Annotated in this window: 55 protein-coding genes; 34 read left to right on the top strand and 21 right to left on the bottom strand. The window is 68.8% G+C overall.

Going from position 1 to position 55,207, the window contains the following annotated elements:
- Positions 1–135: 135 nt before the first annotated feature.
- The 3 genes from B3E43_RS15305 to B3E43_RS15295 all read left to right on the top strand — a co-directional run bounded on the left by B3E43_RS15305 (position 136) and on the right by B3E43_RS15295 (position 4,462).
- A complete protein-coding gene (locus tag B3E43_RS15305; RefSeq protein ID WP_292031043.1) occupies positions 136–2,487 on the top strand; it encodes an FtsK/SpoIIIE family DNA translocase in 2,352 nt (783 codons plus the stop codon).
- 247 nt (positions 2,488–2,734) lie between these two features.
- Positions 2,735–3,367 carry a LolA family protein gene (locus B3E43_RS15300; protein WP_292031042.1) on the top strand — a complete coding sequence of 211 codons (633 nt, stop codon included), beginning with the start codon at positions 2,735–2,737 and terminating at the stop codon, positions 3,365–3,367.
- Positions 3,368–3,667: 300 nt separating this feature from the next.
- The gene (locus B3E43_RS15295; protein WP_292031041.1) at positions 3,668–4,462 is read left to right on the top strand and encodes an exodeoxyribonuclease III; all 795 of its coding nucleotides are present in this window, start codon (positions 3,668–3,670) and stop codon (positions 4,460–4,462) included.
- On the opposite strand, the gene B3E43_RS15290 is transcribed toward B3E43_RS15295, so the two are convergent.
- Positions 4,459–5,868, bottom strand: coding sequence for an SLC13 family permease (locus B3E43_RS15290; protein ID WP_292031040.1), 1,410 nt, complete (start codon positions 5,866–5,868; stop codon positions 4,459–4,461). The genes B3E43_RS15295 and B3E43_RS15290 overlap by 4 nt on opposite strands.
- A gap of 85 nt (positions 5,869–5,953) precedes the next feature.
- On the opposite strand from B3E43_RS15290, the gene B3E43_RS15285 reads away from it, so the two are divergent.
- Positions 5,954–6,799, top strand: a complete 846-nt coding sequence (locus B3E43_RS15285) for a hypothetical protein (RefSeq protein ID WP_292031039.1) — start codon at positions 5,954–5,956, stop codon at positions 6,797–6,799.
- Positions 6,800–6,811: 12 nt separating this feature from the next.
- On the opposite strand, the gene B3E43_RS15280 is transcribed toward B3E43_RS15285, so the two are convergent.
- Positions 6,812–7,498 carry a response regulator transcription factor gene (locus B3E43_RS15280; protein ID WP_292031038.1) on the bottom strand — a complete coding sequence of 229 codons (687 nt, stop codon included), beginning with the start codon at positions 7,496–7,498 and terminating at the stop codon, positions 6,812–6,814.
- 62 nt (positions 7,499–7,560) lie between these two features.
- A complete protein-coding gene (locus B3E43_RS15275; protein WP_292031037.1) occupies positions 7,561–8,280 on the bottom strand; it encodes a YggS family pyridoxal phosphate-dependent enzyme in 720 nt (239 codons plus the stop codon).
- Here B3E43_RS15275 and B3E43_RS15270 point away from each other — a divergent pair.
- Positions 8,279–8,929: a thiamine phosphate synthase gene (locus tag B3E43_RS15270; protein ID WP_292031035.1), complete on the top strand. Its 651-nt coding sequence runs from the start codon at positions 8,279–8,281 to the stop codon at positions 8,927–8,929. The genes B3E43_RS15275 and B3E43_RS15270 overlap by 2 nt on opposite strands.
- Here the strand turns inward: B3E43_RS15270 and B3E43_RS15265 are convergent.
- A complete protein-coding gene (locus B3E43_RS15265) occupies positions 8,926–9,342 on the bottom strand; it encodes an NtrZ family periplasmic regulatory protein (protein WP_292031034.1) in 417 nt (138 codons plus the stop codon). The two genes, B3E43_RS15270 and B3E43_RS15265, sit on opposite strands and share 4 nt — an antisense overlap.
- Before the next feature lie 329 nt (positions 9,343–9,671).
- Between B3E43_RS15265 and B3E43_RS15260 the strand changes: the two genes are divergently transcribed.
- From B3E43_RS15260 to holA, 4 genes are all read left to right on the top strand, one after another.
- Complete coding sequence (locus tag B3E43_RS15260; RefSeq protein ID WP_292031032.1) at positions 9,672–10,187, top strand: DUF3576 domain-containing protein; 516 nt, start codon at positions 9,672–9,674, stop codon at positions 10,185–10,187.
- A 64-nt stretch (positions 10,188–10,251) separates the two neighbouring features.
- Positions 10,252–12,852 carry a leucine--tRNA ligase gene (leuS, locus tag B3E43_RS15255; RefSeq protein WP_292031030.1) on the top strand — a complete coding sequence of 867 codons (2,601 nt, stop codon included), beginning with the start codon at positions 10,252–10,254 and terminating at the stop codon, positions 12,850–12,852.
- Positions 12,852–13,331: an LPS assembly lipoprotein LptE gene (gene lptE, locus B3E43_RS15250; RefSeq protein WP_292031028.1), complete on the top strand. Its 480-nt coding sequence runs from the start codon at positions 12,852–12,854 to the stop codon at positions 13,329–13,331. The genes leuS and lptE overlap by 1 nt, the downstream gene beginning before the upstream one ends.
- 10 nt (positions 13,332–13,341) lie before the next feature.
- Positions 13,342–14,394, top strand: coding sequence for a DNA polymerase III subunit delta (gene holA, locus B3E43_RS15245; protein ID WP_292031026.1), 1,053 nt, complete (start codon positions 13,342–13,344; stop codon positions 14,392–14,394).
- Here holA and B3E43_RS15240 read toward each other — a convergent pair.
- The 11 genes from B3E43_RS15240 to hemE form a co-directional block, all read right to left on the bottom strand.
- Positions 14,391–14,576, bottom strand: a complete 186-nt coding sequence (locus B3E43_RS15240; protein WP_292031022.1) for a hypothetical protein — start codon at positions 14,574–14,576, stop codon at positions 14,391–14,393. The two genes, holA and B3E43_RS15240, sit on opposite strands and share 4 nt — an antisense overlap.
- Positions 14,577–14,601: 25 nt before the next feature.
- Positions 14,602–15,489: a ParB/RepB/Spo0J family partition protein gene (locus B3E43_RS15235; RefSeq protein ID WP_292031020.1), complete on the bottom strand. Its 888-nt coding sequence runs from the start codon at positions 15,487–15,489 to the stop codon at positions 14,602–14,604.
- A 28-nt stretch (positions 15,490–15,517) separates the two neighbouring features.
- Positions 15,518–16,330: a ParA family protein gene (locus B3E43_RS15230; RefSeq protein WP_292031018.1), complete on the bottom strand. Its 813-nt coding sequence runs from the start codon at positions 16,328–16,330 to the stop codon at positions 15,518–15,520.
- Positions 16,314–16,886 carry a 16S rRNA (guanine(527)-N(7))-methyltransferase RsmG gene (gene rsmG / locus B3E43_RS15225; RefSeq protein WP_292031202.1) on the bottom strand — a complete coding sequence of 191 codons (573 nt, stop codon included), beginning with the start codon at positions 16,884–16,886 and terminating at the stop codon, positions 16,314–16,316. The genes B3E43_RS15230 and rsmG overlap by 17 nt, the downstream gene beginning before the upstream one ends.
- Positions 16,887–16,939: 53 nt before the next feature.
- Positions 16,940–18,796, bottom strand: a complete 1,857-nt coding sequence (mnmG, locus tag B3E43_RS15220) for a tRNA uridine-5-carboxymethylaminomethyl(34) synthesis enzyme MnmG (protein ID WP_292031016.1) — start codon at positions 18,794–18,796, stop codon at positions 16,940–16,942.
- 68 nt (positions 18,797–18,864) lie between these two features.
- Positions 18,865–20,172, bottom strand: coding sequence for a tRNA uridine-5-carboxymethylaminomethyl(34) synthesis GTPase MnmE (gene mnmE, locus B3E43_RS15215; protein WP_292031013.1), 1,308 nt, complete (start codon positions 20,170–20,172; stop codon positions 18,865–18,867).
- A gap of 151 nt (positions 20,173–20,323) precedes the next feature.
- Positions 20,324–20,551 (bottom strand): DUF6489 family protein, encoded by a 228-nt coding sequence (locus tag B3E43_RS15210; protein ID WP_292031011.1) that lies wholly within the window; start codon positions 20,549–20,551, stop codon positions 20,324–20,326.
- Positions 20,552–20,669: 118 nt separating this feature from the next.
- Entirely contained in the window at positions 20,670–22,082 is a 1,413-nt protein-coding gene (rho, locus tag B3E43_RS15205) for a transcription termination factor Rho (protein WP_292031008.1), read from the bottom strand.
- A 207-nt stretch (positions 22,083–22,289) separates the two neighbouring features.
- Positions 22,290–22,760 (bottom strand): CopD family protein, encoded by a 471-nt coding sequence (locus B3E43_RS15200; protein ID WP_292031005.1) that lies wholly within the window; start codon positions 22,758–22,760, stop codon positions 22,290–22,292.
- The gene (gene hemH / locus B3E43_RS15195) at positions 22,757–23,812 is read right to left on the bottom strand and encodes a ferrochelatase (protein WP_292031003.1); all 1,056 of its coding nucleotides are present in this window, start codon (positions 23,810–23,812) and stop codon (positions 22,757–22,759) included. The genes B3E43_RS15200 and hemH overlap by 4 nt, the downstream gene beginning before the upstream one ends.
- Positions 23,809–24,855 carry a uroporphyrinogen decarboxylase gene (hemE, locus tag B3E43_RS15190; protein ID WP_292031001.1) on the bottom strand — a complete coding sequence of 349 codons (1,047 nt, stop codon included), beginning with the start codon at positions 24,853–24,855 and terminating at the stop codon, positions 23,809–23,811. Before hemE ends, hemH begins: the two co-directional genes overlap by 4 nt.
- Before the next feature lie 499 nt (positions 24,856–25,354).
- Here hemE and B3E43_RS15185 point away from each other — a divergent pair, with 499 nt between their 5' ends.
- Genes B3E43_RS15185 through dnaQ form a run of 5 tightly spaced genes read left to right on the top strand, consistent with a single transcriptional unit; the run spans position 25,355 to position 28,987 of the window.
- Entirely contained in the window at positions 25,355–26,224 is an 870-nt protein-coding gene (locus B3E43_RS15185; RefSeq protein ID WP_292030999.1) for a pyruvate, water dikinase regulatory protein, read from the top strand.
- Positions 26,221–26,823: a Maf family protein gene (locus B3E43_RS15180; protein ID WP_414631366.1), complete on the top strand. Its 603-nt coding sequence runs from the start codon at positions 26,221–26,223 to the stop codon at positions 26,821–26,823. Before B3E43_RS15185 ends, B3E43_RS15180 begins: the two co-directional genes overlap by 4 nt.
- A 2-nt stretch (positions 26,824–26,825) precedes the next feature.
- Positions 26,826–27,617 carry a shikimate dehydrogenase family protein gene (locus tag B3E43_RS15175; protein WP_292030996.1) on the top strand — a complete coding sequence of 264 codons (792 nt, stop codon included), beginning with the start codon at positions 26,826–26,828 and terminating at the stop codon, positions 27,615–27,617.
- On the top strand, positions 27,614–28,255 hold the full coding sequence (gene coaE, locus B3E43_RS15170; protein ID WP_292030993.1) for a dephospho-CoA kinase: 642 nt from the start codon (positions 27,614–27,616) through the stop codon (positions 28,253–28,255). The genes B3E43_RS15175 and coaE overlap by 4 nt, the downstream gene beginning before the upstream one ends.
- Positions 28,256–28,261: 6 nt before the next feature.
- On the top strand, positions 28,262–28,987 hold the full coding sequence (gene dnaQ / locus B3E43_RS15165) for a DNA polymerase III subunit epsilon (protein WP_292030991.1): 726 nt from the start codon (positions 28,262–28,264) through the stop codon (positions 28,985–28,987).
- Between the two features lie 57 nt (positions 28,988–29,044).
- On the opposite strand, the gene secB is transcribed toward dnaQ, so the two are convergent.
- Positions 29,045–29,554 (bottom strand): protein-export chaperone SecB, encoded by a 510-nt coding sequence (gene secB, locus B3E43_RS15160; RefSeq protein WP_292030989.1) that lies wholly within the window; start codon positions 29,552–29,554, stop codon positions 29,045–29,047.
- A gap of 197 nt (positions 29,555–29,751) precedes the next feature.
- Here secB and timA point away from each other — a divergent pair, with 197 nt between their 5' ends.
- On the top strand, positions 29,752–30,390 hold the full coding sequence (gene timA / locus B3E43_RS15155; RefSeq protein ID WP_292030987.1) for a TIM44-related membrane protein TimA: 639 nt from the start codon (positions 29,752–29,754) through the stop codon (positions 30,388–30,390).
- Positions 30,387–31,532: an MltA domain-containing protein gene (locus tag B3E43_RS15150; protein WP_292030985.1), complete on the top strand. Its 1,146-nt coding sequence runs from the start codon at positions 30,387–30,389 to the stop codon at positions 31,530–31,532. Before timA ends, B3E43_RS15150 begins: the two co-directional genes overlap by 4 nt.
- Here B3E43_RS15150 and B3E43_RS15145 read toward each other — a convergent pair.
- Together B3E43_RS15145 and B3E43_RS15140 are read right to left on the bottom strand one after the other, a co-directional pair.
- On the bottom strand, positions 31,501–31,974 hold the full coding sequence (locus B3E43_RS15145) for a hypothetical protein (RefSeq protein ID WP_292030983.1): 474 nt from the start codon (positions 31,972–31,974) through the stop codon (positions 31,501–31,503). The two genes, B3E43_RS15150 and B3E43_RS15145, sit on opposite strands and share 32 nt — an antisense overlap.
- Entirely contained in the window at positions 31,971–33,536 is a 1,566-nt protein-coding gene (locus B3E43_RS15140; RefSeq protein WP_292030982.1) for a helicase HerA-like domain-containing protein, read from the bottom strand. Before B3E43_RS15140 ends, B3E43_RS15145 begins: the two co-directional genes overlap by 4 nt.
- 98 nt (positions 33,537–33,634) lie before the next feature.
- Here B3E43_RS15140 and B3E43_RS15135 point away from each other — a divergent pair, with 98 nt between their 5' ends.
- From B3E43_RS15135 to B3E43_RS15065, 15 genes are all read left to right on the top strand, one after another.
- Positions 33,635–34,765, top strand: coding sequence for an AI-2E family transporter (locus B3E43_RS15135; protein ID WP_292030979.1), 1,131 nt, complete (start codon positions 33,635–33,637; stop codon positions 34,763–34,765).
- A gap of 320 nt (positions 34,766–35,085) precedes the next feature.
- Complete coding sequence (locus B3E43_RS15130; protein ID WP_292030978.1) at positions 35,086–35,925, top strand: outer membrane protein; 840 nt, start codon at positions 35,086–35,088, stop codon at positions 35,923–35,925.
- A 204-nt stretch (positions 35,926–36,129) separates the two neighbouring features.
- Complete coding sequence (locus B3E43_RS15125; RefSeq protein WP_292030976.1) at positions 36,130–40,995, top strand: NAD-glutamate dehydrogenase; 4,866 nt, start codon at positions 36,130–36,132, stop codon at positions 40,993–40,995.
- A gap of 72 nt (positions 40,996–41,067) precedes the next feature.
- A complete protein-coding gene (locus B3E43_RS15120) occupies positions 41,068–41,538 on the top strand; it encodes a universal stress protein (RefSeq protein ID WP_292030974.1) in 471 nt (156 codons plus the stop codon).
- A 147-nt stretch (positions 41,539–41,685) separates the two neighbouring features.
- Positions 41,686–42,243 (top strand): NifU family protein, encoded by a 558-nt coding sequence (locus B3E43_RS15115; RefSeq protein ID WP_292030972.1) that lies wholly within the window; start codon positions 41,686–41,688, stop codon positions 42,241–42,243.
- 137 nt (positions 42,244–42,380) lie between these two features.
- On the top strand, positions 42,381–42,956 hold the full coding sequence (locus B3E43_RS15110) for a helix-turn-helix domain-containing protein (protein ID WP_292030970.1): 576 nt from the start codon (positions 42,381–42,383) through the stop codon (positions 42,954–42,956).
- 72 nt (positions 42,957–43,028) lie between these two features.
- A complete protein-coding gene (locus B3E43_RS15105; protein ID WP_292030969.1) occupies positions 43,029–43,418 on the top strand; it encodes a helix-turn-helix domain-containing protein in 390 nt (129 codons plus the stop codon).
- Between the two features lie 25 nt (positions 43,419–43,443).
- Entirely contained in the window at positions 43,444–44,130 is a 687-nt protein-coding gene (tsaB, locus tag B3E43_RS15100) for a tRNA (adenosine(37)-N6)-threonylcarbamoyltransferase complex dimerization subunit type 1 TsaB (protein ID WP_292030967.1), read from the top strand.
- Positions 44,127–44,558 carry a GNAT family N-acetyltransferase gene (locus tag B3E43_RS15095; protein ID WP_292030965.1) on the top strand — a complete coding sequence of 144 codons (432 nt, stop codon included), beginning with the start codon at positions 44,127–44,129 and terminating at the stop codon, positions 44,556–44,558. Before tsaB ends, B3E43_RS15095 begins: the two co-directional genes overlap by 4 nt.
- A 28-nt stretch (positions 44,559–44,586) precedes the next feature.
- Positions 44,587–45,069: a Fur family transcriptional regulator gene (locus B3E43_RS15090; RefSeq protein ID WP_292030963.1), complete on the top strand. Its 483-nt coding sequence runs from the start codon at positions 44,587–44,589 to the stop codon at positions 45,067–45,069.
- Positions 45,070–45,132: 63 nt separating this feature from the next.
- Positions 45,133–46,530, top strand: a complete 1,398-nt coding sequence (gene miaB / locus B3E43_RS15085; protein ID WP_292030961.1) for a tRNA (N6-isopentenyl adenosine(37)-C2)-methylthiotransferase MiaB — start codon at positions 45,133–45,135, stop codon at positions 46,528–46,530.
- Positions 46,520–47,515 (top strand): PhoH family protein, encoded by a 996-nt coding sequence (locus B3E43_RS15080; RefSeq protein ID WP_292030959.1) that lies wholly within the window; start codon positions 46,520–46,522, stop codon positions 47,513–47,515. The genes miaB and B3E43_RS15080 overlap by 11 nt, the downstream gene beginning before the upstream one ends.
- Entirely contained in the window at positions 47,512–47,973 is a 462-nt protein-coding gene (gene ybeY, locus B3E43_RS15075; RefSeq protein ID WP_292030957.1) for an rRNA maturation RNase YbeY, read from the top strand. Before B3E43_RS15080 ends, ybeY begins: the two co-directional genes overlap by 4 nt.
- Positions 47,948–49,558 carry an apolipoprotein N-acyltransferase gene (gene lnt / locus B3E43_RS15070; RefSeq protein WP_292030954.1) on the top strand — a complete coding sequence of 537 codons (1,611 nt, stop codon included), beginning with the start codon at positions 47,948–47,950 and terminating at the stop codon, positions 49,556–49,558. The genes ybeY and lnt overlap by 26 nt, the downstream gene beginning before the upstream one ends.
- Before the next feature lie 161 nt (positions 49,559–49,719).
- Positions 49,720–50,136: a helix-turn-helix domain-containing protein gene (locus tag B3E43_RS15065; protein WP_292030952.1), complete on the top strand. Its 417-nt coding sequence runs from the start codon at positions 49,720–49,722 to the stop codon at positions 50,134–50,136.
- Between the two features lie 22 nt (positions 50,137–50,158).
- On the opposite strand, the gene B3E43_RS15060 is transcribed toward B3E43_RS15065, so the two are convergent.
- The gene (locus tag B3E43_RS15060; RefSeq protein WP_292030950.1) at positions 50,159–50,686 is read right to left on the bottom strand and encodes an S-type pyocin family protein; all 528 of its coding nucleotides are present in this window, start codon (positions 50,684–50,686) and stop codon (positions 50,159–50,161) included.
- Between the two features lie 123 nt (positions 50,687–50,809).
- Between B3E43_RS15060 and coaBC the strand changes: the two genes are divergently transcribed.
- The 3 genes from coaBC (at position 50,810) to B3E43_RS15045 (ending at position 52,929) form a co-directional block, all read left to right on the top strand.
- Complete coding sequence (gene coaBC, locus B3E43_RS15055) at positions 50,810–52,036, top strand: bifunctional phosphopantothenoylcysteine decarboxylase/phosphopantothenate--cysteine ligase CoaBC (protein ID WP_292030948.1); 1,227 nt, start codon at positions 50,810–50,812, stop codon at positions 52,034–52,036.
- 12 nt (positions 52,037–52,048) lie between these two features.
- On the top strand, positions 52,049–52,498 hold the full coding sequence (gene dut / locus B3E43_RS15050) for a dUTP diphosphatase (protein ID WP_292030946.1): 450 nt from the start codon (positions 52,049–52,051) through the stop codon (positions 52,496–52,498).
- A 74-nt stretch (positions 52,499–52,572) separates the two neighbouring features.
- The gene (locus B3E43_RS15045; RefSeq protein WP_292030944.1) at positions 52,573–52,929 is read left to right on the top strand and encodes a hypothetical protein; all 357 of its coding nucleotides are present in this window, start codon (positions 52,573–52,575) and stop codon (positions 52,927–52,929) included.
- 14 nt (positions 52,930–52,943) lie between these two features.
- Here B3E43_RS15045 and dapB read toward each other — a convergent pair whose 3' ends face one another.
- Together dapB and dnaJ are read right to left on the bottom strand one after the other, a co-directional pair.
- Complete coding sequence (gene dapB, locus B3E43_RS15040; protein ID WP_292030942.1) at positions 52,944–53,693, bottom strand: 4-hydroxy-tetrahydrodipicolinate reductase; 750 nt, start codon at positions 53,691–53,693, stop codon at positions 52,944–52,946.
- Between the two features lie 67 nt (positions 53,694–53,760).
- The gene (dnaJ, locus tag B3E43_RS15035; RefSeq protein WP_292030940.1) at positions 53,761–54,948 is read right to left on the bottom strand and encodes a molecular chaperone DnaJ; all 1,188 of its coding nucleotides are present in this window, start codon (positions 54,946–54,948) and stop codon (positions 53,761–53,763) included.
- Positions 54,949–55,207 lie beyond the last annotated feature (259 nt).

Raw genomic sequence — 55,207 nt, 5'->3', positions numbered from 1 at the left:
GGGGCGGTTGTCGCGCTTCGCCGCCCGCCCGTCCAGCGCCGGAAGGTCGCGGATCGGGCCGGCTGGTAAACAGCCCCTTAACCCTCCTCGCGCGACAACAGCGGACTGTCTCGCCCGTTCGGAGTTCGTCGCCGCATGTCCGCCGCCCTCGCCATCGGCCAGCGCGCCTGGGTCAGCGCCCGCATTCTGTGGGGCGCGCCGATCACGGTGAAATTCCGCGGCGTGCTTCAGGCCCTGCTCGCGGCCCTGCTGCTGGTAGCGCTGATCTCGTGGAATCCGGCCGATCCCAGCCTCAATGCCGCCTCCGGCGCTGCTCCGACGAACTGGCTGGGCCTGAACGGGGCCCTGTTCGCCGATCTGTTCATGCAGTCGCTGGGGCTGGGCGCCTGGCCCGCCGCCATCTTGCTGATCGCCTTCGGACTGGCGGCCGCCATCGGCGACGCGATCCAGCAGCGGCTGAAGCCCACGCCGATGAAGGCCTTGTCGGCCACGGGCGGCGTCCTGGCCCTGTCGGCGGCGCTGTCGGCCCTCGCCGCGCCGGCCGCCTGGCCGCTGGCCGCCGGACTCGGAGGCCTGTGGGGCGATGCCATTGTGGGTCTGATCCGCTGGATGTGCGACGGCCTGCGCCTGCCCGGCGCGCCCGTCATCGCCGGCCTGCTGTTCCTGCCGCTGGCCCTGTGGGGGATCGGCTATGCTGTCGGTCTGAGGTTCGCCGATATCGGAGACGGCCTCGCCTGGGCGCGCGGCATCCGCCATCCACAGCCACCGCAGGCCAAAACCCGCCGGGCCGCCGCCAAGGCCCCGCCCCGCGCGCGGCCAGTACTGGAGCTCGACGACGGCCCGGACGTGCTTGAGCCATCGCCGCCATGGGAGGCCCCTGCGCCCGTTCGGGGCGCGCCCGAGCCGAAGGTCGCCGCCGCCAAGGCGCCGAAGCCGCGCCGCGAGGCCGACGACAGCCAGGCCGCCTTCGACTTCGTCCGGCCCTCGACCGGATTCGACCTGCCCCCGCTGTCGATGTTGACCAAGCCCGCCAAGCGCGTCGCCTCGGTCGATGAGGACGCCCTGAAGCAGAACGCCAAGATGCTGGAAGGCGTGCTGCAGGAGTTCGGCGTGCGCGGCGTCATCGACCAGATCCGCCCCGGCCCGGTCGTCACCCTGTACGAACTGGTGCCCGCCCCCGGCGTGAAGCACGGCCGTGTCGTGGCCCTGTCAGACGATATCGCCCGCTCGATGTCCGCCCGCGCCTGCCGCATCTCGGTCGTGCCCGGCCGTAACGCCATCGGCATCGAACTGCCCAATGCGAAGCGCGAGACCGTCTATCTGCGCGACCTGCTGGCATCGACCGAATACGACAAGCCCGCCCACCTGCTGCCCCTCGCGCTCGGGGAAACCATCGGCGGCGAACCCTATGTCGCCGATCTGGCGCGCATGCCCCACCTGCTGATCGCCGGCACCACGGGCTCGGGCAAGTCGGTCGGCGTCAACGCCATGATCCTGTCGATCCTCTACCGGCACAGCCCGGCCGAGTGCCGCTTCATCATGATTGACCCCAAGATGCTGGAGCTGTCGGTCTATGACGGCATCCCGCACCTGCTGGCGCCCGTCGTCACCGATCCGAAGAAGGCCGTCGTCGCGCTGAAATGGACCGTGCGCGAGATGGAGGACCGCTATCGCCGCATGTCCAAGCTCGGCGTGCGCAACATCGCCTCCTACAACGAGCGCGCCCGCGAGGCCGTCGCCAAGGGCGAGCATTTCGAACGCACCGTCCAGACCGGCTTCGACGAACAGGGCCGTCCGGTCTACGAATCCGAGAAGATCCGCCCCGAGCCCCTGCCCTTCCTCGTCGTCGTCATGGACGAGATGGCCGACCTGATGCTGGTCGCAGGCAAGGATGTGGAGGGCGCGGTGCAGCGGCTGGCCCAGATGGCCCGCGCCGCCGGCATCCACCTGATCATGGCCACCCAGCGCCCGTCGGTCGATGTCATCACCGGCACCATCAAGGCGAATTTCCCGACCCGGATCAGCTTCCAGGTCACCTCCAAGATCGACAGCCGCACCATCCTCGGCGAACAGGGCGGCGAGCAGCTGCTGGGTCAGGGCGACATGCTCTACATGGCCGGCGGCGGGCGCATCACCCGCCTGCACGGCCCGTTCGTGACCGATCAGGAGGTCGACGAGGTCTGCAAACACCTGCGCAGCCAGGGCGAGCCCGACTATCTCGACCTGATTACCGACGATCCGGACGGCGACGGCGACGCGGCCGGGTTCGACGATGAGGGCGGCGGCTCGGGCGACGACCTCTATGACCGCGCCGTGGCCGTGGTCACCCGCGACCGGAAGGCCTCGACCAGCTACATCCAGCGCCGCCTGCAGATCGGCTACAACCGCGCCGCCTCCCTGATCGAGCGGATGGAGCAGGAGGGCGTTGTCAGTCCTGCCAATCATGCGGGCAAGCGCGATATTCTGGCGGGCCCGCCGCCATTGTAGGTGGCCGCGGTCACAAGGCTCCGCCTTGTCGACCCGACGCGACCTGGCGCTTCGCGCATGCCTCGCCCTCAAGCAGCGAGCCGCCGCGCGCCGAGCGACAGGGCAAAAACGTCGTCCGCAGGAACTGCGGACGATGAACGAGGCTTCATCGGACGGTCGGAATATGGTCAGGCTCGCGTCATGCCCGCGCCTTTCCCGACCGGTATGACGGCATGATCAACAACCATCCCGAACGGGAGAAGACCCTATGACTGTCTCACGCCGCGCCTTTGCACTCGGAACCGCCGCCATTGCGGCCGTCGCAGCCATGCCCGCCAGCGCCCAGAGCGCCCTGTCGGCCGAGGATCGCGCCGTCCTCGCCCAGGCCCAAGCCTATCTGCAGGGGCTGACCTCGGCCCAGGGCAATTTCGTCGAGACCACGGGCGCCCAGCGCCGGGAGGGCCGTTTCTGGCTGCAGCGCCCCGGCAAGATGCGGTTCGAATACACCAACCCGTCCGGTCTGCTGGTCGTGTCGGACGGCTCGAACGTCAAACGCTACGACCCGCGCCTGAACGTCTTCCGTCAGGTGCCCCTGGGGTCGACGCCGCTGTCGACCTTCCTGGCCCGCAACGTTCGCTTCGATCAAGGCGTCCGTATCGACCGCGTGACCCGGATGGCGTCCGGCGCCTTCGCCATCATCGCGCGCGATGCACGCCGCCCGGATGAGGGCTCGGTCATCCTGTCCTTCGCGGGCAACCCGATCCGGCTGCATGAATGGACCATCCGCGACGCCCAGGGCGGCAGCACCCGGACCCAGCTGACCTCGTTGACGCCGGCTTCCAACCTGGCCGCCAGCCTGTTCCAGCTGCGCGATCCGACCCGTCGTCCGGGCCGGAACTGATTTCGCCTGAGGGGCGAACCGTAGTTTGACATTTTTCGCCAACCGTGGCACTTTCATCACAGGTCGGCGGGAGCTGATCAGACCCGCTACGGATTTCATCCCCTTCCCGGCGGCGAGAGAGACGAACCTTCCAGCGCCCGGTCCCCCCGACCGGGCGCTTTTTTGTCGGGCAACGAAGTCGCCCCGCGGGCGCTAACGCTCGCCGCGCGGCGGCTCGCTGCTTGAGCGCAAACCCCGCGCTTGCGCCTGGAGCGCGTCGGGTCGAGAAGGCGGAGCCTTCTGACCGCGCCCCCGGAAAAAATGCTTCGTATCGCCACCTGGAACATCAACTCAGTCCGCCTGCGCATCGACCAGGTCGCGCGCTTCGTCGCCGAGAGCGGAACCGACGTACTGTGCCTGCAGGAGATCAAATGCCTGGAGGACCAGTTCCCCCGCGCCGCTTTTGAAGCCATGGGCATGCCGTATCTGAAAATCGGCGGTCAGAAGGGCTGGCACGGGGTGGCCATCGCCAGCCGCAAGCCGATCGCGGAAGCGCCGGTGCTTGATGTCTGTCGCGAACGCCACGCCCGCTGCGTCGGCGTGATGGTCGAGGGCGTCGAGGTGCAGAATTTCTACATTCCCGCAGGCGGCGACGTCGCCGACCGGGCCCTGAACCCGAAATTCGATCACAAGATGGATTTCTACGAGCGGATGACCGCCGAAATGGCCGGACGCGACAAACAGAGGCCGCTGGTGCTGGCCGGCGACTTCAACATCGCACCGGGCGAGAACGACGTCTGGAACCACCGCTATATGTCGAAGATCGTCAGCCACACCCCGCTGGAGGTCGAGACCCTGCGTCGGTTGCAGGCGGCGGGCGGGTTCGCGGACGTGGTCCGCGACCAGATCCCCGAGCCGCAGAAGCTGGCCAGCTGGTGGAGCTATCGCGCCGCCGACTTCCGCAAGTCGAACCGGGGCCTGCGCCTCGACCACCTGTGGACCTCGCCCGGCCTGACGCCGGCGGTGACGCCCGGCAGCGCCCGCATCCACGACACAGTCCGCGAATGGACCCAGCCCAGCGACCACGCGCCGGTGACGATGGATCTCGCCGTCTAGAAGGGGAAGAAGATCGGGATGGCGATCATCGCGGCCACCCAGGTCACGAGGTTCAGCGGCAGGCCGACGCGGACGAAGTCCATGTAGCTGTAGTTGCCCATCTGATAGACCAGCACATTGGTCTGATAGCCGAACGGCGTGGCGAAAGCGGCCGAAGCGGCCATCATCACCCCGACCAGGAACGGCCGCGGGTCGACCCCGAAACTCTCCGCAAGGGCCACGGCGATCGGCGTGATCAGCACCGCGACCGTGGCGTTGGACAACAGCTCGGTGGCGAACAGGGTCACCCCGTAGAGGATGATCAGGCCGCCCAGCGGACCGAACGGCCGCAAAACCTCGATCAGGACGCCGGCCCCGGCCGCGGCCAGGCCGGTGACCTCAATGGCGATCCCGACCACCACCATGCCGGCGATCAGCAACAGGATTTCCGGTCTCAGCCCCGCATAGGCCTCTTCGGGCGTGATCACCTTCAGCAGGATCAGGGCGACAGCTCCGGCGAAGGCCGAGGCGGCGATCGGGGCCCAACCGAGGCCCGCGGCCGCCACGACCATGACGAAGACGCCGAGCGCGATGAGCGAGCGCCTCATGTCGAACGGCCGGTCGGCCGCGCCGAACAGGGCCACGTCCCCGAGGTGGGCGTCGCCCGAGCCGTCCTCATGGGTGCGGGCCTCGCCCAGTTTCGGCAGGTTGAAGGGCAGGATCCGCCGCCGCCGCCCGGCGGCTTCGGCCGCAGCCTTGCGCCGTGACTCCTCCATCTCGGCGATCCGGGCCTGCTCGGCCTCATCGGCCTGCACGCTGCGCCCGAGCTGCCGGGCCCCCACGAAATACAGCCACAGCCCCCCGGCCAGGGCGATACACAGGCCGACGGGCGTGATCTCGAACAGGCTGAAGACCGGCTGTCCGCTGTTGCGGGCCATGTCGTTGACCAGAAGGTTGGTCGAGGTGCCGATCAGGGTCAGCAGGCCGCCGAGCACCGAAATATGGCTGAGCGGCATGAGGAAGCGTTTGGGCGACAACTTCAGCGACTGGGCCACGTCCCGGATAACCGGGGCAGCCAGAACCACGACCGGCGTATTGTTCAGAAAGCCTCCGAGAACCCCGCACATGCCGAGCACGGCCCAGATGCCGATTGCGCCCACTCGCGCCGCCAGCTGCGTCGCCTTGCGGATCATAAGGCCCAGCAGGCCCGACAGTTCGATGGCGTAGGCGATGACGAACAGCCCTGCGAGGGCGATGACGGCGGGACTCGCAAAGGCGCCCTGGACCTCGACCGGCCGTACCACGCCGAGGAGCAGCAGGGCCGCGGCGCCCGACAACGCCACAACGTCGGCGCGAACCCGTCCGTGGATCAGAACCCCGACCACAACGACGAGCACAAGCAGAGCGGCAATCTGATCGAAACTCATGGGCTCTGAAGACCCGCCGCCGTCCGCCGCGTCAATGGTGATGACGTGAACGCTACAGAGGCTGGTTGTATGCTAGGGTCCGCGCATGTCCGGACTTTTCCGCAACGTCCCCCGCCCTGTCGCCGTTCTGACAACCGTCGCCGCCGCCCTGCTCCTGGCCCAGTGCGATCGAAACAGGCCCGAACCGATAGACGCGGAACCCGTCACCGCTGATCCGGCGCCGGCGCCGACCGTCGCTGCACTGACAACCCTGAACCGCGCCGACCTGCTTGCCGCGACCTCGCGGGCCGCCTCCGCCTACGCCGCCGGCGAACAGATGGAGGGCGCCGACGCCCTCGTCGGACGCCAGTTTTCCATCCGGATTCCGTTCGGTTGCAACGGTCCCCAGCCCACACAGGCCGAGGCCGCGGGCGACGGTCTGGCGCGCTGGTCCTGGGGCCCGGAGAACCAGACCATCCAGCTGAGCCTGACCCCCGGCGACTGGCTGAACACCGCCCTGATCGCCGGCGCCAGCGAGTCGGACTGGGAAGCGGTCGAGGGCTTCTGGGTCCCGCGCCCTTGGTTGACCGCCGGCGACTGCTCCACCGTGCGCGCCGATCCACTGCAAAGCGGGGCCGGCGCGCCCTCCCCCCAGACCGTGGGCCTGGCCGCCGTATTCGGCGCGGACGACTCCCGCGTCGGCCGCCGCAACGGTCGCGCCTATGCCTTCACCATCCGTCCGACGGGGGATACGCCGCTGGCGGCGCCGACGAGAGGCTATCGCGTCGTGCTGGAGGGCCGGCTGGCCGGGTTCCCGGATGGGCGTGCGATCCGCTGCAGGGCGTCGAATCCGGACCAGCGCCCGGTCTGCATCGCCGCCATGCGACTGGACCGCGTCGGCTTCACCAATGCGGACGGCAGCGTACTGCTCAGCGAGTGGCGGCCGGGCTAGGCCGATCAGGATCTAGGGCTGGAGCCGGTAGCCGCCGGCGTCCGTCAGCAACAGCCGCGCCTGACCGGGCTCGGGCTCGATCTTCTGACGCAGGCGGTAGATGTGGGTTTCCAGCGTATGGGTGGTGACTCCGGCGTTGTAGCCCCAGACCTCGGTCAGCAACTCCTCGCGCGACACGGCCTTGGCCCCGGCGCGGTACAGGTATTTGAGGATGTTGGTTTCCTTCTCCGTCAACCGCACCTTCCGGGCCTTGTCGTCGATCAGGACCTTGGCGGCGGGACGGAACTCATAGGGGCCGATGCGGAAGACGGCGTCCTCGGACTGTTCGTGGCTGCGCAGATGGGCGCGGATGCGGGCCAGCAGGACGGCGAAGCGGAAGGGTTTGGTGACGTAGTCGTTCGCCCCCGACTCCAGCCCCAGCACAGTGTCGGAATCGGATGACTGGCCGGTCAGCATGATGATCGGGGTCGAGACCCCGTCCTTGCGCAGCAGGCGGCACGCCTCGCGGCCGTCCATGTCGGGCAGGTCGACATCCAGCAGGATCAGGTCGGCGCGAACCTCGCGGCCCATGCGCACGCCCTCGGCCGCCGTCGAGGCCTGGACCGGGCGGAAGGCCTCGTGCAACGCCAGCTGCTCGGCGAGGGCCTCGCGCAGGTCGTCGTCGTCGTCGATGATCAGTATGGTCTTGGGCGTGGGCATGGATACCAGAATGGCGAGCGTCGCCCGATCCGCCAAGGGTTGGACGGCAAGCGGAGCGGTTTTCAGTCCATAGAGGGCGTTTCGGGGCCTTTTCGTTCCCCGAACAGCGACGAACCGACGCGCACATGGGTCGCGCCGAAGCGGATCGCGGTCTCATAGTCGCCGCTCATCCCCATGGAGAGGGTCGCCAGCCCGTGCCGGCGCGCGATCTTTCGCAGCAGGGCAAAATGCGGTCCCGGCGCTTCGTCCGCGGGCGGAATGCACATCAGCCCCTCGACGATCAGACCCGCGGCGCGAGCGTAATCGATCAGTTCGCCGGTATCGCCGGGCAGGACGCCGGCCTTCTGGGGCTCGGCGCCGGTGTTGACCTGGATCAGGACGCGGACCGGCTTGCCGGCTCGAACGCCCGCCGCGGCAAGGGCATCCGCCAGTTTCGGCCGGTCCAGGGTCTCGATGACATCGAACAGGGCGACCGCGTCGGCGGCCTTGTTCGACTGCAACGGCCCGATGAGCCGGAGCTCGAGACCCGCGATCCCGTCGCGGCGGTCTTTCCAGCGCGCTTGCGCCTCCTGCACCCGGTTTTCGCCGAAGATGCGCTGGCCCGCCGCGAGCGCCGCCTCGATGGCCTCGTCGGGCTGGGTCTTGGATACGGCGGTCAGAGTCACCGCGCCGGCGGCACGGCCGGAGGCGCGGCTGGCGGCGGTGATGCGGCGCTGAAGGGATTCCAGCCGCGCGGCGACGGTGCTGGACGACGGAACGGGTTCGGGAGAAGAGGAGGTCATGAACCGGACGGACGCCGAAATCCTGTGGGAAGTCGCCAGCGTCCTCGCACGGGACGCCGCCGAAGTCAGCCGCTCACGTGATCGGGTGGGGCGACAGCTGCCGCCGCTGCTGTTTTTCACCGACCCCGACCGGACGCCCCGGCCCTGGGAGACAGCGGCGCGCCTGCCCACAGGCTCGGGCGTGGTGTACCGGCATTTCGGCAGGGCCGATGCGCGCGAGACGGCGCTGAGGCTGCGCGAGGCCACGCGGGCGCGGAACGGCCTGTTGTTGATCGGGATGGATGCGGAACTGGCGGAGGCGACAGAAGCCGACGGGGTCCACCTGCCGGAACGGGCGCGGGATCAGGCGGCGGGGCTGGCCGCTATCCGGCCGGACTGGCTTGTCACCGGCGCAGCCCATGCCCCGATCCCAGGAGCGATCCCGGGACTGGACGCCCTGATCGCGTCGCCGGTGTTTCCGGCAGGCGGCGCCTCCGCGGACCGACCGGCGCTGGGGCTGTCAGGCTTCACCGCATGGGTCGGGGCCGCGCCCTGCCCGGTATATGCCCTCGGGGGACTCCACAGCGGCAATGTGCAGAGCCTGATCGGCTCGGGCGCGTGCGGGATTGCAGGGGTTTCGGCGATCCGGTCGGCCTTTGGGCCGGACTAGAAGCGGAAGATCGATTCCAGACGGAAGCGCGGGGCGGCGCGACGGTCGGTCTGGGGTGCGCGCGCCGGATCGCTCTCAGGCTCGGCCAGGCCAGCGGCGGCGCCAACGCGCAGGCGCGGGTTGACGCGGTAGTAGGCGCCGGCCTCGACGTCGCCGAGGTTGCTCTCACGGCCGACAGGCTGGCTGAGGTTCAGATCGAGGCCCCAGCGGCCGCGCTCGGTGAAACGCAAACGGGACGATCCGGGCTGGGCAGCGGCCGCCCGGGCGGCCTGGGCTTCGTTCAGGGAGACGGCGGGAGCGCGCGTGCGAGCCTGGGCCGTCTGGGCCGAGGCGACGTCGGCCATCACCAGGAGCGTAACGCCCCCGGCCAGCCCGGCGATCAGAGCGCCCGTTTTGCGCTTCGTGCGGCGCATTTCCTGCCCTTCAACTCACGGCACCAGGCCGCGATATCCAACACTAAGACACCGCTGGCCAATGCGGTCAACGAAACGGAGCCGCTACAACCCGGTTCCCTGCGACTCTGGAAGACTCCTGTGGCGCGAGCGTCACGCGAATCCTTCGCCAGAGACCCGACATGGCCGCCCCGGGCTCGCCAGCGCGCGTTCGAATGCGTCTTCGCCTTGTCATGGCCCCTTTTCGCCGTGTTATAGAGTGACGCTTCGGTTCGGGCCGCGTTCGGTTAGAGCCAGCGCGTGCCTTGGAACCGTTCCGCTGCACGTCATGATCTTATGGAGAAGTCTCGATGGTGCTGGTTCGCGGCGCGACGGTCGCCCTGATCACCTCGTGCGTGCTGCTGGGCAGCTGTTCCGCCAACCGCCCGTTCGGTCCGACTGTGGGCGAAGTGTTCAGCGGCATGGGCAGCGCCCAGGCCGCGGCGAACGCCCAGACGGGCATCGGGGTCAACGCCTTCCTGTGGCGCGCCACCCTTGACACCTTGAGCTTCATGCCGCTGGCCAATGCCGACCCCTGGGGCGGCGTCATCAACTACGGCTGGTACATTGACCCGCAGACGCCGAACGAGCGCTTCAAGGCGACCGTGTTCATCCTTGACCGCCGCCTGCGTGCTGACGCCCTGAACGTCAGCATCACCAAACAGGTTCTGCGCCCCGGCTGCACGCCCAATCCCGCCGATGCCGACGCGGAAGTCGACACCGCCGGCTGCTGGACCGGCGCCCGGGTCGCGGCCCAGACCGAGACCGATCTGGAAAACGCCATCCTGACCAAGGCGCGCCAGCTCAACCTTTCCAACGCCGGCTGATCGCCCTCCCCACCGCCTAGCCTCCGTCGGGCCTGTTCCTGAAGGAGCAGCCTGAAAGACTCCTGTGGCCAAGACCCCGGTTCGCTACGAACCCAAGACCGCCGAACCCCGCCAGCAGGCCCGCTGGGCGGCCGCCGACGCCTTCCGCATGCCGACCGAGGGCACGGGCCGGCCGAAATACTATGTGCTGGAGATGTTCCCCTATCCGTCAGGGGCCATCCACATGGGCCATGCCCGCAACTACGTCATGGGCGACGTAGTGGCGCGGTCGAAGCGGGCGCAGGGTTTTGACGTCCTGCATCCCATGGGCTGGGACGCCTTCGGACTTCCGGCCGAGAACGCGGCGATCGAGCGCGGCATCCACCCCGGCGACTGGACCTGGTCCAACATCGCCGCCATGCGCGACCAGTTGAAGCTGCTGGGCCTGTCGCTGGACTGGTCGCGCGAATTCGCCACCTGCGACCCGGCCTACTACGGCAAGCAGCAGGCCTGGTTCCTGGAACTGCTCAAGCGCGGTCTGGTCTATCGCAAGGATTCGGTCGTCAACTGGGATCCGGTGGACAACACGGTTCTCGCCAATGAGCAGGTGGTCGACGGGCGCGGCTGGCGCTCCGGCGCCGTGGTCGAGAAGCGCAAGCTGAACCAGTGGTTCCTGCGTATCACCGACTATGCCGACGACCTGATCGAGGGGCTGAAGGAGCTGGAGGGCCGCTGGCCCGACAAGGTCCGGCTGATGCAGGAGAACTGGATCGGAAAGAGCCGCGGAGCGACCCTGTGGTGGGATATCACCGAAGCCCCGCCCTTCCTGCCGACATCAGCGCCGGGCGAGCCGAACCACGCCCGCGACCCCATTGAGATCTACACGACCCGACCCGACACCCTGTTCGGGGCCAGCTTCCTGGCGCTGGCGCCGGACCATCCACTGACGAAGGCGATCGCCGCCCATCGGCCCGACGTGGCGGCCTTCGTGGCGGCCTGCGCCCAGTCGGGAACCAGCGAAGCCGATATCGAAAAGGCGGAGAAACAGGGTGTCGATCTCGGCGTCCGCGTCCGCCACCCGTTCGATCCCGAGCGGACCGTACCGGTATGGGCGGCCAATTTCGTTCTTTCGACCTATGGGTCCGGAGCCATCTTCGGCTGCCCCGCCCACGATCAGCGCGACCTCGATTTCGCTCGCAAATACGACCTGCCTGTCGTCCCGGTCGTGAGACCGGATGATGCCGTTGCCGATTTCGGCGTTGAAACAGAAGCTTATGTCGGCCCCGGTCGGCTGTTCAACTCCGACTTCATGGACGGGATGGAGGTGGAGGCCGCCAAGGCCGCCGCCATCGCCAGGCTCGAGGCGGCTGGTCAGGGCGAAGGCGCGACCCTCTACCGCCTGCGCGACTGGGGCGTCAGCCGCCAGCGGTACTGGGGATGTCCCATCCCCGTGATCCACTGCGAAAAGTGTGGTCCCGTCGGCGTTCCGGCCGATCAGCTGCCGGTCGAGCTGCCGAAGGACGTGACCTTCGACACGCCGGGCAATCCGCTGGATCGCCATCCGACCTGGAAGCACGTGGCCTGCCCCTCGTGCGGCGGCGAGGCGGTGCGCGAGACGGACACCCTCGACACCTTCGTCGACTCCAGCTGGTATTTCGCCCGGTTCACCGATCCGACCGCGGCCGACCCGATCTCCCGCGCTGCCGCCGACAAATGGCTGCCGGTCGATCAGTATATCGGCGGGGTCGAGCATGCGGTCCTGCACCTGCTCTATGCCCGATTCATCAGCCGGGCCCTCTCGGATGCCGGCCTGATGTCGGTGAAGGAGCCGTTCGCCGGCCTGTTCACCCAGGGGATGGTGGTCCACGAGACCTACCGGCGCGCCGACGGCGGCTGGGTCGAGCCCACCGACGTTGACCTGACCAATGACGCCGGAAAACGCTCGGCCCGCCAACTCTCCACCGGCGAGGCCCTGGTCATCGGCGACATCGAGAAGATGTCCAAGTCGAAGAAGAACGTCGTCGCCCCGCAGGAAATCGTCGACACCTATGGTGTCGACGCCGGCCGGCTGTTCGTCCTCAGCGACAGTCCGCCCGAGCGCGACGTGCAATGGACGCCCGGCGGCGTCGAAGGCGCCGCCCGCTTCGTCCAGCGCGTCTGGACCGAGGTCGACGGCTTCGATCCCGACGCTCCCGCCCATGAGTCCGACGCCGCATTGATCCGCGAGACCCACAAGGCCATCAAGGCCGTCTCCGAAGGCGTCAGCGGCTTCCGCTTCAACTCGGCCATCGCCAAGCTCTACGCCTTCGTGGCCGTCGTGCGTGACCACGGAACGGCGGGCGGGGCGGCGCGGCGTCAGGCCTTGTCAGCCCTCGTGCGACTTGTCGCCCCCTTCACCCCCCACCTGGCCGAGGAATGCTGGACGCGGCTCGGTGAAGAGGGGATGGTGCTGGATGCGCCCTGGCCGGAATTCGACCCGGCCCTGGCGGCCGACGACGAGGTGACCCTGCCCATCCAGGTCAACGGCAAGCGCCGCGGCGAGATCCGCGTCGCCCGGGGTCTGGAGCCGGCCGAGGTCGAGGCCATCGTCATGGCCGACGCCGATGTCCAGGCGCGGCTGGAGGGTCAGACGGTGAGGAAGATCGTGGTGGTCAAGGATCGCATCGTCAATCTGGTGGTCGGCTGATGCGGGCGCTCGCCGCAGCCATTGTCGCGCTTGTGGGACTGGCAGGCTGCGGCTTCACGCCCCTGTACGGAGAGACCGCCGTCGGCTCGTCCCTGTCGCGCATCGCCGTGACCACCCAGGACGACCGCCTCGGCTACCGCGTGCGGGAGCAGCTCGAGGACGGGCTGGGCCGCGATGGCGCCCAGGCCCCGCTCTGGCGGCTGGAGACCGTGCTCGAACAGTCGCGGCGGCCTCTGGGCCGGCGCATCGACGACACCGCGACCCGCTATGAACTGACTGTCCGCGGGGCCTGGACCCTGACCCCGACGGGAGGCGGTCCGGCCGTCTCGGGCGTCGAGACCGTCACCACCACCTATGCCGCCGCCGACCAGCCCTTCGCCGCCATCGCCGCCCAGCAGGACGGCGAGGAACGCGCCGCGGCCGAACTGGCCCGCCTGATCCGTCTCGACCTGATGCGGGCCCTGTCGGCCCAGCCATGATTCACGCCTCATGATTTTGGCGAAACGCCCCGAAGTCGATCGCTTCCTCAAGTCGCCGGACCGGGGGGTCCGCGCCGCCGTCATCCACGGCAAGGACCGGTCAGGCGTCGGCGAGCGCGCCGAGATCCTGTGCCGGGCGATCACCCCCGATCTCAACGACCCCTTCAATGTCACCCTGCTGACCGACAGCGACATCGACGGCGACGAAGCCCGGCTGGAGGAGGCCCTGACGGCCCTGTCCATGATCGGCGGCCGGCGTCTGGTGCGGGTCCGGCTGGGGTCGGAGAAGGCCTCGATCGACAAGGCGCTCGCCGCCGCGCTCAAGGTCCATGCCGAGGGCGGCTACAATCCCGACGCCATGCTGGTCATCGAGGCCGGGGCGCTGGGCCGCGACTCCGCCCTTCGAAAGGCCGCCGAGGCCTCGCAGGGGGCCGTCGGTATCGCCTGTTATGAGGATGAAACCGGCGACGTGGCCCGGATGACCCGCGAGGCGCTCGCGGCCGACAAGGTCGGCCTGACCGGCGATGCGCTGGACCGGTTCGTGAGCCGGCTGCCGCGCGAGCGCGGCCTGATGCGGCAGGAGATCGAGCGTCTGGCCCTCTATATCGGCCCGGGCTCCGGCAAGACCATCGATGTCGAGGAGCTGGAGCGGCATCTGGGGGTCGAGGCCGACGCCTCCCTGCAGGATGCCGCGCTCCAGGCCTTCGGTGGCCGACCCGCCCCGGCCCAGTCAGGTCTGAGGCGCGCCCTGGCCGAGGGAGAGTCGCCTGTCATGGCGGTGAGACAGGCCTCCATCCACCTCGGCAAGCTGCGGCGCATCAATGTGCTCCAGGCCAATGGTGCCGGGGCCAAGGAGGCGGCCAAGGCGGCGGGCGTATTCTGGAAACAGGAGGCCGAGATGCTGCGGCAGGCCCGCAGCTGGCGTCTGGAAGATCTCGACCGCGTGCTCGACAGCGTCAACACAGCCGATGTGGCGACGAAGACGACCGGCTCGCCGGACCAGCTGATCGCCGAGCGGTTGCTGCTCGAGATATCGGCCCGCGCGCGGCGGCTCGGGCTCTAGCCCCGTTTCGACGCCTTGCGGAAGGCGGGCTTGGCGAGCGCGGTGCTGCGAGCCTGCTGCGCCTTCTCTTCGGCGCGGGCTGAGCCCTGAAGCCCCGTATATCCAGGCCCGCCCCCGGCCTTCTTGGCGGCGAGGGCGCGCTTCATGGCTTCGGCGGTCGGATTGGAAGGCTTGTCGGTCATGGGGTCAGCCTAGCACGGACCGGCGTCAGCCGCGCATCAATCGACGGCACAGGTCATCGAGCTGTTCCAGCGTGCCGTAGGTGATCGTCAGCTCTCCCTTGCCGCCCCGATCGGCCAGCTGGACCTTGAGGCCGAGCGCGTCGGCCAGATCCTGTTCCAGCGCGGCGACATCAGCCGAGCCTTCGCCGCTCGCGTTGGACGCGCCGGACTTGCGGCTCTTCGGTCCGTCGGCGGCGCGGCGGGCGAGCGCTTCGGCCTGACGGACGTTCAGTCCCTCGGCCACGATCTGATCGGCCAGGGCGACCGGATCGGGCGCCGTGATCAGGGCCCGGGCGTGGCCGGCGCTGAGCTTGCCGCTCCGGACGTGCTGCAGCACCTCTTCGGGGAGTTGCAGCAGGCGCAGGGTGTTGGCCACGTGGCTGCGGCTCTTGCCGACCACGCCGGCGACGGCGTCCTGGGTGCGGCCGAAGCGCTCCATCAGCATGCGATAGGCGTCGGCTTCCTCAAGCGGATTCAGGTCCGTCCGCTGGACGTTCTCGATAATGGCGACCTCGAACACCGCGACGTCGTCCATCTCCTTGATGATGATCGGGGCCTCGGTCAGCCGGGCCAGCTGGGCGGCCCGCCAGCGGCGTTCGCCGGCGATGATCTGCCAGACGCCGTCCTCCTTCGGATGAGAACGGACGAGAATGGGCTGCAGCACGCCCTTGTCGCGGATCGAGGCAGCCAGCTCTTCCAGATCGTCGCGGTCGAAGATCTTGCGCGGCTGGTCGGGATTGGGCTTGAGGCTTTCGATCGGGGCCATGCGCACGCCGACGGGCGCCGGGGCGCCGTCAACGGGCGCGCTCTCGGCCACCTGTTCACCGAGTAGGGCGGAGAGACCCCGACCGAGACCGCGCTGACGTTCGCTCAACTGACTGATTCCGTTCTTTTAATTATGGTCACGCGGCCTGAAGCCGACGGGATTTCTCGCGCGCCACCACTTCGCGGGCGAGACGCAGATAGGCCTGGCTGCCGGCGCATTTCAGATCGTAGATCAGGGCCGGCTTGCCGAACGATGGCGCCTCGGCGACCCGGACGTTCCGGGGAATCACCGCCTCATAGACCTTGTCGCCGAAATGGCTGCGCACATCGGCGGCGACCTGTCCGGACAGGGTGCTGCGCCGATCATACATGGTCAGGACCAGCCCCTGGATCTCCAGGGTCGGATTGAGGCTCTGCCGCACCATCTCGATGGTCTTCATCAGCTGGGTCAGGCCCTCCAGCGCAAAGAACTCGCACTGCAGCGGCACCAGAACGGCGTCGGCGGCGGCCATGGCGTTCAGCGTCAACAGGTTGAGCGAGGGTGGGCAGTCGATCAGGACATAGTCATACCGGGTCTGACCCTCGGCTCCCTGCGCCCGCAGAGCGTCCCGGAGACGGTAGGAGCGGCGGTCCGCCTGGCTGAGCTCTATCTCGACGCCGGACATGTCGGCGTCGGCGGGCACGATATCGAGCCCCGGCACCGTCGTCGGCACGGCGGACTCATCGACCGAACGGCCATCAACCATGACGTCATAGATGGTCACCCGGCGTGTTTCACGTGGAACACCGAGACCCGTGGAGGCATTGCCCTGGGGGTCCATGTCCACGATCAGGACCTTCTCGCCGATCGCGGCCAGGGCCGTGCCGAGATTGATCGCCGTGGTGGTCTTGCCCACCCCGCCCTTCTGGTTGGAGACGGCGAGGACGCGGGTCTTACCGGCTTTGAACACGTCGGAGGCTCCGGACGGAAACGATACGGCCGCGCGGATCGCTGCGCGAGACGGAGAGGTCGCTGTCGAACTGCCAGACCTTGCGGGCTTCGATCAACTCAGCCTCGGCCTTTTCCCCCTTGAGAAACAGCCCCTGTGCGCCGCGCTGTAGATAAGGCTGTGCATAGCCGAGCAGCCGGTCCATCGGGGCCAGGGCACGGGCGGTGACGATGTCGACCTTGATCCGCTGTTCTTCGGCCCGGCCGTTGATGACCGTCGCCCGCAGCGACAGGGCCTCGACCACCTCCTGCAGGAAGCGGCAGCGTTTGCCGAGACTGTCGATCAGCCAGACATGGCTGTCGGCGCGGTCCTTCAACAGGATGGCGAGCACCAGACCGGGGAAGCCGGCGCCGGCGCCGAGGTCGGCCCAGGTCGCGGCCTCGGGCGCCAGATCGAGCAGCTGGGCGGAATCGAAGATGTGGCGGTTCCATACGTCCGGGATGGTGTCCGGTCCGACGAGGTTCATCACCGCATTGGCCACGGTCAGTCGCTCGATCAGCGTCGCAAGATCAGCCATCTGCGCCGGGGTGGCGGCGCGCAGGGTTTGAAAGCCGGCGGCGTCGAGCGTGCTCACGCCGGGACCTTCGCCTTCTTCACATGGGACAGAAGCGCCGTCAGCGCGCCCGGAGTCATGCCTTCGATGCGGCCGGCCTGACCGAGGGTCCGCGGCTGGATCAGGGTCAGTTTCTCTCGCACCTCATTCGAGAGGCTGCCGATGGCGGCGTAGTCGAGATCGACCGGCAGGGCGAGCGCCTCCTCGTGCCGCAGGGCCGCGGCGTCTGAAGCCTGGCGGTCCAGATAACCGGCGTAGCCCGCATCGATCTCGACCTGTTCGCGCACCTGCGGCGGCCAGTCGGCGATGGCCGGAAAGGCCGCCGTGAACTGGCGCAGATCCACGCCGGGAAAGGCCAGCAGGTCGCGGATCGAGCGGCGCTGGCCGTCGGCGTTGACGGCGATTCCGAAGGCCGCAGCCTCCTTGGGCGTGAAGGTCTCGCACCGGACGAAGGCCGTGGCCCGCGCCAATTCCGCCGCCTTGGCCTCGAACGCAGACTGGCGAACCGAAGAGACGATTCCGGCCTCGACGGCCAATGGAGTCAATCGTTGATCGGCATTGTCGGCGCGGAGCGTCAACCTGTACTCAGCCCGGCTGGTGAACATCCGGTAGGGCTCGGTCACCCCACGTGTGACCAGGTCGTCGACCATGACGCCGATATAGGCCTGGTCGCGGCCGAGGATGACAGGGTCGGAGCCCGCGGCGGCGCGGGCGGCGTTCAGTCCGGCCAGCAGGCCTTGCGCCCCCGCCTCCTCATAGCCCGTGGTGCCGTTGATCTGCCCGGCCAGATACAGGCCGGGCCGCTTCTTGACCTCAAGCGCCGGGGTAAGCTCGCGCGGGTCCACATAGTCATACTCGATCGCGTAGCCGAAGCGGAACACCTCGACCGCCTCCAGCCCCGGGATGGTGCGCAGGAAGGCCGACTGGGTCGCGTCCGAGACGGAAGTCGAGATGCCGTTCGGATAGACCGTCGGATCGTCGAGCCCCTCGGGCTCGAGGAAGATCTGATGCGAGGTCTTGTCGGCGAACCGGACCACCTTGTCCTCGATCGAGGGGCAGTAGCGCGGGCCGCGGCCGGACAGGTGGCCGCCGTAGACGGCGCTGTCGCCGAGGTTGTCGGCGATGATCCGGTGGGTCTCTTCAGTCGTTTGGGTGACCCCGCAGGCGATCTGGGGCACGTCGATCCGGTCGGTCAGGAAGCTGAAGGGCACGGGCTCTTCGTCGGCCTGCTGCATCTCCAGCCGGTCCCAGGCGATGGTCCGGCCGTCGAGCCTCGCCGGGGTGCCGGTCTTCAGCCGGCCCATCTGCAGGCCGGCGCCATAGAGGTCGACGGCCAGGCCGGTCGAGGGCGCCTCCCCATGACGGCCGGCGGGAATGCGCTGGTCGCCCTTGTGAATGACGCCGTTGAGGAAGGTGCCGGTCGTCAGGACCACCGCCCCGGCGCGCAGTTCGACCCCCTCGCCCGTCACCACACCGCCGACGCGGCCGCCGTCGAGGATCAGGCTCTCGGCCGTGCCCGCCATGAGCGAGAGGTTGGGCGTCTCCGCCAGCTCGGCCTGCATGGCTTCGCGATAGAGGCGGCGGTCGATCTGGCTGCGCGGTCCGCGTACGGCCGCGCCCTTGGAGCGGTTGAGCAGCCGGAACTGGATACCGGCCTTGTCGCCGAGCCGGGCCATCAGCCCGTCCATGGCGTCGATCTCGCGGACCAGATGGCCCTTGCCCAGGCCGCCGATGGCCGGGTTACAGGACATTTCGCCGATGGTTTCGAGCTTCTGCGTCAGCAGCACGGTGCGGGCACCCGCGCGCGCGGACGCCGCAGCGGCCTCACAGCCGGCGTGTCCTCCCCCGATAACGATAACGTCGAAACCTTTCATGGGCGGGCACATAGGGCAAATCCGGCCCTTCCGCCACCTTGGCCGTGCGGATGTTTCACGTGAAACGGCTACTTGCCGATGCAGAAGGTCGAGAAGACTTCACCGAGAATGTCCTCCACCCCGATCGCCCCCGTCACCCGGGCCAGGGCATCTGCCGCCCGGCGGAGGTCGTCGCCGGCCATTTCGGGTGCGACCTCCAGCGCGGCACGCCCCGCTTCGGCCGCGCAGAGCGCTTCGGCCAGGCGACGGCGATGTCTCTCCCGCGTGACTGCCGGAAAATCGGCGCCGGAGAGGTCCTGCGCCAGTCGAGCGGCGATCCAGTCGTGGAGTTCGGACAACCCCTGCCCGGTCGCGGTGCTGACCGACAATGTCTCGAACCCCTCGACGGCTCGACCGGCTCCAAGATCGGCCTTGGTCAGAACCAGCAGGTCGCTTGGGCGGGCAAACCCGGCGGCGTCCCCTTCTGCGTCGCCTGGGCCACGGATCCACAGACGCAGGTCAGCCGCCTCCGCCCGGGCCCGAGCCCGCCGCACGCCCTCGGCCTCAACCGGATCGGCGCTGTCGCGCAGGCCGGCGGTGTCGGACAGGGTCACGGCGAAGCCGCCGATGATCAGGTCGGCGTCGAGCACGTCGCGGGTCGTGCCCGCAATCGGGGTGACGATGGCCGCCTCGCGCGCGACCAGGGCGTTGAACAGAGAGGATTTTCCGGCGTTGGTCTCACCGATCAGGACGATGCGATAACCCTCGCGCACCCGTTCCCCCCGGCGGGCGTCGGCGAGCGCCGCCTTCAGGTCGGCGATCAACCGGTCCAGCACCGGCCCGGCGGACCGGGCGAGGTTGTCGGGCACTTCCTCGTCGGGAAAGTCGATCTCGGCCTCGACCAGAGCGAGGGCGGTCAGCAGGTCGCGGCGGAAGCCGGCGTAGGTCTGGCTCAACGCCCCGTCGAGTTGGCCCAGCGCCTGGCCGGCCTGGGCCGCGGTCTCGGCGTCGATCAGATCGGCCACAGCCTCGGCCTGGGCCAGGTCCATTCGGCCATTCTCAAAGGCCCGGCGGGTAAACTCGCCCGGGTCTGCCGGGCGCAGGCCCAGAGCGACCAGAGCGCCCGCCGCCGCCTCGACCACCGCCCGCCCGCCGTGGAGGTGGAGTTCGGCGCAAGCCTCGCCGGTGTAGGAGTTTGGAGCCGGAAAGCGCAGGACCAGGGCCTGGTCTATGGGTCGGCCATCGTGGGAGAGGTCACGCAGAGAGGCGAGGCGCGGCTTCAGGCCGCCGGCGCCGAGCGCTGTCAGGGCGGCGTCCGTTCCCGGACCGGACAGGCGCAGGATGGCGATAGCGCCCCGACCGGGCGGGGTGGCGAGGGCGAAGATGGTGTCGGTCATGCTGTGTCTCCTCCCCTTTCATGGGGGAGGCGGCGCGCCGCGTCAGCGGCGTGACGGAGGGGGCCGAACGCATCCGCCGGTGTCGAGGCTGGCCCCCTCCACCATCCTTCGGATGGTCCCCCTCCCCCATGAAGGGGGAGGAGACGTCGGGTCACGGCTTGACCGCGGCTTCCATCAGTTTGCGGAACTGGTCCTGGGCCTGCATGCCGAAACTGGTCCAGGTCTTCATCAGTTCGTCGGGCTGCATGGCCGTTATGTTCTCGTCCATGCGGCGCTTCATCTCGGCGACGAGATGATCGTTCAGCGGTTCGACATTGGGCAGGCCGAGGAAGGCGCGCGCCTCCTCCGGTGTGCATTCGACCTCGACATTGACCTTCATGACGTCTCCTTGCCCTGTCGTCGGACGCGCGGCGCCCGACTACTTGAGGGCGTGTTTCACGTGAAACAGGCCGGCCCTCAAGCCGCGAGCGACCGCGTCGCGAGCATAGGGCCCAAAATCACGTGTTCATCGACTGGAAGAAGTCCGCATTGTTCTTCGACTGGCGCAGCTTGTCGATGAGGAACTCGATCGCGTCCTGCGGGCCCATCGGGTTGAGGATGCGGCGCAGGACATAGGTCTTGGCCAGCTGGTCCTTCGGCGTGGTGAGCTCTTCCTTGCGGGTGCCGGACTTGAGCACGTCGATGGCCGGGAAGATCCGCTTGTCGGCGACCTTGCGGTCCAGCACGATTTCCGAGTTACCCGTGCCCTTGAACTCTTCGAAGATCACCTCGTCCATCCGCGAGCCCGTATCGATCAGGGCGGTGGCGATGATGGTCAGGGAACCGCCCTGCTCCACATTCCGCGCGGCGCCGAAGAACCGCTTCGGCCGCTGCAGGGCGTTGGCGTCGACGCCGCCGGTCAGGACCTTGCCCGACGACGGCACGGTGGCGTTGTAGGCCCGGCCCAGGCGCGTGATGGAATCGAGCAGGATGACGACATCCTTCTTGTGCTCGACCAGACGCTTGGCCTTCTCGATCACCATTTCGGCGACGGCGACGTGGCGGGTCGCCGGCTCGTCGAAGGTCGAGGCGATGACCTCGCCCTTCACCGTCCGCTGCATGTCGGTCACCTCTTCCGGGCGCTCATCGATCAGCAGGACGATGAGGAAGACCTCGGGGTGATTCTTCTCGATCGACTTGGCGATGTTCTGCAGCATGACCGTCTTGCCGACGCGCGGCGGGGCGACGATCAGGCAGCGCTGGCCCTTGCCGAGCGGAGCGACGATGTCGATGACCCGGCCCGAGCGGTCTTTCAGCGTCGGGTCCTGGATTTCCATATGCAGCCGCTCTTCGGGATAGAGCGGGGTCAGGTTGTCGAACAGGACCTTGGTCTTGACCGTCTCGGGGTCCTCGAAATTGATCGTGTCGACCTTGAGCAGGGCGAAATAGCGCTCGCCCTCGCGCGGGCCACGGACGGCGCCGTGGATGGTGTCGCCCGAGCGCAGGCCGAAGCGGCGGATCTGCGACGGCGAGACGTAAACATCGTCCGGACCCGGAAGATAATTGACGTCCGGACTGCGCAGGAAGCCGAAGCCGTCCGGCAGGATTTCGAGCACGCCGTCGGCGATGATCTCGACTTCTTCATCGGCCAGGGTCTTGAGGATGGCGAACAGCAGGTCTTGTTTGCGTAGATTGCCGGCGTTCTCGATCTCGAGGCTTTCGGCGAAGGCGACCAGGTCTTCCGGCGTCTTCTCGTTCAGCTCCTGCAAGGTGATGCGGCCATTGGGGACGATCGGTTCGCCGTCGTCATCCTCGTCGCCGGACTCCTGGTCGACCATCGGCAGGTCGGCGGCGGCCATCTCATTGCCGACCTCAGGCGCTTCGGCCTCGGCGGTCAGTTCGGCTTCGGGGGCGTCGGTGGGATCGGTCATGGCGTGCAATCATAATCATCGCCGCGAGACAGGGCGTCGCGCGGGCGGGAAAATCTGGCGATGTCTGGCCTTGCGGCCGGATGGAAGGGCGACGGGTCGTCCCGGCGAAATCGGCGGGCGTCGCAAAGAAGGGGGCCGCCCCAGACTCCTGCAGGGCGATCGCATTGAGCGAAACCACGCGGGGCCGGCTACGTCAAGCTGAGCGGCCTACCCGAAGGTCCACTGGGTCGTGACGGACAGCACCATCACGATGGCGATAACGAAGGGCACTTCGTTGGTCATGCGCCAGAAGCGGCCCGTCCGGACCGAAGTCCCGGATTGAATGCGCTTCAGCTCGCCGGCCAGGAAGCCGTGCCAGGCCGAAAGGGCGACGACCCCGGCGAGTTTGGCGACCATCCAGGGCTGGGCGAGAAAGCCCCAGCCGGCGCCGTATTCGAATATGTGGATGCCGATCATCCAGACACCGAAAATCCAGGCGGCGATCATCGAAGGGTTGATGATGATCTTCAGCAGGCGATGCTGCCAGGTCCGCAGCAGGCCGCGCATCTCCGTCCGCAGCGGCTCGGCCTTGTCCGCCTGCTCGGCGTCATAGGCATAGAGGCGCGGCAGGAAGAGCATGCCGGCCATCCAGGCGATAACGGCCAGGATATGCAGACCGCGCACGATCTCGAATGTCATGCCGCCCTCCGCTCGCACGTCCGGGGACAGGCCTTCCAGTCAGCCCGGCAACCGGGACCCCAGGGCGCCGTTTCCGTCCGCGACAGGGCCCCAACCACGGCATCGGCGAGGGTCTGGATGAAGGGGGCGGCCACGCCGACCGCGGGGCTGCGCAGATAGGGCGTCACCCCCTGCTCGTGCGCCAGCTCGGCGTATTCGATATCCAGCTCGACCAGTGTCTCGATATGTTCGGAGACGAAGGCGACGGGGGCGACCACGACGCCGACACCGTCCCGACCGGCCTGGGCGATGGCGTCAGGCGTCGACGGCCCCAGCCATTTCATCGGCCCGACGCGGCTCTGGTAGCAGATCGCCCAGGCACCTTCCGTCAACCCGGCCCGGACCGCGATGGCGGCGCAGGTCGATTCGATCTGCTCCTGATAGGGATCCCCCTTCTTCGCGATCAGGCTTTCGGGGATGCCGTGGGCCGAGAACAGGACGCGGACAGGCCGGTCGCCGGCCTCGGCCAGTTTCGCCCTCACACCATCGGCCTGCGCCTCGATCCAGCCTGGCGCCTCGGGATAGCAGCACACCGTCCGGCTGACGCCCGGCCCCGCATAGACCTCGCGCCAGGCCTTGAGCGAGGACTGTGTCGTGGTGGTCGAGAACTGCGGATAGAGCGGCAGCAGGACGATCTCGTCGGGCGCGAAGGCCGCCACCTCGGCCGCCGTCTGTTCGGTCAGGGGCGACCAGTAGCGCATGGCGATGAAGGCGCGGACCTCGTCCCCCGGCAGCATTCCGGTCAGGACCTCAGCCATCGCGGCGCCCTGACGGCGGGTCTCGGGCAACAGGGGCGAGCCGCCGCCCATCAGGGCGTAGTTGGCCTGGGCGCTGGTCTCGCGGCGGCTGGAGATCAACCGGGCCAGAACGGCGCGGAACGGGTTGGGCAGGCCGATGATGGCCGGGTCGCTGAACAGGTTGAACAGAAAGGGTTTGACGGACGCCTGATCGTCGGGCCCGCCGAGATTGAACAGCACCACTGCGACGCGGCGGCCGCCCGGGCTCCCGGTCATTGCGCACCGATCCGTTTCAGCACCTGTTCGACATGGGCGACCGGCACGTCCGGCAGGATGCCGTGGCCGAGGTTGAAGATCCACGGCCCCTGCCCCCAGGCCTCCAGCAGCTGATCGACGCGGCGGTCCAGAATCGGCCCCCCGGCGCGCAACAGCAGGGGGTCGAGCGCCCCCTGGATCGGCTTGATCGCCTGGACGCGTCTGCCGACCTCGAGCGGACAGGCGGTGTCGAGCGCCACGGCCTGGACGTCCACCTCGGCAGCGTAGCGCTCCGCCAGAGCGGCTGAACCGCGCGGGAAGCCGATCAGGGGGGTGGTGACGCCCAGTTCGCGAACCCGGCGCACCAGTGTCTGGTGTGGACGCAGGACCAGACTTTCGAACAGATCGTCAGGCAGTCCCTCAGCCCAACTCTCAAAGATCTTCAGCACCTGCGCGCCGGCGTCGGCCTGCATCTTCAGATAATGCGCCGTGGCCTCAACCAGAACGTCGAGCAGGGCCGCGACCTTCTCAGGTTCCGCATAGGCGTAGGTCCGGGCCTGTGCCCGTTCGCCCTTGCCGATGGTCCGGGCCGCGCCGTCGAGCATATAGGTGGCCACGGTCCAGGGCGCGCCGGCGAACCCGATCAAGGCCCGCTCAGGCTCCAGTTGCGACCGCACCAGCGACAGTGTCTGGCCGACCTGTTTCAGGGCCTCGCCGGCCCCTGCGGTGAGGTCATGCATGCCCTCGACGGGCGGCAAGGCGCCGAGCCGCGGCCCTTCGCCGGCCTCGAACCAGACCTCCTGGCCCAGGGCCTGCGGGATCAGCAGGATGTCCGCGAAGACGATGGCGGCGTCGAAGCCGAACCGTCGCATCGGCTGCAGGGTCGCCTCGGCGGCCTTCTCGTGATCGAGGCAGAAGGAGATGAAGTCCGGCGTCGTCGCCCGCAGAGCCCGGTACTCCGGCAGGTAGCGCCCGGCCTGACGCATGAACCATACGGGCGGTCGGGGCGTCGCCTCGCCGGCGAGAACCTTGAGCAACAGGGGCGTATCGGGGGAGGAGGTCATCTGACCCCGGTCCTACCGGGGGGCCGGGTTCGGCTCAACCCCGTCCCGTGTCGCACCCTTCCAATCCTTCTCAAGAAAAGAGTCTTGAGGTTTGGAAGTAGAAGGCAGGACCGGGGAAGACGGGGACAAACGGAGGGTTTGGACCGGTTCCGGACCGGTTTTCCGCAAACAGTCACAGTCGCCGGGGTGGCCCTCAACCGGGCTGGTGAAAGCGGGGATAAATCCTAACGAGGCCTTAACAGCGGGGCGGGAAGGGCAAGGAAGGAAGGCTCCGGCTGGGCGCCGTTAACGTCTCGTTAAGGATCTCCACAGGCGGATCGGCGGCCGCTGCCAGCCTTGGGATGAAAGACGCCACCGCATGGCGCCCCGTCCACCTCTGTCCCCGCTCGCGGCCCGCCTTAGTCGCCGCTATAGGAAATGACGCACGCTTCGGCCCGTATCGCCCCCCACTGGCGCCCCGGGCCGTCCACAGGAGTCTCGCAATCATGGACAGCCGCCGATGACGTCCGGCCGCGCCTCTGGCCCCACAAGGCTGGCGACCTATTTCCACGTCCATCTGGTGTCCGATTCCACCGGCGAGACCCTGAACGCCATGGCCAAGGCGGTTGTCGCCCGGTTCGACGGCGTCATTCCGATCGAGCACATCTACGCCCTGGTCCGCTCCGGCAAACAGATGGAGCGGGTGCTGGAGGAGGTGGGGGCCTCGCCCGGGGTCGTGCTGCACACCCTGGTCGACCGGGAACTGCGCGAACAGCTGGAAGCGGGTTGCCTCAGGCTGGACATGCCCCAGATCGCGGCGCTGGATCCCCTGGTCGGCGCCCTGTCGCGCTATCTGGGCGCCGCGCTTTCGACCCGGGTCGGGGCCCAGCACGCGCTGGACACCGACTATTTCAACCGCATCGCCGCGCTCGACTACGCGATGGCCCATGACGATGGCCAGGGCACGGCGGTCCAGCTCGAGGGGGCCGACGTGGTCCTCTGCGGGGTCAGCCGGACGTCCAAGACCCCGACCTGCATCTATCTGGCCCACCGGGGCATCCGCGCCGCCAATGTGCCGCTGGTGCCGGGGCAGGAGGACGGAGAACGCCTCGTCGGGTTGAAGAACCCGCTGGTGGTGGGCCTGACCGTGTCGCCGGACAGGCTGGTGCAGATCCGCCGCAACCGGCTGGAGGGGCTCAATGCCGACCGGGCCAGTTCCTATGTCGACCACGAGGCGGTGCGCGAAGAGACGGTCAAGGCCCGGCGCGCGTTTGAACGCCGTGGCTGGCCGGTCATCGACGTCACCCGGCGCTCGGTCGAGGAAACGGCGGCGGCCATCATCAATCTGTTGAATGAACGCCGCACCCGGCGGTTGGGAGCGGCCTGGTGAGCGCGCCGACGGAACGGCTGGTGCTGGCGTCCAGGAGCGCGGCGCGGCGGGGAATGCTGACGGACGCCGGCGTTCCGTTCTCGGTTCAGGTCGCCGATGTGGACGAGGACGCGGTCAAGGCCACGCATGATCCGGCCGACGCCGCGGGCCTGGCGGCAGAGCTGGCAAGGGTCAAGGCGCTGGCGGTGTCGCGCCATGACGGTGACGCCTGGGTGCTCGGGGCGGATCAGACCCTGTCCTTTGACGGCGGTCTGGTGTCCAAGGCCGGCTCGCTCGAGGCGGCGCGGGCGCGGCTGATGGCCATGCGTGGCAAGGTCCATCATCTGCATTCGGGCGCGGCCCTCGCCCGCAACGGCCAGATCGTCTGGTCCGGGGTGGATACGGCGACCATGCGGGTGCGCGATTTCTCCGACGCCTTCCTCGACGCCTATCTCGCGGCCGAGGGCGAAGGGCTGCTGGCCTGCGTCGGCTCCTACCGGCTGGAGGGAATGGGGTCACAGCTGTTCGAGGCGGTGGAGGGCGACTATTTCAGCGTCCTGGGTCTCCCGCTGTGGCCGGTGCTGGCCGAGCTGCGCCGGGCCGGGGTGCTGAAGTCGTGACGATGCTGGCGGGCGTCGCGGGCCAGCCGATCGCCCATTCCCTGAGCCCGTTGATCCACACCGCCTGGATCACGGCGGCCGGGCTGGAAGCCGACTATCGCGCCTTCGCACCGGCGGATGCGGCGGATTTCGCCGCCCTGGTCGCCGACGGCCGGGCCGGGCGGCTGCGGGGGCTGAACGTCACCGCCCCGTTCAAGGAACAGGCGCTGGCGTTGGCGGACGAGGCGAGCGCGACGGCCATGACCTGCGGCTCGGCCAATCTGCTGCTGTTCGGAGACGGCCAGGTCCGGGCCGACAGCACCGACGGGGCGGGTCTGATGGCGGCGCTGGCCGAACAGGCGCCGCAGCTGGATGTGCGTGGCCAGAGCGTCGTCGTTCTGGGCGCGGGCGGCGCGGCGCGGGCGGCTGTCGCGGCGCTCAAAGCAGCCGGCGCGAACGTGGGGGTGCTCAACCGGACTCGTGCGCGGGCCGAGGCGCTGGCCGGGGAACTTGGCGCCGCTGTGGTTGAGGTGACGGCGCTGAGCGAGGCGGCGCTGGTGGTCAACGCCCTGAGCGTATCGCCCGGGATCGACGTGTCCCGGTTGCGGGATGACGCAGTTCTGATGGACATGACCTACCGGCCGCTGATCACGTCCTTCCTGATGCAGGGTCGAAGCCGGGGGCTGGCCACCGTAGATGGCCTGGCCATGCTGATCGGCCAGGCGCGACCGTCATTCCAGGCTATCTTCGGGATCGAACCGCCCGCGATCGACGTCCGGGCAGCGGCGCTGACAGCGCTGGGAGAGACGCCATGATCGTGCTCGGTCTGACCGGCTCCATCGGCATGGGCAAGTCGACGACGACGGCCATGTTCGCCGATGCCGGCGCCCTGGTCTGGAACGCCGACGACGCCGTGCACCGGCTATATGCCCGGGGCGGGGCGGCCGTCGGGCCGGTCGGCGAAGCGTTTCCGGGCGTGGTGGCGGACGGCGCGGTCGATCGGGCCCGGCTGGCGGAAGCGCTGGGACAGGATGGCGAGGCCTTCCGGCGGCTGGAGGCCATCGTCCATCCGCTGGTGCTGAAGGGACGGCTTGAGGATCTGGCGGCGGCAGAGGCGCGGGGCGTGAAGCTGGCGGTACTGGATATTCCGCTGCTGTTCGAGACGGGCGGCGATGCGGCCGTGGATGCGGTGGTGGTGGTGACCGCCCCGGCCGCGGTTCAGGCGGAGCGGGTTCTGGCCCGGCCCGGCATGACCCGCGAGCGGTTCGAGGCCATTCTGGCGCGTCAGCTGCCGGACGCGGAGAAGCGCCGCCGGGCCGATTTCGTCATCGACACCAGCGTCGGGCTGGAGGCGGCGCGGGCGCGGGTGGACGAAATCGTGGGGATGGTTCTGGCTGAAGGGTGGACGCCGCCCCGGCACGGCCTTCCGAAAGCCGGCGAACCATCGCAATAACCATCCATGTCCCGCGAAATCGTCCTTGATACCGAGACCACCGGCTTCGACCCGCGCACGGGCGACCGGATGATCGAGGTCGGCTGTATCGAGATCGAGGACCTGCTGCCGACGGGCCGCACCTTCCACCGGCTGATCAACCCCGAGCGGCTGATCCCCGCCGACGCCATCCGCGTTCACGGCATCACCGATGACAAGGTGAAGGACGCGCCGAAATTCGCCGAGATCGTCATCGACCTGTGCGACTTCATCGGTGACGCGCCGATCATCGCCCACAACGCCCAGTTTGACCGCAATTTCATCGACCACGAGTTCGGCCGCTGCGGCCGGGCCCTGTTCCCTGAAGACCGCTGGATCGACACGCTGAAACTGGCCCAGACCCGGTTTCCGGGCATGGCCAATTCGCTGGACGCCCTGTGCAAGCGGTTCAAGGTCTCCCTGGTCGAGCGGACCCTGCACGGCGCCCTGATCGACGCCCGCCTGCTGGCCGAGGTCTATCTGGAGCTCAAGGGCGGCAAGGAGCGCCGGCTTGATCTGTCGGCCTCGCGCGCGACGGTCGCCGCCGCGGCGGCCGTGGCCGCCCAGGGCTATGGACCGCGTCCCCGGCCGCTGCCTGCACGCACCAGCGAGGCGGAACAGGCCGCGCATCTGGCCTTCCTTCAGGCGAACCTGAAGGACCGGTCGCTGTGGGAAGCCTATGGGCTGGACATGGAAAAGGCGTCCGCCGCCTGACGGACGCCTTTTGTGGCTCTGTCGCCCGCCGCGCGGCGGCGGGCTGCTTGAGAGCGTTTAGGCCTGACCCGCGTCCGCCGGTCCGCGCGCAATCGACTGCTGGCGGGCGACATAGATGCCGGCGAAATCGATCGGGTCCAGCATGAAGGGCGGGTAGAAGCCGCCGTCCGAGGTGGCGCGGGCGATGATCTCGCGGGCGAACGGGAACAGATAGCGCGGGCATTCGATCAGCAGCAGCGGTTCGATGTCCTGCTCCGGCACGCCCTGCAGGGCGAAGAGGCCGCCGTACAGCAGCTCGACATTGAAGACCGTCATGGCATCGGTGGTGGCCTTGATGGTCAGGCGCAGATCAACCTCGAACAGGCCGTCGGGACGGCCCTGGGCGTTCATCTCGACGCCCATGTCGATGGCCGGCTTGCCGTCGACGCGCAGGCTGTCGGGCGCCTTGGGGTTCTCGAAGGACAGATCCTTGACGTATTGCGCGACGATGCGGAAGCCGGGGCCTTGCGGTCCTTGCGGCGCGGCGTCGGCGGGTTTGGCGTCAGAGGGAGGCGCGGCGTCGGTCATCGGTCGGGTCTGTCTGAAAGAGTGGTCGACGCCGGAATAAGGCGCCGGGAAGGCGCGGCGACTAGCACGAGGCGCCGGGTGCGGCAACGATGCTCACCCCCGCAATGAGGCGGTTGCGGTTGCGCGTGCCTATATCAGCCCCTAATCGTCTGTCGTTGCGCCCGGTCCCCCCGCCGGCCGCCCATCAAGGTTCGCCAGTGCCGCCGGTTCAAATCCAGATCGTCATCTTCGCCGTCATCGCGGCCGTGGTCCTGTTCCAGCTCTATAATGTGCTGGGCAAGAAGGTCGGCCGCCAGCCGGAAGAGGATGCCCGCGCGAAGCCCGCCCCGACTCCGGGCGCCGCGGCGGCGGACCAGTCTGCGGGACGGCCTCATGTGCTGGACGCCGTCACCCTGGCTTCGATCGCCGGTCTGAAGGCGCGCGATCCGGCCTTCGACCCGGTGCGCTTCCTCGAAGGCGCGCGCCAGGCGCATGAGACCATCGTCCGCGCCTATGCCGCCGGCGACCGCGAGACCCTGAAACCCCTGCTGACCCCCACTGTCATGGCCTCGTTCGAGGCCGGCATAGCCGCCCGCGAGACCCGGGGTGAGACCGAGGTCGCCGAATTCCTCCATCCGGCCCGCGCCGATCTGGAGCAGGCCTCGGCTGAAGAGAACCGCGCCATTGCCAAGGTCCGCTTCCTGGCCGAGCTGCGCAATACGGTGACCCCCTCCGACGCGGCCGCCGAGCCGCAGGTCGAGGAACGCCGCGTGGCCGAGCTGTGGACCTTTGAACGCACCCTCGGCGCCAGCGATCCGAACTGGGTCCTGGCCCGCACCGAGCCCGCCACGGCATGATCTGCGGCGGCGCGCGCCGTCGGGGACTCTTCGGGACGGCCGTCCTTGTCGGCCTCGTACTGACGCTCGCAGCCTGCGCCACGACGCCGGCCGTTCCGCCGCCGCCGCCGGCGCTGCCGGAAACCCCTCCTCCTGCCCCCTCGCCGTCACCCGGCCCTCCCCCCGCGCGTGAGGGGCCGAGCCCTGCGACCCTGCCCGGCTGGAACGACGAGGACCATCTGGCCGCCTTCGAGGCCTGGGCCGACGGCTGCCGGGTCGCGCGCGACGCCGCCTCGCGGATCCAGTGCGACCGGGCCATGCACATCAAACAGACCTCGAAGCCGGTGACGCCCTCGGCGGCGCGCGCCTTTCTCGAAAGCGGCTTCACCGTCGTGGCGGCGCGGACGGCGGATGGCGGGCCGGGGCTGCTGACCTCCTATTTCGCGCCGGAATACGCCGCCCGCCGCGCTCCCGACGCCGAGTTCGACGTGCCGATCCTGCCCCGCCCTTCAGGCTGGGCCCGCGGCGACGTCATGGCCGTGCGCGCCGATATCGAGGCGGCGCCGCGTGAGGCGCTGGAGGCCGAGGCTCTCGCCTGGATGCGGGCCGAGGACCTTTTCTTCATGCAGATCCAGGGCTCGGGCTATCTGACCTTCGAGGACGGCTCGCGGGCCCGCGCCGCCTACGCCGGCGACAACGGCCGGCCCTTCGTCGGCATCGCCCGGCCGATGACGGAACAGGGCCTGCTGCCGGCCAACGGCACCTCCGGCGAGGCCATCCGCGCCTGGCTGGCGGCGCATCGCGGGCCGGAGGCGCGGGCGGTGATGGCGCTGAACCCGCGCTACATCTTCTTCGCCATGGACCCCGATGACGGCGGCCATCCGAACGGCGCGGCGGGCATTCCCCTGACCGCCCGCCGCTCGATCGCCGTCGATCCGGCGCACTGGCGCTATGGCGATCTGGTGTGGATTTCAGCCGACGGCGGCAATCTGCGCGGCGCCCGGGCCAGCTATCAAGGGCTGGTCGTGGCGCTCGACACCGGCTCCGCCATCCGCGGCCCGGTGAGAGCCGACTTCTACATGGGTCGCGGCGCTGAGGCGGGCGAGGAGGCGGGCGCGGTGCGTCACCCCCTCAGGATGTGGCGGCTGGTTCCGCGGCCCTGAAACCAGTCAAGGCCGGCGGATATTCGATCAGCTCGTCGATCCGGCCGACGATGTCTGAGATCTGCGGACGGGTGTTGCCTTCAACCGGGTCGAATTCGGGGTCGAAAGTGAACTCGCCCGCGTCGAAGGCCAGATAGACCGCCCAAGACAGCTGCGTGTGGAAGTCCGTCAGGTTTGATGTTCCGCCGGACGCTTCGGCCTGCGCTACCCAGTGGAGATTGTTGGCGATCATGTCGGCGAAACCGAAAGTCAGGCGTCCGGAATCGAAACCGAACGCCAACCACGCCGCCACGACGTCACAGATCTGGCGCCGGGACAGGCCGGTTGCCTGCATCCATTCCTCGGCGACATGAAGCTGAAGGCTATAGCTGTGCTCGGGATCGCTCGCGTCACCGGACCGCAGCCATTCAAGGTGGGTGTGGATGATCCCGAGGGCGCTCACCGCCGTCTCAAACCGCCCAGCACGCCGCGCAGGATTTCCCGGGTCAGGGTCGAGCCCGCCGTGCGCAGAACGGATTTGGTCATGGCCTCCACCGGCGTCTCGCGCGTCGATCGGCGGGCCGGGGCCCGGGGGCGGGCGGCTTCGCGGTCGTAGCGGGCCTGTTCGCGCGCTTCGATCTTCTCGCGGGCAGCGGCGGCTTTTTCGGCCTCCTTCGCGGCTGCGGCGTCGGCCTTGGCCCGGGCCTCGGCCAGTTTGGCGTCGGCCGTGGCCTGATCGGCCTCGCCACGGCGGGCGGCGAGGACTTCCTCGGCGGATTCGCGGTCGATGACGGCCTCATAGAGGCCGCGCACGGGGCTGGCGGCCATGACGGCGGCGCGTTCGGCGTCGGTGGCGGGGCCGAGGCGGCTGTCCGGCGGGCGGATCAGGGTGCGGGCCACGACATGGGGCGCGCCCTTCTCGTCGAGGGTCGAGACCAGGGCCTCGCCGACGCCCAGACCCTGGATGGCCTCGGCGGTGTCGAAGGCGGGATTGACGCGGAAACTGTCGGACGCCGCCTTCAGTCCGCGCTGTTCTGCCGGGGTGTAGGCGCGCAGGGCATGCTGGATGCGGTTGCCCAGCTGGGCCAGGACGCTGTCGGGGATGTCGGCCGGGTTCTGGGTGACGAAATAGACCCCGACGCCCTTGGAGCGGATCAGGCGCACGACCTGTTCGACCTTCTCCCTCAGCGCATCCGGCGTGTCATTGAACAGCAGATGGGCCTCATCAAAGAAGAAGACGAGGCGCGGCTTTTCCGGGTCGCCGACCTCGGGCAGCTGTTCGAACAGTTCCGACAGCAGCCACAGCAGGAAGGCGGCGTAGAGGCGCGGACTGGCCATCAGCTTCGTGGCGTCCAGCACATTGACCTGCCCCCGGCCGTCCAGACCGGTGCGCATCATGTCCTCCAGTCGCAGGGCCGGTTCGCCGAAGAAGGCCTTGCCGCCCTGTTGCTCGAGCTGGAGGATCGAGCGCTGGATGGCGGCGATGGAGGCGGGCGCGACATTGCCGACCTCGCGGCCGATGCGCTCGGCGTTCTCGCCGACATGGACCAGCATGGCGCGCAGGTCGTCGAGGTCGAGCAGCAGCAGGCCTTCCTTGTCGGCGACGTGGAAGACGACCGAGAGCACACCCTCCTGCACATCGTTGAGGTTCAGCATCCGGGCCAGAAGCAGGGGGCCGATCTCGCTGACCGTTGTGCGGATCGGGTGGCCCTTGAGGCCGTAAAGGTCCCAGAACACCGTCGGGGCGGCGCGCGGCGTCAGGGTCAGGCCCATGCCGGCGGCGCGGGCCAGCAGCTTCTCATTGGGCGAACCCGGCACGCAGATGCCTGACAGATCGCCCTTCACATCGGCGCAAAAGACCGGAACGCCTGCGTCGGAAAAGCCCTGGGCCATGATCTGCAGCGTGACCGTCTTGCCGGTGCCGGTCGCGCCGGCGACGACGCCGTGGCGGTTGGCGCGATGAAACAGCAGTTGTTCCGGCTTTTCGGATTGGCCGAGGAACAGGCCGGGGGCGGCGTCAGTCATGGGAACTCCGTGCGGGGGGCGGCGCTCATGCTCTACCGGCGGCGTGAATGGTTCAAGGCTGGATTGACGCCGACCGTACGGACCTTGACCATATGCCGATGAAACCGCCCCTGATCGTCCCGACGTCCACCGTCTCGCGCAATGCCGTGGTGCTGATCGCGACCATAGCCGCGGGGGCGGCCGTTTACTGGCTGCGTGACATCCTGACGCCGTTGGCCATGGCGATCTTCCTGCTGATCATGATCGACGGGCTTAAGCGCTGGATCGAGCACCGGACGCCCGTCCCGGAGCGCTGGGCCGGACTGTCCGCCCTCATCGTGGTGATCCTCGGCTTCCTCGCCTCGATCGCCATCATCGTCCAGGGCGCGCGCGGATTCTTCACCCAGGCCTCGGAAGATACGGTGCTGCTGGGGCCGCGGCTCGACCAGATTCTCGCCGACACCTACCGGTTGTTCGACATGCCCGGGGCCCCGACCGCCAGCGAGCTCATCGGCCGGATCGATGTGTCCACCTATTTCGCCACCGTCGCGATGCAGGCGCAGGGCGCGGTCACAGGCGCCATTTTTGTCATGATCTATCTCGGCTTCCTGATGGCCTCGCAGAGCGGCTTCCGTCGCAAGCTGGTCGGCATGTTCCCGGACCGGGGGTCGCGCTCCGAGGCCATGGGGGTTTTCCAGAGGGTGCGCGGCGGCGTCGAGGGCTATCTCTGGGTCCAGGCCGTGACCGGCGTGCTGATCTGCGCCGTCGCCTGGGTGCTGATGCGGGCCGTCGGTCTTCAGAACGCCGAGTTCTGGACCTTCGTCATCTTCGTGGTCGGCTTCATCCCGGTCCTGGGCGGGGCGGTCGCCGGTCTGGCCCCGCCGTTGGCGGCCCTGGTGCAGTTCGAAAGCTACTGGCCGGCCCTGATCCTTCTGATCGGGCTCCAGGCCATCCTCTTCATCAGCGGCAATTTCCTCCAGCCGCGCATGCAGGGCGACAATCAGAATATTGATCCGGTGGTGGTGCTTCTGTCGCTGGCGCTCTGGGGCCACCTGTGGGGCGTCGTCGGCATGTTCCTGTCGACGCCGCTGGCGGTCATGGCCATGGCGGTGCTGGCCGAGTTCAAGGGCTCGCGCTGGATGGCGATCCTCCTGTCCGGGGACGGCGAACCCTATGCCGACGAGGACGACAGCCCGCCGCCGAAGGCGAGGCGGGGCCGCGTCAACCCGCCGCAGTCCACGGGCGGCTGAGCCGCATTCCCTGCCCTTGATTGGCCACAACCGGCGCCTATTTCACACCTGTCGCCGCGGCCCCTCCCCTCCCCCCAGGCTGCGGCAGACAGATCGGCGCCAACCCTCCCCCTCCTGGGCGCCGGTCCCAAGCAGGCCGCCGAACGCAAGTTCGGCGGCCTTGTCTTTTCCGGAACAGAGGTCGCGGTTTCGGCGCCACAGGCCGGGTTCAAGGCCGCTGCCGACGGTTCCGGCGGGAACAGGCGACGCATCGCCTGCGTTAGCGGCGGTGGAAGGGCGAACCGCGGGTGTTCCGCGCCAGCTCGAAGGATACCTCCCTGATGATGAAGACTATTTCCGCCGCGTCCCTGACGCTGCTCCTGGCCGGCGTGGCCTCCCCCGCCCTGGCCCAGTCTGCTCCCGACTGGAGCGGACCCTATATCGGCGTCTACGGCGGCGTGACGGAGAACAATGAGGTCGCCGGCGAAGACCTGATCTTCGACCGCGATTTCGACGGCGACTTCGACGACACGGTGGTTTTGAACGGCACCACCAACGACGCTTTCAGCCCCGGCTCCTGCTCGGGCAGCGCCCTGGGCCAGGCCTTCGCCAATGGCTGCGATATCGACCCGACCGGCGTCGAGGCCTCTGTGCGTCTCGGCTACGATATGCAGTTCGGCTCTTTCGTGGTCGGCGTCGTCGGTGAGCTGAGCGCCGCCGATCTCGAGGATTCCGTCACCGGATTCAGCACGACCCCGGCAGCCTATGTCTTCACCCGCGAGCTGGAAACGATGGCCGCCCTGCGCCTGCGCGCCGGCTTCGCCACCGGTCCGGCCCTGATCTACGTCACCGGCGGCGGCGCCATGGCCAAGCTCGAGAACAGTTTCCGTACCACCAACGGCGCCAACAGCTTCACCGAAATCGTCAACGAGGATGAGGCCGACGGCTACCAGCTCGGCGCCGGCGTCGAATGGCGTCTGGCCCCCAACCTGTCGCTGACCGGCGAGTATCTGTTCACCAACCTGCAGCCGGACGACCATGTCATCCGCGTCGGACAGGGAACCGCGCCCGCGACCAACCCCTTCATCCTGCCGCCCAACACGGTCGGCACGGACATGATGCGCGCCAATGACCGCATGGAGCTCCATGCGTTCAAGATCGGCATGAACGTCCGCTTCTGACCCGGCGATCCGGTTGATTGAAGACCGGCGCGACGCCGGCCCCGGAAACGGGGCCGGCGTTGTCGTTTGGGGGTTCCCGTCGCACGCGGGACGGCCTAGTCAGCGCCCGTCGGACGGACCCCTTGCCGAAGTGGCGAAGCGGCCTAGTCTGACTCCCATCTCCGGCGACCCGTTTGAGAGGTCGCGTCCACAAGAGACCTGCCCATGTCCGGCGAAACGGCCCCCGCCCACCCTCAGGCAATCACCCTGGAGGCGTTGGAGGCCCACTTCGACCAGCTGTCGCCCGGCGCGCCGGGCGGCCCTGCCCGGGATTTCCTGCGCCAGGCCTGGGAAGACTATGCGGCCGACGAGACGCCCGAGCTGGGCGGGCACGACATGGCCAACCTTCTCGCCCTCGCGTGGCGGGCGGCCGAGGGCCGTGCGCATGGCGAACCGGCGCGGATCACCCTGTCGCCGCTGCATGGCGCGGACGGGTCGCCGCTGGGTTACGACGTGCTCTTCGTCATCCAGGACGACCGGCCGTTCCTCGTCGACAGCGTGATGGGCGAACTGGCGGACGCCGGCGTGACCGTCCGGTCGATGTACCACCCGGTCACGGACGAGGAGGGCGGGCGCGAGTCCATCATCATCGTGGTTATGGACCCCCTGCCGCAGGAGCGACGCGACGCCCTGGGCGAAGGTCTGGTCCAGACGCTCAACGACGTGGCCAGCGCGGTCAACGGCCACGCCGGCATGGCGGCCCTGATGCATCGCTCGATCACCCATCTGGAGGCGCACCCGCACGGCGTCGCTCCCGATGTGCTGGCCGAGAACCTGGCCTTCCTGCAATGGCTCCAGGCGGATCATTTCGTCTTCCTCGGCGCGCGAGACTACGATTATCCGCGCAGCAAGGACGGCGGCTACGAGGCCGAGGCGCCCCTGTCCCAGTCGGGCGTCGGTCTGGGCGTGCTGGCCGATCCGGAACGCACCGTCCTGCGCCGCGCCAACGAACCGGCGGTGCTGACGAAGTCGATGAAGCGACAGCTGGACCTGTCCGAGCCGGTGACCGTGGCCAAGGCCAACGTCCGGTCCCGCGTCCATCGCCGGGCCTACATGGACTATATCGGGGTCAAGCGGTTCGGAACCGATGGGCGTCCCTCAGGCGAGACCCGGTTCGTCGGCCTGTTCACGGCGGAGGCCTATGACAAGACCGCGACCCAGGTGCCTCTGGTCCGCCGCAAGGTCGCCAATGCCCTGACCCGCGCGGGCAAGGTGGCCGGCAGCCACAGCGAAAAGCGGCTCAGGAACATTCTTGAGAACTATCCCCGCGACGAACTCTTTCAGATCGACGAGAACGAGCTGCTTGGGATCGCGCTCGGCATTCTGCATCTGCATGACCGTCCGCGGATAAAGACCTTTACCCGTCAGGACCCGTTCGACCGTTTCGTCTCGGTGCTGGCCTTCATCCCGCGCGAGCGGTTCGACGCCTCTGTTCGGGAGCGGATCGGCAATATCCTTGCCAAGGCCTGGGGGGGACGTCTTTCGGCCTGGTACCCGCAGCTGTCGGACCAGCCGCTGGTCCGCATCCACTACATCATCGGCGTGACCCCGGGTGATCATCCGTGCCCGGATCAGGCCGCGCTCGACGCCGAGATCACCGAGGCCGGGCGCAGCTGGGTCGACCGCTTCGAGAGCGCCCTGCGCCGGGCCGATGTCGATGATGTCGCCGTCGGGCCACTGAGCGCCAAATGGGCCGAAGCCTTCGGCGCCGGCTATCGCGACCGCTATGACGCCACCGAAGCGGTGCTCGATTTGCAGGCCGTCGACGCGCTGAACGACAGCGGGCTGAACGACGGCGGCGAGCCGGTTGCGGTGCGGGCCTTCCGTGTCGAGGGCGAGGGGTCGCTCAATTTCCGCTTCAAACTCTATCGCCGCGGCGCGGCGGTGCCGCTGTCCGACGTGCTGCCGATCCTCGCCGACATGGGTCTGAAGACGCTTGAGGAATGGGGCCATGCCCTGCGCCCGACCGGCGAGCCCGAAATCCATGTCCATGAGTTCCTCATGGAGGATCCGCGTGGGGGCGATATTCAGTTCGCCGATGTGAAGGGCCCGTTCGAAGCGGCCTTCTCGGCGGTATGGACCGGTCGGACCGAAAGCGACGGCTTCAACCGGCTGGTGCTGGAGCTGGGCGTCCACTGGCGCGAGGCGGCGCTGGTGCGGACCCTCGCCCGCTATCGCCAGCAGACCGGCCTCGACCCCAGCCAGGCGGTGCAGGAAGAGGCACTGCGGGATTATCCGGCGGTCGCGCGCGGGCTCCTGGCCCTGTTCGCCGCGAAATTCGACCCGGCTGCGGGCGGCGACGCGGCCAGCCGCGAGGCGGCGGTTGGCAAGCTGGTCGCGAAGATCAATGACCTGCTGCAGGAGGTGAAGAGCCTCGACCACGATCGCGCGCTGCGACGGATGGTCCTGCTGGTGCAGGCGATCAAACGCACCAACTACTATCAGACCACCGCCGACGGGGCGCACAAGGCGCACATCTCGATCAAGATCGCCTCGCGAGAACTGGCCGACCTGCCCCTGCCCAAGCCGTTCCGCGAGATTTTCGTCTGGGCTCCGCATATCGAAGGCGTCCACCTGCGCTTCGGCCCGGTTGCGCGGGGCGGCCTGCGCTGGTCCGACCGCCGCGACGACTTCCGCACCGAGGTTCTGGGGCTGGTGAAGGCCCAGCAGGTCAAGAACGCCGTCATCGTGCCCGTCGGCTCCAAGGGCGGCTTCTTCCCCAAACATCTGGCGGCCATCGTCCGCGCCGGGGGCGACCGCGACGCCCAGCAGGCCGAGGCCATCCGCGCCTACAGGACCTTCCTGTCGGGCCTGCTCGACATCACCGACAACATCGACAAGTCCGGCGCCGTCACCCATCCGCAGAACGTGGTCCGGTTCGAGGGCGACGACCCCTATCTGGTCGTGGCCGCCGACAAGGGCACGGCGACCTTCTCGGACATCGCCAACGGCATTTCGGCCGACTACGGCTTCTGGCTGGACGACGCCTTCGCCAGTGGCGGATCGGTCGGCTACGACCACAAGGTCATGGGCATCACCGCCCGCGGCGCCTGGGAGGCGGTCAAGCGCCACTTCCGCGAGATGGGCAAGGACATCCAGTCCGAGCCCTTCACCGTGGTCGGCGTCGGCGATATGTCGGGCGATGTGTTCGGCAACGGCATGCTGCTGTCGAAGGCGATCAAACTGGTCGCCGCCTTCGACCACCGCGACATCTTCATCGACCCCAACCCCGACCCGGCCTCCAGCTGGGTCGAGCGCGACCGGATGTTCAAACTGCCGCGCTCGTCCTGGCAGGACTACGACAAGTCGAAGATTTCAAAGGGCGGCGGCGTCTTCCCGCGCTCGGCCAAGTCGATCGAGCTGAGTCCTGAAATCAAGGCCGTGCTCGACATCCAGGAAGACGTCGTCGATCCGGCGACCCTGATGAAGGCCATTCTGCTGGCCCCGGCCGAGCTGCTCTATTTCGGCGGCATCGGCACCTATGTGAAGGCGCCGCACGAGACCGACGCCCAGGTCGGTGACAAGGCCAATGACGCCATCCGGGTCGACGGCGGCGAGCTGCGCGCCAAGGTGATCGGCGAAGGCGCCAACCTGGGCCTGACCCAGGCCGGACGCATCGCCTTTGCGATGAGCGGCGGCCGGATCAATACCGACGCCATCGACAATTCGGCCGGAGTCGACAGCTCCGACCATGAGGTCAACATCAAGATCTTGATCGGAGCCGCCATCGCCTCGGGCGCCCTGAAGACCGGCGATCGCAACGCCCTTCTGGCGTCCATGACCGACGAGGTCGGCCTGAAGGTCCTGGCCCACAACTACGATCAGACCCTGGCGGTGTCGCTGCAGGAGGACGACGGCGCCGGCGCCCTCGATTCCCAGCAACAATTCATGCTGTGGCTGGGCGCCAAGGGCAAGCTGGACCGCAAGGTCGAGGGCCTGCCCGACGATGTGAAGCTGGCCGAGCGCAAGCTGGCCGGTCAGGCCCTGACCCGGCCCGAGCTGGCCGTGCTGACGGCCTATTCCAAGCTGGAACTGTTCGACGACATTGTCAGCTCGACGGCGCCGGACGATCCATTTTTCAAACAGACGCTCGTCCGCTACTTCCCGGCCCCGCTGGCGAAGTTCGAGGCCGACATGCAGCGCCACCGCCTGCGCCGCGAGATCGTTTCGACAATCCTGTCGAACGAGATCGTCAACATGTGCGGCCCGACCTTCCCGGAGCGCCTGCGCCAGTCGGCCCGCTGCGATACGGCCGCCATGGTTCTCGCCTTCGAGGCGGCGCGCCAGATCTTTCGGCTCGACCAGGCATGGGACGAAGTCTCCGCCCTCGACCTGAAGATTCCTGCCGAGGCCCAGACCGCCCTGTATCAGGAGATATCGATGGTCCTGCGTCGCCAGACCTTCTGGCTGGCGCGCCGCGCGGTTCGACCCGGTTCCACCGTTGAGGCCCTCATCGCCGCCTATCAGCCGGCGGCGGACGCCCTGCGCGCGGTCGGCGGCTCTGTCCTGTCCCGGTTCGAACAGGGCCGTCTCGAGGGGCGCGTCCAGACCTTCGTCGGCCTTGGCGCCCCCGAGGCCATGGCCCGCAATGTCGCCCTTCTGCGGCCTCTGGTGGCGACGGCCGACATCGGCGACCTGGCGCGTCAGGCGGGCTGGCCGGAGCCGGTCATGGCCACCCTGTATCACCAGGTCGGCGCCGCCTTCGATTTTGATCGGCTGCGGGCCGGCGCCGGGGCCGTGCCCTCCGTCGATCATTTCGACCGGCTGGCCGTGCGTCGCCTGATCGAGGACCTGATGGTCGAGCAGATGACCCTGACCCGGGCCGTGGCCGCGGAATCGACGGTCTCCGCCGGTTCAGACGAGGCCGCCGCCGAAGCGGCCGTCGATGCCTGGATTGGGCCGCGCCAGAGCATTGTGGAGGGTCTGCGCGCCTCGATCGATGAGATCGTGGCCTCAGGTTCCGGCTGGACCTTCGCCAAGCTGACCATCGCCAACAGCGTCATCCGTGAGATCGCTTCGTCAGCGGGCTGAGTGGTCCTGCAGGGCCGCCGCTTCGCGCTTGCGACCGGGTTCTGCTAGCGTACCCGGCTGAGGGAGAGGCTGATGCCGCGCAAGTTTCTGGTGGTCGTCGACGACAGTCCGGAGTTTGAGACGGCGCTGCGGTATGCCGCGCGGCGGGCCCGGTCGACCGGCGGCCGCGTGGCTCTTTTGCGCGTCATCCCCGCTGCGGCGTCTGACGCCCACTGGGCCGGGGTGCGTGAGGAGATCGAGCGCCAGACGCGGGTCGAGGCCGAAACGTCGCTGAACAAATGGGCGGGAGAGGCGGCGGAGCGGTCCGGCGCGACGCCGGTGTTGCTGATCGAACGCGGCGAGCCCCAGGACGCCATCCGCAAGGTCGTCGGCGAGGATGCCGAGATCAAGATCCTCGTGCTCGCGGCGAGCAGCGGCGGGCGCGGGCCGGGACCGCTGGTCTCTGCCGTGGTCAAACAGGGCGCGTCCTTCACCGGGCGCAAACTGCCGGTGACCATCGTGCCGGGCGAGTTGACTGAGATGGACATCGAGGATCTGGCGTGAAGAAAGCGGCTCGTGACCAGCGACTAGTGGTTGGCCGGTCGGGCCGGGTGACCTGCTTTCGAGCCCTGACGCTGCTGTCGCCAGCCACTAGCCACTAGCCACTCCTCAGGTCTTGAACCCACCGCTCTGCGAGCGCACTTACCCGCCATGTTCATCCAGACCGAACCGACCCCGAATCCCAACGCGCTGAAATTCCTGCCCGGGCGGGATGTGTCATCCGATCCGCGTGACTTCGTGAACCGGGATGAGGCCGCGGCATCCCCGCTCGCCGAGGCTCTGTTCGAGCTCGAGGGCGTGACCGGAATCTTCTTCGGCTACGACTATATTTCGGTCACGCGTCGCCCCGACGGTCCCGACTGGCCGCAGATGAAGGCGCCCATCCTCGCGGTGATCATGGATCACTTCGTTTCGGGCGCGCCGCTGATGCGCGACGGGACGACGTCCGACAATGCCGCTACCGGCGAGGACTCCGAGATCGTGATCGAGATCAAACAGCTGCTGGACAGCCGTGTGCGCCCCGCCGTGGCCCAGGACGGCGGCGACATCCTGTTCGACGCCTTCAACGAGGAGACGGGCGTCCTGACCCTGCGGATGCGCGGCGCCTGCGCCGGCTGCCCCTCGTCCTCCGCCACCTTGAAGGCGGGGGTCGAGCAGATGATGAAACACTACATCCCCGAAGTGACCTCGGTTGAGCAGGTGATCTGAAGCGCCAGCCCGACGCCGTTCTGCACAAGGCGTTGTGATGCACCAGTATGCCTCGGCGCGTGACGAGCGTTGACACCCCAACACCCTGAAACGAATCCGTCCTCGCTTCCGGACGGCGACTGCGCCATCATCACTCCATGCCCCGGTTCCAGAGCGACAACGACGCGCGGCGTCTCGGCGAAGCCCTCGCGGCCCTGCGCCGCGACCGCGCCCTTTCCCAGGCAGAGGCCGGTCGTCGTGCGGGCATGACCAGCCAGGGGTGGGGCCTGTATGAGACCGGCAAGCGCTCCGGCCTGTATCGTCCGGATGTCCAGCGCCGCCTGACCGCCGCCCTCGACGCCACGCCGGAGGATCTGCTGTTCCATCAGGGACCGGCGGCCCCCGGCATGGCCAGCGAGGGGCGCGCCTTTGTCCATGCGCCCAAAATCCCCACGAGGGCCGCCCCGCGTCGGCTGCAGTTGTCCAATGACGATCTCGCGCCCTGGGCCGCCTCGGGTGTGGTTGTGGAGTACGAACCCGGCCGCTGGCCCCGGCGCGATCAGGGCTGTGTGATCGAGATGGCGGACGGCGAGGTCCGGGTCCGGATTTATGAGGGCGCCGACGCCGGGGCGCTGACCGTGCGGGGGGGTTCCGGGGGCCTGACAGCGCATGAGCGGATCGCCCGGTCAGACACCCGGGTCGTCTCCGCCGTCACAGCCCGGCTGGAACTCTGATGAAACGAATTGATTGCAACGTTTTCGTTTCCATGAAACAGTCTTCTCCTGAGAGGGAGGCGGCGGACGACCATGGCGAGGATCGGCGGACGGGACGAGATCGACGCCTATGTGGGGGCGCGGATCGGGCTGCGGCGCTCGGCGCTCGGCCTGTCCCAGAGCGCCCTCGCCCAGCAGCTGGGGATCAGTTTCCAGCAGGTGCAGAAATACGAGACCGGCCAGAACCGTATCTCCGCCTCGCGCCTGCACCGGGCGGCGACGGTTCTGGGGACCTCGGTGGAGACCTTCTTCCCGCCGGTCGAGACGGCCCGCGGCGCGGCGGACGAGGGGTGGGAGACGCTGCGCTTTCTCACGGCCACCGTCGACGGTCGGTCGGTGGCCTCTGGTTTTCCGTTGATCGAGGATCGCGACGTCCGGCGGGCGGTGGCGCGCATCGTGCGGGCGCTGGCGCGAGGCGACTGACCGCGCCGGGTACGGGGGCCGCGGCATGAAATTGATGGTCGTCGATACGGCCCTGGGCCTGTGCACCGCCGGCGTGTTCGAGGTGGATGGCGCGGGCGTGCGCCGGCTCGGCCTGCGGTCCGAGCCGATGGTGAAGGGCCACTCCGAACGCATCGCCGGATACGCCCGCGAGGCGGCGGCGCAGGCGGGCCTGGCGTTCGCCGACCTCGATCGCATCGGCGTGACGGTCGGCCCGGGCTCGTTCACGGGCCTGCGTGTCGGTCTGGCCTTCGCCCAGGGGCTGGCCGCGGCGCTGGACCGGCCGGTGGTCGGCGTCTCGGCCCTGGACGCCCTTGCGGCTTCGGCGGGCGAGGGGGCGACGGTCGCAGCCCTGATCGATGCCCGGCGCGGCCAGGTCTATGCCCGGTTCTGGCGCGGCGCTGCGCCGGACGGGCCGGCGGAAGCCCTCTCGATCGACGCGGCGGCGGCCCGAATCCCGAGCCTGGGGAGAGACGCCGTGCTGGTCGGCTCCGGCGCGGCCCTGTTCACCGATGTCGCAGCGGGAAGGACCGTCCTGACCCTGGAGGGCCCGGCGCCCGAAGCCCTCGCGCGGCTGGCGGCGCTGGCCGATCCGGCTTCCGCCCTGGCCCGTCCGCTGTATCTGCGCGCCCCCGATGCGACGCCGCCCACCCGCCTGCCGGGCCAGGCCCGCGGCCCGGTCCGGGCCCCGTGACCGCCGCCGCCGCGGCTGTGCGTCTGGCCGAACGCCACGCGGCCGCCTTCGCCGCGCCCTGGGACGCCGCGGCGTTTGAGGCCCTGCTGGGTCAGGCAGGGGTCTTCGTCATCGAGGAACCCGACGGCTTCATTCTACTGCGCGCGGTCGCTGATGAGGCGGAAATCCTGACGCTTGCGGTTTGTCCGTCGGCGCGACGTCAGGGCCTCGGCGCCCGGCTGGTCAGCGAAGGCGCGAGAGCGGCGGCGGCGCGTGGCGCTGTACGACTGTTTCTCGAGGTGGCCGATGACAACGCCGCCGCCCTGGCCCTCTACGCTCGCGCGGGCTTCGCAGAGGCGGGGCGGCGGCCCGGCTACTACGCCCGGCCCGGCGGCGACCGGCAGGACGCGCTGATACTGGCTCTCAACTTGCCGGCGGCGCTTCCCTAGCGCGGACGGCCCGCCTATCCTGTCGGCCATGGACCGGATCGAGAGACTCTGCGCCGACCGCGGCATGCGCATGACCGAGCAGCGGCGGGTGATCGCCCGCGTGCTTTCCAGCGCCGACGACCACCCGGACGTCGAGGAACTGTACCGACGCGCCTCGGCCATCGATCCGCACATTTCGATCGCCACCGTCTATCGCACCGTCCGCCTGTTCGAGGAGGCCGGCGTGGTCGAGAAGCACGATTTCGGCGACGGCCGCAGCCGGTATGAAGAGGCTGGCGATGACCACCACGACCACCTGATCGACACCCGCACCGGCGAAGTCATCGAATTCTTCGACGCCGAGATCGAACGTCTGAAGACCGAAATCGCCGAACGGCTGGGCTTCGAACTGATCGGTCACAAGCTGGAGCTCTACGGCAAGGCCATCGCCGGCGCGGAGCCATCCAAGCGCGAGGGCCTGATCTTCACCCGCCACGCCCACCGCGTCGATCCGGACAAGCTGGATATCTGATCCGGCAGCCGCGCCCCGGGTTCCGGTAGCCTGTCCGACCCCGGCGCGCTAAACACGCCGTCCATGACAGAAACCCTCGTCCCGCCGCAGGACGGACCGGCCGCGCCCAAGCGGCTGTTCATCAAGACCTACGGCTGCCAGATGAACGTCTATGACAGCGAGCGCATGGCCGATGTGCTGCGCCCGCTCGGCTATGCCACGACCGATACGGCCGAGGGCGCCGACTTCGTCATCCTCAACACCTGCCATATCCGCGAGAAGGCGGCCGAGAAGGTCTATTCCGAACTGGGCAAGCTGCGGGAGATGAAGGACGCGCGGTCGGCGGCGGGGCAGGGGGGCATGACCATCGCCGTGGCCGGCTGCGTCGCCCAGGCCGAGGGCGAGGAGATCATGCGACGGCAGCCTGCGGTCGATCTGGTGGTCGGACCGCAGGCCTATCATCAGCTGCCCGAGCTGCTGACCCGCACGGCGCGGGCGCGGGGCGAGCGGATCGGAGCCGACTTCGCCCCGGTCGACAAATTCGACGCCCTGCCCGGAACGCGCGGGGTCGACGGCCCGACCGCCTTCCTGACGGTGCAGGAGGGTTGCGACAAATTCTGCACCTTCTGCGTCGTGCCCTACACCCGGGGGGCCGAATGGTCGCGACCGGTCGCGGCGGTGCTGGCCGAGGCCCGGGAGCTGGCTGAGAAGGGCGTGCGCGAGGTCACCTTGCTGGGCCAGAACGTCAACGCCTATGACGGGGAGGGGTCGGACGGCGCGCCCTCGACCCTGGCCCGGCTGGCCTGGGCGCTGGCCGACATCCCCGGCATCGACCGGATCCGCTACACGACCAGCCACCCCAACGACATGAGCGACGACCTGATCGCAGCCCATGGCGAGCTTGAGGCCCTGATGCCCTGGCTGCACCTGCCCGTGCAGTCCGGTTCGGACCGCATACTGCGGGCGATGAACCGCAAGCACGGGCGGCAGAAATATCTCGACCTGATCGACCGCGTCCGGTCGGCGCGTCCTGACATCGCCCTGTCCGGGGATTTCATCGTCGGCTTCCCCGGCGAGACGGAAACCGATTTCGAGCAGACCATGGATCTGGTGCGCCGCGTTCAATACGCCTCGGCCTTCTCCTTCATGTATTCGCCGCGTCCCGGTACGCCGGCGGCCGGCATGGCGGGTCAGGTTCCGGCCGCTGTCGCGCGCGACCGTCTGCACGCGCTCCAGACCCTGTTGTGGGAGCAGCAGACGGCCTTCAACGCCGCCATGGCCGGGCGGACCATGGATGTGCTGTTCGAAAAGAAGGGCCGTCACGGCGCCCAGGCCATCGGCCGCTCGCCCTGGCTGCAATCGGTCCATGTCGACGACGCGGATCATCTGATCGGCCGGATCGTTCCGGTGGAGATCGTACACGGCCAGCAGAATTCCCTGAAGGGTCGGCTGGTGAAGCAGAAGGCCGTTCATGGCGCGTGAGAGTGAGTTCCTGGCCCTGGGCGATACCGCCCTTCGCGCCGTCATCGGGCCCAACAGCCGGCACCTGGCCCTGATCGAGGACCGGTTCAAGGTTCTGGTCGAGACGCCCGGCGGCGGTGTGTCGATCAATGGCTCGGCGCGCGACCGCGCCCAGGCCAAACGGGTCATCGAGACCCTGGCGGACCGCGCCGACGCCGGCGCCGAGATCACCGAGGCCGATGTGCGCACAGCCCTGGGCGCCGCTGTGGCCCAGCCGCGGGCAGGGCAGGGGAGTGTGGCCCCTGACGCCATCGCCCTGCCGGTCGGACGGCGCGGCGCCATCGCCCCCAAGACGGCGGCCCAGGCCAACTATCTGTCGCTGCTCAGCCAGTGTGAATTGACCTTCGGCGTCGGCCCGGCGGGCACCGGCAAGACGTTTCTTGCGGCAGCCTACGGCGCCTCATTGTTGCGGCGGGGGCAGGTGGACCGGCTGGTCATCACTCGTCCCGCTGTCGAGGCGGGTGAGAAGCTGGGCTTCCTGCCGGGCGACCTGAACGAAAAGGTCGATCCCTACCTCGCCCCCATCTGGGAGGCCTTGAACGACATCCTCGGTCCCGACGATGTCCGCCGCCGGCGCGACAAGGGCGAGATCGAGGCCGCGCCGATCGCCTTCATGCGCGGCCGGACCCTGGCCCACGCCTTCATCATCGTCGACGAGGCGCAGAACACCTCGCGGCTGCAGATGAAGATGGTTCTGACGCGGCTGGGCGAGGGCGCGCGGATGGTGGTGACCGGCGACCCGTCGCAGGTCGATCTGCTGAACCCGCGTGACTCGGGCCTGAAACACGCCCTGCGCATTCTCGAGGATGTGAAGGGGGTCGGGGTGCAGCGGTTCGAGGCCCAGGACGTGGTCCGCCATGCCATGGTCGAGCGGATCGTGCGCGCCTATGACGCCGACGCGGCCAGCCGCCGGCCCGCCGCCGACCTTGAGGATCCCGACTCGTGATCGAGGTCGAGGTCGAGGATGAAGCCTGGACCGCCGCCCTGCCGGACGCCGTCGCCCTGGTCGAACGGGCGGCGACGGCGGCGCTGGCCGGAGTTGAAGGCGATGTTGTCGTCCTGCTGACCGACGACGCGGCGGTGCGGGACATCAACGCCCGTTTCCGCGACCGCGACCAGCCGACCAATGTCCTGTCCTTCCCGGCCGCCGAAAGCGCCGCGCCGCATCTCGGCGACTTGATGCTGGCCTTCGGCGTGTGCGCGCGCGAGGCGGCGGCGCAGGGCAAGACCCTGGCCGACCATCTGACGCATCTGACGGTCCACGGCGTGCTCCACCTTCTGGGTCGGGACCATGTCGATGAGGCCGAGGCCGAGGCGATGGAGGGCGAGGAACGAACCCTGCTTGCCAGCCTTGGCGTCGCGGACCCATACAGGCCCCATGAACCTCCTCACGGCGACGCTTGACGACGACGGCCCGCGCGCGCGGCTGATCCTGCGTTTCGGCCGCATCGGTCTGGCGCTGGCGGCCGGGGCTGCGGCGGCGCTGGCGCATCCGCCGTTCGGCGTCCTGCCGGGCCTGCTGGGCTATGCGCTGCTGATGTTCCTCGCCGAGCGGGCGACCTCGGTGCGCGGCGGCTTCTGGATGGGCTGGCTGGCGGGCTTCGCCTATTTCTTCATCAGCTGCTGGTGGGTGGCCGAGGCCTTTCTGGTCAATCCGGCCCAGGCCTGGATGGCGCCCTTCGCAGCTTCGCTCCTGCCCATCGGTCTGGGCCTGTTCTGGGGGACGGCCACGGCCCTGTACCGCCGCTTCCTGCCCGGCGGGGTCAAGCGGGCGCTGTTCTTCGCCGCCCTGTTCTGCCTGCTGGAATGGCTGCGCGGCCATGTCCTGACCGGTTTCCCCTGGAATCCCGCCGGGGCCAGCTGGAGGGCCGGGTCGGCGGCGTCCCAGTTCGCGGCGGTGGCGGGCGTCTACGGGCTCAGCTTCGTCACCGTGGCGGCGGCGGCTGCGTTCGGGCCTCTGTTGGGCGCCGGTCCGCGCAAGGCCCGCATCGGCGCGGCCGTGCTCGGAGGATTGGTCCTTGCGGGGCTGCTGATCGGTGGCGCGGTGCGGCTGTCGCGGGCGGAGCTGGCCCTGACCGACACCGTGGTGCGCATCGTCCAGGCCGACGTCGACCAGGAGTCCAAATGGACCCCCGAGGCCTATCGCGGCATCGTCGATCGCTATGTCAATCTGACGGCCCGACCCGGGGCCTTGGTCCCCGACCTGATCATCTGGCCCGAGGGAGCGCTGCCGGCCTCGGCCAATCAGGTGTTCGCGCCCGGCTCGCCCGAGGCTGTCGCCATCGCCCGTGCGGTACAGCCGGGGCAGAGCCTGATCGTCGGTCTGGGCCGTGGTCTTCCCGACCCCTCGGCGCCGGAAGGCGCGCGCTATTTCAACAGCCTCTTTGTCCTGACGGACCAGGGCGGCGACGGGCTGAACATCAGCGCGGTCTATGACAAGTACCGGCTGGTGCCGTTCGGCGAATACCTGCCGGCAGGCGGCCTGCTGGGGGCCCTCGGGGTGCGCAGCCTGACGCACATGCCCACCGATTTCAGTCCCGGCCCCCGCCCCGCGCCCATCGACATTCCCGGCGCGCCGCGGGCCCAGCCCCTGATCTGCTACGAGAGCCTCTATCCGGGTTTCACGCCCGGCGGGGCCGGCCGCCCGGAGTGGATCGTCAACATCTCCAACGACGCCTGGTTCGGCCGCAGCTCCGGTCCGCTCCAGCATCTGAATCTGGCCAGCTATCGCGCCATCGAGACCGGGTTGCCGGTGGTGCGATCCACGCCGACCGGTGTCTCGGCCATGATCGATCCCTGGGGTCGGGTGATCGGCGACCAGCGACTGGAGCCGGGCGAGAGCGGCGTCATCGACGCCCGCCTGCCCCGGCCGACGGCGCCGACGATCTACGGACGGTTCGGCGACCTGCTGTTCTGGCTGGCGGTGCTTGCGGGGCTGGGGATCGCCGCGCCTTGGGACAGGGTGTTCGGTCGCCGAATCACCACCTGATTTCCTCCGGAATCGGCCTGATTCACGCCATGCGAGAGAGCTAGAACCGGTTACGCAACCCCTGCTGGGCGGGGCGCCGCCGTTTTTGCATTTTTTGGTGACAGGGACCAATCGCAAGCGCATTCAGACTTGGCGGTAAGCAACCGAAGGACGAACGGACGATGGCGAGAGGCAAGGGCGAGGATGGTCCTCATCCCGTGGACCGGCATGTGGGGCGGCGCGTTTGCGAAAAGCGTCTCGCGCTCGGTTATAATCAAAGCGATCTCGGGCGCGCGCTCGGCCTGACCTTCCAGCAGATCCAGAAATACGAGAAGGGCGCCAACCGCGTCTCGGCGTCCAAGCTCTGGGACATCGCGCGCTTCTTCAAGGTCGATATCGGCTATTTCTTCGAAGGCCTGACCGGCGCCCAGATCGCGGGCATGGCCGAAGGTAGCGGCTCTTTCGAGCACGACTTTCCGGCCACGCGCTACACCATCGAAATCAGCCGTCTGGCGCCCCAGCTGTCTACCCGGCAGCAGAAGCTGGCCCTGGAGTTGATCCGGGACATGGCTGACCGCAAGGAGACGGACGAGGACTGATCTCCCGTCCGGCCCGGTCCCCTTATTCCTCCGACGATCCCGCGCGCCGCCGGCCGAAAGTCGGCGCGGCGTCCTTCTGCTCGGCCCAGTAGGCCGCGCCGTCGCGTGGCTTGAACATCGTCTTGGGCACGCCGTCCCGCGACACCACCGCAAAGGTGTTGGTCGAGGCCTGATACAGCAGCACATCACCATTGGGCCGCTCGACCCGGTCCGTCCCCGCGGGCGGGCGCGCGGTGAAGGCCTGAACCCTGGCCAGATAGTCCTGGGGCGTCGCCGCGCCGAAATCGGCCCCGTTGCGCTCGAAAAGCCGGGTGATCTTGGCATCGACGGTTTCGCGTCGATTGGCGGTCAGCGCCGGCCGGATCGTTTCCGAAGCGCCCTCGCCGGCCACCGCCGCGGTGCCGGTCGAGGCGGCCGGGGCCGCCTCCGCTCCCTCCGCCGCCCGATCGCGCGTCTCGACGGCCGACCCGCCGTTGCCGCATCCGGCCAGTCCCAGTCCGAGGCCCAGCAAGCCCGCGGCCATCCCAGCAAAACCCTTGTTGGCGAACACGAATCCCTCCCATGGTTGAAACCCGCCAAGGTGGAGATAACCACAGGTCATGTGTTCTTGCAATGTTCCATATCGGCTCGGGTTCTTCTCGACGCCGCCCGGCCGCATCGCTAGATCAGCGGCATGACCACGCCCTCGCTGTCCGGACGCAAGATCCTGCTGATCGTCGGCGGCGGCATTGCCGCCTACAAGGCGCTGGAGCTCGTTCGCCTGCTGAAGAAGGCCGGCGCCGAGGTCATGAGCGTACTGACCGCGGCGGGCGCCGAGTTCGTGACGCCGATGTCCCTGGCCGCCCTGACCGGCCAGCCCGTGCGCCAGAACCTGTTCATGCCCGAGGACGAGACGGCCATGGGCCATATCGAGCTGTCGCGCTGGGCTGATCTGGTGGTCGTGGCGCCTGCGACCGCGGGGCTGATCGCCAAGGCGGCCAACGGCATGGCCGACGACCTGGCCTCGACCACCCTGCTCGCTACCGACAAACGGGTGCTGCTGGCCCCGGCGATGAATGTGCGGATGTGGCTGCACCCGGCGGTGCAGGCCAATGTCGAGCTGCTGAAGGGCTTCGACGGCTTCCACGGCATGGCGGTGGTCGGGCCGGACGACGGCGAAATGGCCTGCGGGGAGTTCGGGCCGGGCCGAATGGCCGAGCCGGCGGCGATCCTGTCGGCGATCGAGGGCCTGCTTGCGGGCCCCAATGGTCGGCCGCTGGCTGGACGCAGGGCCGTGGTCACCGCCGGACCGACCTTCGAGCCGATCGACCCGGTGCGCGGCCTGACCAACCGCTCCAGCGGCAAACAGGGCTACGCCATCGCCGAGGCCCTCGCCCGGTTGGGCGCGCAGGTGACGCTGGTGTCGGGACCCGTGGCCCTGGCCGCCCCGGTCGGCGTCGAACGGGTGTGGGTCGAAACCGCGCGCGAGATGCTGGCGGCGGTGGCGGCGGCCCTGCCGGCCGAGATCGCTGTGATGAGCGCCGCGGTGGCCGACTGGCGCGTCGACGGCGTCGCCTCGGGCAAGATCAAGAAGGCGCCCGGCGGCCCGCCGTCGCTGTCCCTGATCGAGAACCCCGACATCCTCGCCGGCATTTCCGCGCCCGGAAAGAAGCGGCCGAAACTGGTCGTCGGCTTCGCCGCGGAGACGACCGACCTCGAAGCCAACGCCCGCAGCAAGCTGTCGCGCAAGGGCTGCGACTGGATCGTCGGCAACGACGTGTCCGACGACGTCTTCGGCGCGGACGGCAATACGGTCACCCTGTTCACCCGCGACGGCTCGGCCGAGACCTGGCCGCGCCAGTCCAAAGCCGAGGTGGCGAGGAAGCTCGCCGCGAAAATCGCCGACCATTTCAAAGCCTGAGAGCCTGTCCGCATGACCACCGTCCGCGCCGAACGCCTGCCCCATGCCGAAGGCCTGCCCCTTCCGGCCTATGAAACCGGCGGCTCGGCCGGGATGGATCTGCGTGCGGCGGTCGCCGAGGACGCGCCGCTGACGCTGGCGCCCGGCGCGCGGGCGCTGGTTCCGACGGGGCTGAAGATCGCGCTGGAGCCCGGTTTCGAAGCCCAGGTGCGGCCGCGCTCGGGTCTGGCGCTGAAACACGGCCTGACCTGCCTGAACTCGCCCGGGACCATCGACAGCGACTACCGCGGCGAAGTCGGGGTCATCCTGATCAACCATGGACAGGAGCCCTTCGTGGTCCGCCGCGGGGAACGCATCGCACAGATGGTCATCGCCCGGCACGAACAGGCGGCCATGGTCGAGGTCGCGGCTCTCGACGAAACCGCGCGCGGGGCGGGCGGTTTCGGCTCGACGGGACGTTAAGCGGAGCCATTCTCGCCGACCGGCGTTAACCCTGTGACCGGCCAAGCTTGGGCCGCACTCAGGAGGTTGGCGTAATGCTAGATTCGATCGGCGCGTTTCTCACCGGCATCTTCGGCCTCGCCCAGGGCGGGTTCGACACCATCAACCAGGTCACCGGTCTGGTCATCGCCGTGATCGCGACCCTGATGATGCCCGCCTGGAGCCGGCTGTGGGCCACGGCCCTGGGGTCGGCCTTCGTCTTCATTCTGGTGGGTCTTGTGCGGCCCATGCTCGATGGCGGCGCCTTCGTGATGCCGGCGCTGCTGACGATGAGCTTCTGGATGACCGTTCTGGCGCTGTTTCTGGGCTTCGCCGTCGTGATCGCGGTGATGTTCTTCATCAAGTCGCTGTTCGTCGGTCGCGGTCACGGCCGCCACAGACACGCGCACTGACTTTCGGCAGGCCGTCAGGCCTGCCGGAACCCCAGCACATCCTGCATGTCGTAGAGGCCGGGCTTGCGGCTGCGGACCCAGGCGGCGGCGGCGACGGCGCCGCGGGCGAACAGGGACCGGTCGATGGCGGAGTGGCTGAGGGTCAGGGTCTCGTCCTCGGAGGCGAACAGCACGGTGTGCTCGCCGATGACGCCCCCCGCGCGCAGGGAGGCGAAGCCGATCTTGCCCGCTTCCCGCTCGCCGGTGATGCCGTCCCAGGGGGCGGTCCGGACGTCGGCCAGATCGACGTCGCGACCGTTGGCGGCGGCTTCGCCCAGCATCAGGGCTGTACCTGACGGCGCGTCGACCTTCCGGCGGTGATGGGTCTCGAGCACCTCGATGTCCCAGTCGGCCGCGTCGAGCCGCTGGGCCGCGTGTTCCACCAGCCCGATCAATATGTTGACGCCGAGCGAGAAGTTTCCGCTGCGCACGATGGCGATCTTCTCCGCCGCCTTGTGGATGTCGGTTTCCTGCTCCGGCGTCAGACCCGTCGAGCCAATGACGAGGGCCGGCCCGCCGCGTTCGGCGCAGGTCCGGGCCAGTTCGACCGAGGCGTCCGGGGTCGAGAAGTCGATGATCACGTCGCACAGCGACAGGTCGGGCGTCTCGCCGCGGTCGAAGCGGGCGGCGACGACGACGTCCTCGCGGGCGTCCAGAACGGTCGAGACGGCCCGGCCCATCCGGCCGCGCGCGCCGGAAATGCCGGCGTGGAAGATGGCGCTCAACTCAGACCCCTGTCAGTTCGCGGACATTCTGGCGCTATTCGGTAGCGCCGTCATCCTTGGCCGACGACTACTGCGGCGCTTCGGATCCGAGGATGTCGGCCCAGAAGCGTTTGGCCTTGCCGGCGAAGGACGAGTTGCGCGGCGTCTGGCTCTCGCCGAGCGAGGCGGCCAGCTCCTGAAGCAGCTCCTTCTGGTGGGCGGTCAGGTCCGTCGGCGTCTCGACGAACAGTTCGACCACCAGATCGCCGCGGTTCTTGCCGTTCAGATGCGGCATGCCCTTGCCCTTGATGCGGACGGTCTTGCCGGTCTGGGCCCCGGCGGGGACGCTGACGGGCGCCCGGCAACGGCCGTCGCAGGCTTCGGAGGTCAGGCAGGGCGCGTCGATCTCGCCGCCCAGGGCCGCCGTGGTCATGGGCACGGGCACGGTGACCAGCAGGTCGAGATTGTCGCGCTCGAACAGTTCGTGGGGCGTGACCGAGATGAAGACATAGAGGTCGCCGCGCGGACCGCCGCGCGTGCCGGCGTCGCCCTCGCCCGACAGGCGGATGCGCGAGCCGTCGTCGACCCCGGCCGGGACCTTGAGCTGCAGTTTGCGGTTCTTGCGCACCTGGCCGTGGCCGGCGCAGGCGGTGCAGGCGTCGGCGGCCGCCAGACGGGAGCCCTGACCACCGCAGTGAGGGCAGGTCCGCTCGACCTGGAAGAAGCCGTTGGCCGAGCGCACGCGGCCTTGTCCCTGGCAGGTGGTGCAGGTGGTCGCCTTGGCGCCCTTCTTCGCGCCGGAGCCGTCGCAGGTCTCGCAGGCGGCGGTCGTGGGTACGGCGATCTCGACGTCGGAGCCCTTGTAGGCCTGCTCCAGGGTGATCTCGAGGTCGTATCGCAGGTCCGAGCCGCGACGCGGCCCATGCTGGCGCGCCCCGCCGCCGGCGCGGCCGCCGAAGACATCGCCGAAGGCGTCTCCGAAGACCTGGGAGAAGATGTCGTTGACGTCGGTGAAGCCCTGGCCCTGGCCTCCGAACCCGCCCTGTCCGCCGCCCACGCCCGCGTGGCCGAACCGGTCATAGGCGGCGCGCTTCTGGTCGTCCGACAGGACCGAATAGGCCTCGGAAATTTCCTTGAACCGGGCCATGGAGTCGTCGCACCCGCCGTTGCGGTCAGGGTGGTGCTGCATCGCCAGCTTGCGATAGGCGGCCTTCAGACCGGCGGCGTCGATGGTCCGCTCGACCCCCAGAACCTCGTAATAGTCACGCGTCGCCATGCGGCGTTCGTCCTCTTACCCTTGCCGAAGGTCCGCGCCTCTTGCTGGGCGGCGACCGGACGGCTGACCGGGCTGACATGGGCGCCCGGCCGAATGATGCAAGTTTCGTGAAACGGCCCATTCCTCCCCCAAGCGAAGCGCAGGGGGAGGGGGACCATCCGAAGGATGGTGGAGGGGCTGCTTCCGTCGCGCGGTCCCTTTCAGGAACACGCCCGGAGCAGCCACCCCCTCCACCGCTTCGCGGTCCCCCCCCCCCCCC

The sequence above is a fragment of the Brevundimonas sp. UBA2416 genome (assembly GCF_002343105.1).
Taxonomy (GTDB): domain Bacteria; phylum Pseudomonadota; class Alphaproteobacteria; order Caulobacterales; family Caulobacteraceae; genus Brevundimonas.
The sequence above is the reverse complement of the archived record's forward strand: the minus strand, read 5'-3'. Positions and strand labels throughout refer to the sequence as shown.

Excerpts from the sequence above, each read along its gene's own strand:
- B3E43_RS15200 (WP_292031005.1), bottom strand. The coding sequence starts at position 22,760 with ATGACATTCGAGATCGTGCGCGGTCTGCATATCCTGGCCGTTATCGCC.
- B3E43_RS15290 (WP_292031040.1), bottom strand. The coding sequence starts at position 5,868 with ATGAGTTTCGATCAGATTGCCGCTCTGCTTGTGCTCGTCGTTGTGGTC.
- dut (WP_292030946.1), top strand. The coding sequence starts at position 52,049 with ATGACCACCGTCCGCGCCGAACGCCTGCCCCATGCCGAAGGCCTGCCC.
- B3E43_RS15210 (WP_292031011.1), bottom strand. The coding sequence starts at position 20,551 with ATGAAGGTCAATGTCGAGGTCGAATGCACACCGGAGGAGGCGCGCGCC.
- miaB (WP_292030961.1), top strand. The coding sequence starts at position 45,133 with ATGACAGAAACCCTCGTCCCGCCGCAGGACGGACCGGCCGCGCCCAAG.
- holA (WP_292031026.1), top strand. The coding sequence starts at position 13,342 with ATGATTTTGGCGAAACGCCCCGAAGTCGATCGCTTCCTCAAGTCGCCG.
- lptE (WP_292031028.1), top strand. The coding sequence starts at position 12,852 with ATGCGGGCGCTCGCCGCAGCCATTGTCGCGCTTGTGGGACTGGCAGGC.
- B3E43_RS15115 (WP_292030972.1), top strand. The coding sequence starts at position 41,686 with ATGTTCATCCAGACCGAACCGACCCCGAATCCCAACGCGCTGAAATTC.
- B3E43_RS15275 (WP_292031037.1), bottom strand. The coding sequence starts at position 8,280 with ATGACCTCCTCTTCTCCCGAACCCGTTCCGTCGTCCAGCACCGTCGCC.
- B3E43_RS15285 (WP_292031039.1), top strand. The coding sequence starts at position 5,954 with ATGTCCGGACTTTTCCGCAACGTCCCCCGCCCTGTCGCCGTTCTGACA.
- B3E43_RS15135 (WP_292030979.1), top strand. The coding sequence starts at position 33,635 with ATGAAACCGCCCCTGATCGTCCCGACGTCCACCGTCTCGCGCAATGCC.
- B3E43_RS15175 (WP_292030996.1), top strand. The coding sequence starts at position 26,826 with ATGCTGGCGGGCGTCGCGGGCCAGCCGATCGCCCATTCCCTGAGCCCG.
- B3E43_RS15240 (WP_292031022.1), bottom strand. The coding sequence starts at position 14,576 with ATGACCGACAAGCCTTCCAATCCGACCGCCGAAGCCATGAAGCGCGCC.
- dnaQ (WP_292030991.1), top strand. The coding sequence starts at position 28,262 with ATGTCCCGCGAAATCGTCCTTGATACCGAGACCACCGGCTTCGACCCG.
- B3E43_RS15300 (WP_292031042.1), top strand. The coding sequence starts at position 2,735 with ATGACTGTCTCACGCCGCGCCTTTGCACTCGGAACCGCCGCCATTGCG.
- B3E43_RS15125 (WP_292030976.1), top strand. The coding sequence starts at position 36,130 with ATGTCCGGCGAAACGGCCCCCGCCCACCCTCAGGCAATCACCCTGGAG.
- B3E43_RS15130 (WP_292030978.1), top strand. The coding sequence starts at position 35,086 with ATGATGAAGACTATTTCCGCCGCGTCCCTGACGCTGCTCCTGGCCGGC.
- B3E43_RS15150 (WP_292030985.1), top strand. The coding sequence starts at position 30,387 with ATGATCTGCGGCGGCGCGCGCCGTCGGGGACTCTTCGGGACGGCCGTC.
- tsaB (WP_292030967.1), top strand. The coding sequence starts at position 43,444 with ATGAAATTGATGGTCGTCGATACGGCCCTGGGCCTGTGCACCGCCGGC.
- B3E43_RS15090 (WP_292030963.1), top strand. The coding sequence starts at position 44,587 with ATGGACCGGATCGAGAGACTCTGCGCCGACCGCGGCATGCGCATGACC.
- dnaJ (WP_292030940.1), bottom strand. The coding sequence starts at position 54,948 with ATGGCGACGCGTGACTATTACGAGGTTCTGGGGGTCGAGCGGACCATC.
- hemH (WP_292031003.1), bottom strand. The coding sequence starts at position 23,812 with ATGACCGGGAGCCCGGGCGGCCGCCGCGTCGCAGTGGTGCTGTTCAAT.
- lnt (WP_292030954.1), top strand. The coding sequence starts at position 47,948 with ATGAACCTCCTCACGGCGACGCTTGACGACGACGGCCCGCGCGCGCGG.
- B3E43_RS15305 (WP_292031043.1), top strand. The coding sequence starts at position 136 with ATGTCCGCCGCCCTCGCCATCGGCCAGCGCGCCTGGGTCAGCGCCCGC.
- B3E43_RS15280 (WP_292031038.1), bottom strand. The coding sequence starts at position 7,498 with ATGCCCACGCCCAAGACCATACTGATCATCGACGACGACGACGACCTG.
- B3E43_RS15265 (WP_292031034.1), bottom strand. The coding sequence starts at position 9,342 with ATGCGCCGCACGAAGCGCAAAACGGGCGCTCTGATCGCCGGGCTGGCC.
- B3E43_RS15260 (WP_292031032.1), top strand. The coding sequence starts at position 9,672 with ATGGTGCTGGTTCGCGGCGCGACGGTCGCCCTGATCACCTCGTGCGTG.
- hemE (WP_292031001.1), bottom strand. The coding sequence starts at position 24,855 with ATGACCTCCTCCCCCGATACGCCCCTGTTGCTCAAGGTTCTCGCCGGC.
- coaBC (WP_292030948.1), top strand. The coding sequence starts at position 50,810 with ATGACCACGCCCTCGCTGTCCGGACGCAAGATCCTGCTGATCGTCGGC.
- B3E43_RS15270 (WP_292031035.1), top strand. The coding sequence starts at position 8,279 with ATGAACCGGACGGACGCCGAAATCCTGTGGGAAGTCGCCAGCGTCCTC.
- mnmG (WP_292031016.1), bottom strand. The coding sequence starts at position 18,796 with ATGAAAGGTTTCGACGTTATCGTTATCGGGGGAGGACACGCCGGCTGT.
- B3E43_RS15295 (WP_292031041.1), top strand. The coding sequence starts at position 3,668 with ATGCTTCGTATCGCCACCTGGAACATCAACTCAGTCCGCCTGCGCATC.
- secB (WP_292030989.1), bottom strand. The coding sequence starts at position 29,554 with ATGACCGACGCCGCGCCTCCCTCTGACGCCAAACCCGCCGACGCCGCG.
- B3E43_RS15120 (WP_292030974.1), top strand. The coding sequence starts at position 41,068 with ATGCCGCGCAAGTTTCTGGTGGTCGTCGACGACAGTCCGGAGTTTGAG.
- B3E43_RS15140 (WP_292030982.1), bottom strand. The coding sequence starts at position 33,536 with ATGACTGACGCCGCCCCCGGCCTGTTCCTCGGCCAATCCGAAAAGCCG.
- rho (WP_292031008.1), bottom strand. The coding sequence starts at position 22,082 with ATGACCGATCCCACCGACGCCCCCGAAGCCGAACTGACCGCCGAGGCC.
- B3E43_RS15185 (WP_292030999.1), top strand. The coding sequence starts at position 25,355 with ATGACGTCCGGCCGCGCCTCTGGCCCCACAAGGCTGGCGACCTATTTC.
- B3E43_RS15065 (WP_292030952.1), top strand. The coding sequence starts at position 49,720 with ATGGCGAGAGGCAAGGGCGAGGATGGTCCTCATCCCGTGGACCGGCAT.
- B3E43_RS15110 (WP_292030970.1), top strand. The coding sequence starts at position 42,381 with ATGCCCCGGTTCCAGAGCGACAACGACGCGCGGCGTCTCGGCGAAGCC.
- rsmG (WP_292031202.1), bottom strand. The coding sequence starts at position 16,886 with ATGGCTGATCTTGCGACGCTGATCGAGCGACTGACCGTGGCCAATGCG.
- coaE (WP_292030993.1), top strand. The coding sequence starts at position 27,614 with ATGATCGTGCTCGGTCTGACCGGCTCCATCGGCATGGGCAAGTCGACG.
- mnmE (WP_292031013.1), bottom strand. The coding sequence starts at position 20,172 with ATGACCGACACCATCTTCGCCCTCGCCACCCCGCCCGGTCGGGGCGCT.
- B3E43_RS15105 (WP_292030969.1), top strand. The coding sequence starts at position 43,029 with ATGGCGAGGATCGGCGGACGGGACGAGATCGACGCCTATGTGGGGGCG.
- B3E43_RS15045 (WP_292030944.1), top strand. The coding sequence starts at position 52,573 with ATGCTAGATTCGATCGGCGCGTTTCTCACCGGCATCTTCGGCCTCGCC.
- B3E43_RS15080 (WP_292030959.1), top strand. The coding sequence starts at position 46,520 with ATGGCGCGTGAGAGTGAGTTCCTGGCCCTGGGCGATACCGCCCTTCGC.